The following is a 52,390-nucleotide window of genomic DNA, read 5'->3' on the forward strand; positions in this document are numbered from 1 at the left end:
GGCGCCGGCGACGTCGTCGACCACACCTACCGCCAGGCCATCACCGCCGCCGGCACCGGCTGCTCCGCCGCGCTGGACGCCGAGCGCTACCTGGCCGCCCTGGACGACGCCGAGAACAAGACCGCCGTCGCGGTCTGACCTCCCCGCAACCGACCGAACCCCGCGGGGGTGTTCCACGTGAAACACCCCCGCCCCGGCCAGGCAGAAACAGAACGGGCCCGCCCGTTGTTCACCTGGCAGCAGCCCCCTCCGTCCTAACCCGAGGAGTCCCCGTGGCCGGCGCCACCACCACCGTCACCGACACGACCTTCAAGACCGACGTCCTGGAGAGCGACAAGCCCGTCCTGGTCGACTTCTGGGCCACCTGGTGCGGCCCGTGCCGCCAGGTCGCCCCGCTCCTGGAGGAGATCGCGGCCGAGCACGGCGAGAAGCTGACCGTCGCCAAGCTCGACGTGGACGCCAACCAGGTGACCGCCGCCGAGTACAACGTGATCTCGATCCCGACCCTGATCCTCTTCAAGGGCGGCCAGCCGGTGAAGCAGATCACCGGTGCCCGTCCGAAGGCCGCGCTGCTGCGCGAGCTGGACGGCCTGTTCTAGGCCTCTTCCAGGCCTCCCGGTCACTCTCCCGGTCAACCGGGACCGACGGCGGCGGGGCTCCCCTTCGAGGGGAGCCCCGCCGCCGTCGTCGTACCGCTCAGAACGGCCGCAGGGCCGGCTCCTTCCGCGCGCCGCCGAGCAGCCGCTCCAGCGCCCCCTCCACGTCGCCGCGCCAGGAGAGCGTGGTGCGCGCCTCCAGCCGCAGCCTCGGGTAGCGCGGGTGCGGCCGTACGGTCTTGAAGCCGACCGCGAGCAGGTGGTCGGCCGGCAGCACGCAGCTGGTGGGCACCCGGCCCGCCCAGCCGAAGGCCTCGATCGCCCGCACCCCGCGCCCCAGCAGGTCCTTGGCGACGGTCTGCACCAGCACCCGGCCCAGCCCCTGGCGCTGGTAGCCCGGCAGGACCCGGCTGACCATCAGCTGAACGGCGTCCGGCGCGACCGGGCTGGTCGGGAAGGACTGCGAGCGGGGGACGTACGCGGGCGGCGCGTAGAGCACGAAGCCGGCCGGCCGGTCGTCCACGTAGACGATCCGACCGCAGGACCCCCACTCCAGCAGCACCGCGGAGATCCACCCCTCCTTCTCCAGCTCCGGCTTCCCCGACTCCACCGCCTCCTTCGCGCTGACCGGGTCCAGCTCCCAGAACACGCAGGAACGGCAGCCCGTCGGCAGGTCCGCGAGGTTGTCCAGCGTCAGCGGAGCGATCCGGCGTCCCATGGCCCGCACCTCCTCCTCCCTTTCACGGTCGAGCATGCCCCCACCAACGCCGATGGGTGCATGTTTCACGTGAAACAGCGCTCACGTGGCACATGCACCCATCGGGTCGTCGCCCCCGGTCCGGCCGACCGGCTCAGCCCTGCGACAGCCGCAGACCGTCCTCGCCCGGGGCCATGCTGTCCAGGATCCGGTTCAGGTCCTCGACCGAACCGAACTCCAGCACCACCTTGCCCTTGCCCAGCTTCCCGCCACGCTGCGACACCTCGACCTTGACCCGGGTGTCGAAGCGGTCCGACAGCCGGCTCGCCAGGTCGTTGAACGCCGGGGAGATGATCCTGCCCGCCTTCGGCGCCTGGCGCTTCTCCCCCTTCGGCTCCTCCGAGCGCAGCAGGACGACGAGCTCCTCGACGTTGCGCACCGTGAGGCCCTCGGCGATGATCCGCGCGGCCAGCTTCTCCTGCGCCTCGGGATCCGTCAGCGGCAGCAGCGCCCGGGCGTGCCCGGCCGTCAGCGTGCCGGCCGCCAGCCGGCGCTGGACGGACGCCGGGAGCCTCAGCAGCCGCAGGGTGTTGGAGACGTGCGGACGCGAGCGGCCGATCCGGTCGGCCAGCTCCTCGTGGGTGCAGGAGAAGTCCCGCATCAGCTGGTCGTAGGCGGCCGCCTCCTCCAGCGGGTTCAGCTCGGCCCGGTGGAGGTTCTCCAGGAGGGCGTCCAGCAGCAGCTTGTCGTCCTCGGTGGCCCGGACGATCGCCGGGATCCGCTCCAGCCCCGCCTCGCGGGAAGCGCGCCAGCGGCGCTCGCCCATGATCAGCTCGTAGCGCTCGGCCGCGACCTGGCGCACCACGATCGGCTGGAGCAGGCCGACCTCCTTGATGGAGGCCACCAGCTCGGCCAGCTTGTCCTCGTCGAACACTTCGCGCGGCTGGCGCGGGTTGGGGGTGATCGCGTCCAGCGGAAGCTCGGCGAAGGAGGCACCGGGCACCGGCGCCGGCACCGGCTGCTCCGCCTGCCGTCCGACGGCCGCGCGGGCCGCCACCGTGGCGCGGCCGCCCGACAGCACCGGCACCGAGGCCGGTGACGTCGTGCCGGTCGCCACCACCGAGGTCGGCGCGGACGTGGCGGCGGCGGGCTGCGCCGCCCCGCCGTCGGCCGGTACTGCGGGGCCGATCAGCGCCCCGAGCCCTCGTCCCAGACCCCTGCGACCACTCACTGATGACCCTCCGTCGTACCGTGCTGTGCCATCGGGGCGCCGTGCCCCGTACCGCTGCCGTCCCGCTGCTGACCGACCGACGAGCCGCCGCCCTGGCCCACCGCGCGCAGCGCGAGCTCGCGGGCGGCCTCCAGGTACGAGAGCGCCCCGGTGGAGCCCGGGTCGTAGGTCAGCACCGTCTGCCCGTAGCTGGGCGCCTCCGAGATGCGGACCGAGCGCGGGATCGCCGTGCTCAGCACCTCGGCCTGGAAGTGGGTCCGGACCTCCTCGGCCACCTGGGCGGCCAGCCTGGTCCGGGCGTCGTACATGGTGAGCAGGATGGTCGAGACGTGCAGCGTGGGGTTGAGGTGGGCGCGCACCAGCTCGACGTTGCGCAGCAGCTGGCCGAGGCCCTCCAGCGCGTAGTACTCGCACTGGATCGGGATCAGCACCTCCTGACCGGCCACCAGGGCGTTGACGGTCAGCAGGCCCAGCGAGGGCGGACAGTCGATCAGGATGTAGTCCAGCGGCTGCTCGTAGGCGGCGATGGCGCGCTGCAGCCGGCTCTCCCGGGCCACCAGCGAGACCAGCTCGATCTCGGCGCCGGCCAGGTCGATGGTGGCGGGGACGCAGAAGAGCCCCTCGACGTCCACGACCGGCTGGACCACGTCGGCCAGGGGCTTGCCCTCGACCAGGACGTCGTAGATGGACGGCACCTCGGCGTGGTGGTCGATGCCGAGGGCGGTGGAGGCGTTGCCCTGGGGGTCGAGGTCGACCACCAGGACGCGCAGTCCGTGCATGGCCAGCGAGGCGGCCATGTTCACGGTGGTGGTGGTCTTGCCCACCCCGCCCTTCTGGTTGGCGACCACGATCACCCGGGTGGCGGCGGGCCGCGGCAGCCCCTCCCCCGCCCGGCCGATCGCCTGAACCGCAGCCTGGGCAGCCCGTGCGATGGGCGTGTCATCGATCTGGTCGATGGTCTCCGAGTCCTGCATGGGGCTCAGTGTTTCACGTGAAACCGGAGCGGCAACAGTCGCGGCCCGAAAGCGGCCGAGCCCGAGGCGGAGCCGGAAATCGAGACCGTCGGAGAGCAGAGAGCGACGTTTCACGTGAAACACCATGCCCGCTATGCCGGAAATCTGACGTTGCGACACTCCGGTGTCCCGCCGGAGGCCCACCCGTCACCTGAACGACGACGGGCGGACGGTTCCCCCCTTCCGAGGGGAGCCGTCCGCCCGTCGTTCCGAACCGAGGACCTCAGCGGGTGCCGCGGCGGCGCCCGCCCCGGGCGCGGTCACCGGTCTTGGCACCGGCGTTGCGCCCGGCCCGGGCCGCCTTGGCCCGCTTGGTCGCGGCCTTCACCCCGCCGGGGCTCTCCCCCGCCTTGACCTGCACCACCCGGGTGGAGGTCTCCAGGGTGCCCTCGCCGACCGAGATGACGGTCCACTCGACGGCGCCCAGCTTGGCCAGCCCGGCGCGCGAGTCGGCCAGCTCCTGCTCGGCGCTGTCGCCCTTGAGCGCCAGCATCTGCCCGTGCGGGCGCAGCAGCGGCATGCCCCAACCGGCCAGCCGGTCCAGCGGTGCCACGGCCCGGGCCGTCACCACGTCCACCGCGAGCTTGCCGATCATCTCCTCGGCGCGGCCACGCAGCACCGTGACGTTCTCCAGCCCCAGCTCCCGGACGACCTCCTCCAGGAAGGTGGTCCGGCGCAGCAGCGGCTCCAGCAGGGTCACCGAGACGTCCGGGCGGGCCAGCGCCACCGGGATGCCGGGCAGGCCGGCGCCGGAGCCGACGTCGCACAGGGTGGAGCCGGTGGGCAGCAGCTCGGCCAGCACCGCGCAGTTCAGGACGTGCCGATCCCACAGCCGGGGCACCTCGCGGGGCCCGATCAGCCCGCGCCGGACGCCCGCCGTGGCCAGCAGCTCGGTGTAGCGGACGGCGGCGTCGAAGCGGTCGCCGAAGACCTCCCGGGCAGCGGCCGGCGCCTCGGCCAACACGTCCAGCTCGGGCAGCTCGGCCCGCTCCTCCGCGTCAGGGTTCACGTCCGCCCCCGGACGGCCGGTGGCCGCGTTCTCCGTGTCCATCTCGACCTCTCCGATCTCCGGATCCACCGACCCGCTCAACGCACTGTTTCACGTGAAACATCCCAGAAGGAACAACGACCCCGCCCGCACGAGGCGGACGGGGTCGCGTTCGACAAGACTCACCGGTCACCGAGGCGACCGGTCATCGTCCCGACGGCCTCAGGCCGGCAGCACGACCACGCACCGCTGGGGCTCCTCGCCCTCCGACTCGCTGCGCAGACCGGCGGCCGCGACCGCGTCGTGGACGACCTTGCGCTCGAAGGGCGTCATCGGCCGCAGCTTGACCTGCTCGCCGCTGCTCTTCGCCTGCTCGGCGGCCTTGGCGCCGAGGGCGGCCAGCTCCTCGCGCTTGCGGGCCCGGAAGCCGGCGATGTCCAGCATCAGACGGCTGCGCTCGCCGGTCTCCCGGTGGACGGCCAGCCGGGTCAGCTCCTGCAGGGCTTCCAGCACCTCGCCGTCCTGGCCGACCAGGCGCTGCAGCGCGCGGTCGTTGCCGTCGCTGACGATGGACACCAGGGCGCGGTCACCCTCGACGTCCATGTCGATGTCACCGTCGAGGTCCGCGATGTCGAGCAGACCCTCCAGGTAGTCCGCCGCGATGTCGCCCTCCTGCTCCAGGCGGGTGATGACGCTCTCGTCGGTGCTGGCGACGTCCTCGGCCTCGACGGCGGAGGTGGTGCCTTCCGTCACTGATGGACTCCTTCGGAGATGGGGCCCGGCTGGCGGGCGGGGAACGAAGCTCTTCGCAGAAGCCGGGTCAGGACTTCTTCTTCGGCCGCTGGCCGCCGCGCTTGGGCTGCTGCCGGGTGCCCTGCTTGGTGCCGCCGGGCTTGGCCGCGGTCTGCTTGGCAGCCGTCGTCTTGGCGCCGGAGTCCGCCGGGACGGCGTCCTCGGCGGCCTGCTCGACCTGGGTGGCCTCGCTCGCCTCGGTCGCCTGGCCGGCACCGGCCTGCTGGCGCTGGGCCTTGCTCTGGCGGCGGGGCTGCTGGCGGCTCGCCCGGACCGACTCCTCCACCACGGCGGCGGCGGAGGCCGCCTCGGCGATGGCCGTCTTGGACGGGGGCAGCATGCCCCAGAGCGCGCCCTTGATCTCCGTACCGTCCGAACGCAGTCGGCCGGCCTTCTTGAGCCGCGCCTGGCGCTCCTCGAAGGCCTTGCTGCCCGGGGTCGGGTTGTTGTGGATCACGACCAGCTGCTGGCCCATCGACCAGACGTTGGTGGTCAGCCAGTAGACCAGGACACCGACCGGGAAGTTGATGCCCATCACGGCGAACATGACCGGGAAGACGTACATCAGCATCTTCTGCTGCTGCATGAACGGCGTCTTGACCGTGAGGTCGACGTTCTTGGTCATCAGCTGGCGCTGGGTGACGAACTGCGACAGCGACATCATGACGATCATCACCGCGGTGACGATCTTGACGCTGGTCTCCGGGCTGCCGAGGAAGGTCGCGGACAGCGGGGCGCCGAAGATGTGCGCCTTGCCGGCGCTCACCAGCAGGCCGCCGTGGATCACGCCGATGTCGTGGCCCTTGGCGACGTTGGACAGCACGCCGTAGAGGGCGGTGAAGAAGGGCGCCTGCACGATGATGGGAAGGCAGCTGGAGAACGGGTTGGTACCCGCATCCTTGTACAGCTTCATCATCTCTTCGGACTGGCGCTGCCGGTCGTTCTTGTAGCGCTCCTGGATGGCCTTCATCTTCGGCTGGATCGCCTGCATGGCCCGGGTCGCCTTGATCTGCTTCACGAAGAGCGGGATCAGGCAGATCCGGATGACGACCACCATCGACGCGATGGCCAGACCCCAGGCCCAGCCACCGTCCGGGTCGAAGACGTTGCTGTACAGCGCGTGGAACTGGACGATGATCCAGGACACCGCTGTGTAGAGGGGACTCAGAAAACCGAAGGTCACCGGTCAGACTCCTTGGGCATCGGGCTTCGCCACCGGCTCCGGCTCGGCGGTCCCGCTCTTGGGGCTCAGCAGATCACGCAGCCGGCGGTGCCACACCGGGTGCTTGCGGGGCGGTACGTGGTCCACCCCGCCAGGTGACCAGGGGTTGCAACGGAGGATGCGCCACACGGTCAGTCCGCCGCCCTTGACCGCCCCGTGCACCTTCACGGCTTCGTAGCCGTAGTGCGAGCACGAGGGGTAGTAACGGCAGACCGGACCGAGCAGTGGGCTGATCGTCCACTGGTAGACCCTGATCAGACCCATCAGCAGGTACTTCATCGCCCTGCTCCCGTCGGCGCCGTGGCGGCGGGCTCGGCCCTCAGCAACCGCTTGAGCGCCGCGTCCAGGTCGCGTTCCAGCTCCTGGTACGAGGCGGTCGCGGCCTGGGGCAGCGCACGCACCACTATCAGGCTACCGGCGGGCAGCCTGGACAGACGATCACGAACGAGATGGCGCAACCGGCGCTTCACCAGGTTGCGGACGACCGCCGGGCCAACGGCCTTGCTCACGACGAAACCCGCACGCGCCGAAGGAGTCCCCTCGGCGACGTGCGGGCGGGAGTCGCTGGTCCGGTCGGTCTGCCCCTGCGGGTCACCGTCTCTGCTGAGATGGACGACCAGAAGGGGCCGGCCGGCCCGACGACCGCGTTTCACCGCGGTCGCGAAGTCCTGGCGCCGCCGCAGCCGATTCTCGGAGGGCAGCACAACAGACTCTGGTGCGGATCAGGCGGACAGGCTGGCGCGGCCCTTGCCACGGCGGGCAGCCAGGATGGCGCGGCCGGCGCGGGTACGCATCCGCAGCCGGAAGCCGTGGGTCTTCGCGCGACGACGGTTGTTCGGCTGGAAGGTGCGCTTGCTCACTCGGGGGCTCCTGAGGTGAATCGTAGGATGACGGGGTGTCGCTTGGCCGTCACCGTGCGTCCGCGTGATCTCCCTGGAATTCGGAAATCCGGCCCATCGCCCCAGTTCGGCTGGGGTCTGAGGCAATCCACGGCGCCCGTGCTGCGCGCCTTATGGAGCGGGTGGACCCGCGGACATGCGGCAGCGGCCATCGACAACTCGACCTGGTTACGGTACGCGGGACGGGCGCCGAGGGTCAAACCAGCTGCTTCGGGACGCCGTTTACCCACAGCCTGTGGACAACGACTTGATCCGTCTCTGTTCGCTGACTACCGTTGCAGGACTTGTCTGGTTTGTTCTTCGAAAGCGTGCACCAGTGGCTGATGGCAACAGCGACCTCGTCCCGGTCTGGGCGAGGGTCGTCGAGCGGCTGGTCAACGACCCCGATGTCGGGGAGATGGACAAGCAGTGGGTGCAGCGCACCCAGCCCATGTGGATGATGCACGACACCGCCCTGCTGGCGACCCCGAACGAGCGGGCCAAGCAGGTGCTGGAGGGCCGGCTGCTGCCCCAGCTGACCGACGCGCTCAGCCGCGAGCTCAGCCGACCCGTCCGGATCGCCGTGATGGTCGACGCCAACGCGGTGCCCACCACCCCCGCGCCGGCCCCCCAGGCCCCCGTCGAGCCCTACCCGGGCCCGGCCGAGGAGGACTCCGGCTACGGCGACCAGGGCTACCAGCAGCCGTACGAGCAGGACTACGAGCGCCCCCGCTACGACACCGGCGGCTACGAGCAGCGCCCCGCGCCCTACGGCGGCGGCCAGCCCGCCCAGCCCTGGCCCGGTTACCAGGAGCCGCAGGCGCCGTACCACGAGCCCGAGGAGCCCTCGCCCCGCCCGGCGCCGCGGCACCTCCCCAGCCCGCCCGCCACGACCCAGGGCGACCTCTTCGGCGGCGCGTACGGCCCCGGCCCCGGCGAGCAGCCCCGCACCGGCGCCGGGCGCCGCGGACACGGCTCCCGGCCCTCCGGCGGACGCCCGGCCGAGAAGTCGGCCGCGGAGCCGCCGACCGAGCGCCCCGCCGTCCCCGGGGTGCCCGCCCCGCCCGGCGCTCCCCCGGCCGGCGGCTCCCGCAAGGACGAGCCGGCCGCCCGGCTGAACCCCAAGTACCTGTTCGACACCTTCGTCATCGGCGCCAGCAACCGCTTCGCCCACGCGGCGGCGGTGGCCGTCGCCGAGGCCCCGGCCAAGGCGTACAACCCGCTCTTCATCTACGGCGAGTCCGGGCTGGGCAAGACCCACCTGCTGCACGCCATCGGGCACTACTCGCGCAGCCTCTTCCCGGGCACCCGGGTGCGCTACGTGTCCTCGGAGGAGTTCACCAACGAGTTCATCAACTCGATCCGGGACGGCAAGGCGGACACCTTCCGCCGCCGCTACCGGGACATGGACATCCTGCTGGTGGACGACATCCAGTTCCTGGCGAGCAAGGAGTCCACCCAGGAGGAGTTCTTCCACACCTTCAACACCCTCCACAACGCGAACAAGCAGATCGTGCTGTCCTCGGACCGGCCGCCCAAGCTGCTGACCACGCTGGAGGACCGGCTGCGCAACCGCTTCGAGTGGGGCCTGATCACCGACGTCACCCCGCCGGAGCTGGAGACCCGGATCGCGATCCTGCGCAAGAAGGCGATCCAGGAACAACTCAACGCCCCCGCCGACGTGTTGGAGTTCATCGCGTCCCGGATCACCCGCAACATCCGGGAGTTGGAGGGCGCGCTGATCCGGGTGACCGCCTTCGCCAACCTCAACCGGGCGCCGGTGGACCTGGAGTTGGCGGGGATCGTCCTCAAGGACCTGATCCCCGGCGGGGACGAGGACGCCGGCCCGGAGATCACCGCGCAGGTCATCATGCAGCAGACCGCCGCCTACTTCGGCCTCGGTGTGGACGACCTCTGCGGCTCCTCGCGCAGCCGGGTGCTGGTGACGGCCCGGCAGATCGCCATGTACCTGTGCCGGGAGCTCACCGACCTCTCGCTGCCGAAGATCGGCGCCCAGTTCGGCGGCCGCGACCACACCACGGTGATGCACGCGGACCGGAAGATCCGCTCGCTGATGGCCGAGCGGCGCTCGATCTACAACCAGGTCACCGAACTGACCAACCGCATCAAGAGCTAGCCGTCCCGCGCGAGTTGGGGCGCAGACCGGAGCACCCCCGGAAGGGCGTCAGGAGCGATCCTGACGCCCTTTTGCCATATCCACAGGTGTGCACCGGGCCGCCGCCGGGCAGGTATCCGCGCGACGGACGTCCCACCGGTCCACAGCCCGCGCCGAACAACTGCCCGGTGATTCGAAAACCGGGGGCGCACACGGCAGTTGTCCACAGGCCGGGCCCCTTCCGCGCCGTCCACAGGCCGGGGAGTCCGGAGTTATCCAGAATTCGTCCACAGGCCCGGCGCCGCTACGCTCTTCCGCGCAGGTCAGGTGCCTGTGGACTTGTGCACAACCGTTGTCCACAGGGTGTGGACAATTGACGGGCCACCAGTGGGCCGTCCGGGTTATCCACCGGTTGTCCCCAGGGCGGGGGCTGTTATCCCCAGGTTGTCCACAGCGGGGTCCACAGTTCGACAACCTTGGGCAGCCGTTCATACCCTGGTGTGAAAGGCGTCACGTAAAGTTGACCGGGGCCCGTGGATAACCGGTCCCGGATCTGGGGACAGTCCTGGGGATAACCTGTGGATACGCAGCGTGCCCTGTGGGTAACACTCGGCTGTCCACAGCGCGGCCTGCCCGTCCACAGCCGCCGTCCACACCCACTGTGGACAAAATCCGGGCGCTGACCTGCGGAAACAGGGTTATCCACGGTTTCCACAGGCCCTACTACTACCGCTACACAGTTAGACCGTGAACCTGCTTTCAAAGTGGGTGGTCCCGAAATCTGTGGACAACCGCGCCCCGACATCTGTTCGGCCTCGCTTCCGCCCGTCTGCCCCGTCTGTCGGCGGAGTACGTCAGACTGTCCTTTGCGACTGGAAGCGGAGTGGTAGAGCTCGGCGGACAGGCGGACCCACGATCAAGATCAGACGAACCAGAGTGCGAGCGGGAGCGCTCGATCCAGGAGGCGGTTACCGGTGAAGTTCCGGGTGGAGCGTGACGTCCTCGCGGAGGCGGTGGCCTGGGCTGCCCGCAGCCTCCCGGCACGGCCGCCGGTGCCGGTGCTGGCCGGCCTGCTGCTGACCGCGCAGGAGGGCAGCCTGGCGCTGTCCGGCTTCGACTACGAGGTCTCGGCCCGGGTCGAGCTGGAGGCGGACGTCGAGGAGGCCGGCACCGTGCTGGTCTCCGGTCGCCTGCTCAACGACATCTCGCGCAACCTCCCCAACAGGCCGGTGGAGATCTCCACCGACGGCCAGCGGGTCAGCGTGGTCTGCGGCAGCTCCCGCTTCACCCTCCCCACCCTCCCGGTGGACGAGTACCCGGCGCTGCCCCAGATGCCGACCGCCACCGGCACCGTCTCCGGGGACGTCTTCGCCTCCGCGGTCAGCCAGGCCGCCGTCGCGGCCGGCCGGGACGACACCCTGCCGGTGCTCACCGGCGTCCGGGTCGAGATCGAGGGCGACCGGATCACCCTGGCCGCCACCGACCGCTACCGCTTCGCCGTCCGCGACCTGCTGTGGAAGCCCGAGCAGTCGGACATCTCCGCGGTCGCCCTGGTGCCCGCCAAGACCCTCCAGGACATCGCCAAGTCCCTGGGCAGCGGCGACACCGTCTCCATCGCGCTCTCCTCGGGAGGCGCGGGCGAGGGCCTGATCGGCTTCGAGGGCGCCGGCCGCCGCACCACCACCCGGCTGCTGGAGGGCGAGTTCCCCAAGTTCCGCAGCCTCTTCCCGACCGAGTTCAGCGCGGTCGCCGCGATCCAGACCCAGCCCTTCCTGGAGGCGCTCAAGCGCGTCTCGCTGGTCGCCGAACGCAACACCCCGGTCCGGCTCAACTTCGAGCAGGGCGTGCTGACCCTGGAGGCCGGCTCGGGCGACGACGCCCAGGCCACCGAGCGGATCGAGGCCGACCTGGAGGGCGACGACATCTCGATCGCCTTCAACCCGGGCTACCTGGAGGAGGGCCTCAAGGCCATCGACTCCCCGTTCGCCCAGCTCAGCTTCACCACCCCGACCAAGCCGGCCCTGCTCAGCGGCAAGGTCTCGGTGGACGCCGAGGAGGACAAGGCCTACCAGTACCTGATCATGCCGGTCCGCCTCTCCGGCTGACGGCCGGCCTCGGCCGGCGATCTGCTCCGGCCGACCCCGGCCGGTCCGGTCACCCACAGGCTGTGCACACCCGTTGTGCACAGCCTGTGGACGTCCCGACCCCGTCGACCCGGTCGGCCCGACCGCGCGGAGTCCGGATGCCCCGGAAGCGTAGGCTCGGGGATGCGGCAACGGCGCCGCCGCCAGCACGTCCCCACAGTAAGGATTTGGTCATGGAGCTCGGCCTCATCGGTCTCGGCAAGATGGGCGGCAACATGCGCGAGCGGATCCGCCGCGCCGGCCACACCGTCATCGGATACGACCGCAACCCGGAGATCTCCGACGTCGAGACCCTGCAGGAGCTCGTCTCCAAGCTCCAGGGCCCGCGCGTGGTCTGGGTGATGGTCCCGGCCGGTGCCGCGACCCAGGCGACCGTGGACGAGCTCGCCGAGCTGCTCTCCCCCGGCGACGTCGTGGTGGACGGCGGCAACTCCCGCTGGACCGACGACATCAAGCACGCGGAGGCGCTGGCGGCCAAGGGCATCGGCTTCGTCGACTGCGGCGTCTCCGGCGGCGTCTGGGGCCTGGAGAACGGCTACGCGCTGATGTACGGCGGCGACGCCGAGCACGTCGCCCTGGTCCAGCCGGTCTTCGACGCGCTCAAGCCCGAGGGCGACTTCGGCTCGGTGCACGCGGGCGCGGTCGGCGCCGGCCACTTCGCCAAGATGGTCCACAACGGCATCGAGTACGCGATGATGCAGGCCTTCGCCGAGGGCTGGGAGCTGCTGGAGGCCGCCCCCGAGGTCACCGACGTGCGCGAGGTCTTCCGCAGCTGGCAGGAGGGCACCGTCATCCGCTCCTGGCTGCTGGACCTGGCCGTCCGCGCCCTGGACGACGACGAGCACCTGGACAAGCTGCGCGGCTGGGCCGCCGACTCCGGCGAGGGCCGCTGGACCGTCGAGGCCGCGATCGACCACGCCGTGCCGCTGCCGGCGATCACCGCCTCGCTGTTCGCCCGCTTCGCCTCCCGCCAGGACGACTCGCCGCAGATGAAGATGATCGCCGCGCTGCGCAACCAGTTCGGCGGCCACGCGGTCGAGTCCAAGTAACCGAGAACCGGCCGGTGCCCCGGGGGCCGTTCCCCGGGTAGCCCCGGCCGGGTAGCCCCAGACACAGAAGGCGGGCGCAGTCCACAGCCATGCACGTCGCGCACCTGTCGCTCGCCGACTTCCGGTCGTACGCCCGGGCCGAGGTTCCCCTCGACCCGGGCGTGACGGCCTTCGTCGGGCCCAACGGCCAGGGCAAGACCAACCTGGTCGAGGCGATCGGCTACGTCGCCACCCTGGGCAGCCACCGGGTCGCCACCGACGCCCCGCTGATCCGGCTGGGCGCCGAGCGGGCGGTCGTCCGTACCTCGGTGGTGGACCGCGGCCGCTCCACCCTGATCGAGCTGGAGCTCACGGCGGGCAAGGCCAACCGGGCCCGGATCAACCGCTCCGACAACGTCCGCCCGCGCGACGTGCTGGGCCTGCTGCGCACCGTGCTGTTCGCCCCCGAGGACCTCAGCCTGGTCAAGGGCGACCCGGGTGAGCGCCGGCGCTTCCTGGACGAGCTGCTGACCGCCCGGGCGCCCCGGCTGGCCGGGGTCCGGCAGGACTACGAGCGGGTGCTCAAGCAGCGCAACGCCCTGCTCAAGACCGCCGCGATGGCCCGCCGGGCCGGCGGCGGCAAGGGGGCCGACCTGTCCACCCTGGAGGTCTGGGACGGCCACCTGGCCCGCGCCGGGGCCGAGCTGACGGCCTTCCGGATCCAGCTGGTGGCCGCCCTGCAACCGCTGGTGACGGCGGCGTACGGCCGGGTGGCCCCGGGCGGCGGGGAGACCGTCCTGGAGTACCGCAGCTCCTTCGAGGGCGAGCTGCCGAGCAGCCGGGAGCAGGCCGAGGAACAGCTGCTCGCGGCGTTGCAGGCGGTCCGCAAGCAGGAGGTCGAGCGGGGGATCACCCTGGTCGGCCCGCACCGCGACGAGCTGGTGCTCAAGCTGGGCCCGCTGCCGGCCAAGGGCTACGCCAGCCACGGCGAGTCCTGGTCGTTCGCGCTGGCGCTGCGGCTGGCCTCGTACGAGCTGTTGCGCGCCGACGGCGGCGAACCGGTGCTGGTGCTGGACGACGTGTTCGCCGAGCTGGACGCCGCCCGCCGGGACCGGCTGGCCGAGCTGGTGGCCGACGGCGAGCAGGTGCTGGTGACCGCGGCGGTGGCCGAGGACGTGCCGAAGGCGCTGGCCGGCGCCCGCTTCGCGGTCTCCGACGGCGCCGTGCGCCGGATCGACGCCTGAGCCCCCCACTCGTACCGGCCCGGCCCTTACCGAACCGAAGCCTTGCCGTCGGCACCCGCACCGCGGCGGGTGCCGACGTCCGGCGTGCGCGCGCTCCCGTAGGCTGGACGGCTCATCGGGTTGTCCACAGGCTGGGGAAAGGAGATCGCCGTGAGCGATTCGGCGGAGACCTCCCCCAGCCCCGGCACCGCCGAGCCCACCGGGGCCGACCTCGCCCGCTCCGCGCTGCGAGCGGCCCGGGCCCAGGCCCGTCAGCGCGGTGAGCAGGTCCAGCAGAAGCGCGAGGCGAAGCGGCACGGGCTGCGCAGCGGCGCCCGCTCGGACGGCCGCGACCCGGTGCCGCTGGGGGCGGCGCTGAACCGGCTGCTGACCGAGCGCGGCTGGGAGTCCTCGGCCGCGGTCGGCGGGGTGATGGGCCGTTGGCCGCAGATCGTCGGCCCGGACATCGCCGCGCACTGCCACCCCTCCTCCTACGACGAGGCCGCCGCGGTGCTCACCGTGCAGTGCGACTCCACCGCGTGGGCCACCCAACTGCGCTGGCTGGCACGGCAGTTGGTGGCCCGTCTGAACCACGAGCTGGGTCACGGCACGGTCCGCACCATCAAGGTGCTCGGCCCGGCCGCGCCGGCCCGCGGCTACGGCCGGCTGCGCGCGCCGGGGAGCAAGGGCCCGGGCGACACCTGGGGCTGAGCCCGGCCGGCGGCGATCGGCCCCGGCCGGGATCGGACCGCGATCTTCCGGAACCCCTGACGGCCCTTCCAGGCGCCTCCGGCCCCCGGGTCGAGTATCGGGACACGTCCCGAGGGGATTCAGGGCGGCATATCTGCCTTCAAGGGCTGCCAAACGCCCATCTCTGTCAGTCGTACCGGTAGACTGAGAGCCAAACACTGTTGCTAGTGGCAACCGAGTCGAAACGCCGTGGTCGCACGCCCGCCCGCACGGGGCTGGAATGCGGCCCGCGCTGTGCCAGAGAGGGCGCTTCGTGGCCGATTCCGGCAACCCCAGCCAGACCCCAGACCAGACCGACCAGGCTTCCTACACCGGTAGCAACATCCAGGTGCTGGAAGGCCTCGACGCCGTCCGCAAGCGCCCCGGCATGTACATCGGTTCCACCGGTGAGCGCGGCCTGCACCACCTGGTGCAGGAGGTCGTGGACAACTCCGTCGACGAGGCGATGGCGGGGTACGCCGACACCATCGACGTGACGATCATGGCCGACGGCGCCATCCGCTGCGTCGACAACGGCCGCGGCATCCCGGTGGACATCGTCCCCGGCCAGGACAAGCCGGCCGTCGAGGTCGTGCTCACCGTCCTGCACGCGGGCGGCAAGTTCGGCGGCGGCGGCTACGCCGTCTCCGGCGGTCTGCACGGCGTCGGCGTCTCGGTGGTGAACGCGCTGTCCACCCGGCTCTCGGTGGAGATCCACAAGGACGGCCACATCTGGACCCAGGACTACAAGATGGGCGCGCCGACCGCCCCCCTGGTCAAGGGCGCCGAGACCGACCGCACCGGCACCACGGTGACCTTCTGGGCCGACCCCGACATCTTCGAGACCACCGTCTACTCCTTCGAGACGCTCTCCCGGCGCTTCCAGGAGATGGCCTTCCTCAACAAGGGCCTGTCGATCTCGCTGACCGACGAGCGCCCCGAGCACGTGGACGAGGAGGGCAAGCCGCTCACCGTCACGTACAAGTACGACGGCGGCATCGCCGACTTCGTCGCCCACCTCAACTCCCGCAAGGGCGAGGTCATCCACCCCTCGGTGATCGACTTCGAGGCGGAGGACAAGGACAAGGCGATCTCGGTGGAGATCGCGATGCAGTGGAACTCCTCCTACACCGAGGGGGTCTACAGCTTCGCCAACACCATCCACACCCACGGCGGCGGCACCCACGAGGAGGGCTTCCGCGCCGCGCTGACCGGCCTGGTCAACCGCTACGCGCGGGACAAGAAGCTGCTCCGCGAGAAGGACGACAACCTCTCCGGCGAGGACATCCGCGAGGGCCTGACCGCGATCATCTCGGTCAAGCTCGGCGAGCCGCAGTTCGAGGGCCAGACCAAGGACAAGCTCGGCAACACCGAGGCGAAGACCTTCGTCCAGAAGGTCGTCCACGAGCAGCTCAACGACTGGCTGGACCGCAACCCCAACGAGGCCTCGGACATCATCCGCAAGTCCATCCAGGCCGCCACCGCGCGCGTCGCCGCCCGCAAGGCCCGCGACCTGACCCGCCGCAAGGGCCTGCTGGAGTCCGCCTCGCTGCCGGGCAAGCTCTCGGACTGCCAGTCCAAGGACCCGTCCGAGTGCGAGATCTTCATCGTCGAGGGTGACTCCGCCGGCGGCTCGGCCAAGCAGGGCCGCGACCCGCGCACCCAGGCCATCCTGCCGATCCGCGGCAAGATCCTGAACGTCGAGAAGGCCCGGATCGACAAGGTGCTGCAGAACACCGAGGTCCAGGCGCTGATCTCGGCCTTCGGCTGCGGCATCCAGGAGGACTACGACGAGTCCAAGCTGCGGTACCACAAGATCGTCCTGATGGCCGACGCCGACGTCGACGGACAGCACATCCGCACCCTGCTGCTCACCCTGCTGTTCCGCTTCATGCGGCCGCTGGTCGAGTCCGGGTACGTCTACCTCGCCATGCCGCCGCTGTACAAGATCAAGTGGGGCAAGGACGACTTCGAGTACGCCTACTCCGACCGCGAGCGCGACGCGCTGGTCGCGGCCGGCGTCGCGGCCGGGCGCCGACTGCCCAAGGACGACGCGATCCAGCGCTTCAAGGGTCTCGGCGAGATGAACGCCGAGGAACTCCGGGTCACCACCATGGACGCCGAGCACCGCCTGCTGCTCCAGGTCACCCTGGAGGACGCCGCCCGCGCCGACGAGCTGTTCTCCGTGCTGATGGGCGAGGACGTCGAGGCCCGCCGCTCCTTCATCCAGCGCAACGCCAAGGACGTCCGCTTCCTGGACGTGTGACGCCTGCGAACCAGGCCCCGCACGTACCAGTCCGCGTGAAAGGAAACTGACCACCAGTGGTCGACGACAACCGTCCCGAAGGCGACCAGCCCGAGACCCCCGAGTCCCCCGCCGCCGAGGCCACCACCCAGGTGACCATGCGGATCGAGCCGGTCGAGCTCGAGACCGAGATGCAGCGCTCGTACCTCGACTACGCGATGAGCGTGATCGTCAGCCGGGCGCTCCCCGAGGTCCGCGACGGCCTCAAGCCGGTGCACCGCCGCGTGCTCTACGCGATGTACGACGGCGGGTACCGGCCCGAGAAGGGCTACTACAAGTGCGCCCGCGTCGTCGGCGACGTGATGGGCAACTACCACCCGCACGGTGACACCTCGATCTACGACACCGTGGTCCGCCTGGCCCAGCCGTGGTCGATGCGGATGCCGCTGGTGGACGGCAACGGCAACTTCGGCTCCCCGGGCAACGACCCGGCGGCGGCCATGCGCTACACCGAGTGCAAGATGATGCCGCTGGCCATGGAGATGATGCGCGACATCGACGAGGAGACCGTCGACTTCGCGCCCAACTACGACGGCCGCTCCCAGGAGCCGACCGTCCTGCCCGCGCGCATCCCCAACCTGCTGGTCAACGGTGCCACCGGCATCGCGGTCGGCATGGCCACCAACATCCCGCCGCACAACCTGCGCGAGGTCGCCTCCGGCGCGCTCTGGTACCTGGAGAACCCCGAGGCCTCCGCCGAGGAGCTGCTCGAGGCCCTGATCGAGCGGATCAAGGGCCCCGACTTCCCCACCGGCGCGCTGATCGTCGGCCGCCGCGGGATCGACGACTACTACCGCACCGGCCGCGGCTCGGTCACCATGCGGGCCGTGGTCGAGGTCGAGGAGATCCAGGGCCGCCAGTGCCTGGTGATCACCGAGCTGCCGTACCAGGTCAACCCGGACAACCTCGCGCTCAAGATCGCCGACCTGGTCAAGGACGGCAAGATCGCCGGCATCGCCGACGTCCGGGACGAGTCCTCGTCCCGCACCGGCCAGCGCCTGGTGGTCGTGCTCAAGCGCGACGCGGTCGCCAAGGTCGTGCTCAACAACCTGTACAAGCACACCGAGCTGCAGACCAACTTCGGCGCCAACATGCTGGCCCTGGTCGACGGCGTGCCGCGCACGCTGTCGCTCGACGCCTTCATCCGGCACTGGGTCAACCACCAGGTCGAGGTCATCGTCCGGCGCACCAGGTTCCGCCTGCGCAAGGCCGAGGAGCGCGCCCACATCCTGCGCGCGCTGCTCAAGGCCCTGGACCTGATCGACGAGGTCATCGCGCTGATCCGGGCCTCGGCCAGCGCCGACGCCGCCCGCACCGGCCTGATGGGCCTGCTGGACATCGACGAGCTCCAGGCCAACGCGATCCTGGAGATGCAGCTGCGCCGGCTGGCCGCCCTGGAGCGCCAGCGGATCACGGACGAGCACGACGAGCTGCAGCGCAAGATCGACGAGTACAACGCCATCCTGGCCTCGCCGACCCGCCAGCGCGAGATCATCTCCGAGGAGCTCGCCGCGATCGTCGAGAAGTACGGCGACGAGCGCCGCTCGACCCTGATCCCCTCGGACGGCGACCTCTCCATCGAGGACCTCATCGCCGAGGAGGACATCGTCGTCACGATCACCCGTGGCGGCTACGTCAAGCGGACCCGCTCCGACCTCTACCGCTCGCAGAAGCGCGGCGGCAAGGGTGTGCGCGGTGCCCAGCTCAAGCAGGACGACATCGTCGACCACTTCTTCGTGACGACGACCCACAACTGGATCCTGTTCTTCACCAACAAGGGCCGGGTCTACCGCGCCAAGGGCTACGAGCTGCCGGACGCCGGCCGCGACGCCCGCGGCCAGCACGTGGCCAACCTGCTGGCCTTCCAGCCGGGGGAGCACATCGCCCAGGTGATGGCCGTCCGCACCTACGAGGACAAGCCGTACCTGGTCCTCGCCACCCGGGCCGGCCTGGTGAAGAAGTCCCCGCTCAAGGACTACGACTCCCCGCGCTCCGGCGGCCTGATCGCGATCAACCTGCGCCAGGACGAGGAGGGCCGGGACGACGAGCTGATCGGCGCCGAGCTGGTCTCCTCCGAGGACGACCTGCTGCTGGTCTCCAAGAAGGCCCAGTCGATCCGCTTCACCGCGACCGACGACGCCCTGCGGCCCACCGGCCGCGCCACCTCCGGCGTCAAGGGCATGGCCTTCCGCGAGGACGACGAGCTGCTCTCGATGAACGTCGTCCGTCCCGGGACGTACGTCTTCACCGCCACGGACGGCGGCTACGCCAAGCGGACCGGGGTGGACGAGTACCGTGTCCAGGGACGCGGCGGCTACGGCACCAAGGCGGCGAAGATCGTCGAGGGCCGGGGCTCGCTGGTCGGCGCACTGGTGGTGGACGACACCGACGAGATCATGGCGATCACCCTGTCGGGCGGGGTGATCCGCACGAGGGTTTCCGAGGTTCGTGAAACCGGACGTGACACCATGGGCGTCCAACTGATCAACCTCGGAAAGCGCGACGCGGTGGTGGGCATGGCCCGCAACGCGGAGGCCGAGGACGAGGAGACGGCGGAGGACGAGGTCACCGGCACCGAGTCCACCGAGACGACCGAAGGTACGGGGACGGCGGTCGGCGGCGACGCCGAGGTCTGAACCGAACCGCAGACCGGTGCCGCCGCGTCCAGAGAGTGGGCGCGGCGGCACCGGACGCCGACCAGTACCGGGCAATCCCGCCGGGCGCTGGATGACGAGTGACGGATCAGGGCGGCGCCGCCCTGGTGGGAAGTGCGGGAGGACCAGGTGAGTGGAGCCACGGGTGCTGCGGGAGGACCCTCCGGCGGCCGTCCGGGCGCGCAGGGCGGGGGGTCGTACGGCGTGCCGGGGCAGCCGCCGACCGAGCACTCGGCCGCGTCCACCTCGCTGATGCCGCCGGTCGGCGGAGCGGGCCAGGCCGGACAGAGCGGTTTCTCGCAGCCGACGACGTACACCAAGGGGCAGCCGACCCCGGCCCGGGGCACCCGGACCGGTGGCAACACCCCGCCCGGCGGCACCCCGGTGCCCGGCGCGCCGCGCCGCCCCGCCGCGGGCCCGGCGACCGTCGGGGGCGGCCTCGGCCGGACCCGCAAGGCCCGGCTGCGGGTGACCAAGGTCGACCCGTGGTCGGTGATGAAGGTCAGCTTCCTGCTGTCGCTGGCCGTCGGCATCATCATCATCGTGGCCTCGGCCGTGCTGTGGATGACCCTGGACTCGCTCGGCGTCTTCGACTCGCTGACCAAGACCCTCAAGGACGTCACCGGCGGCGGCGCGGACAACGCCAGCAGCCAGCTGAACCTGATGGACTACATCGGCTTCGGCAAGGTCATGATGTTCACCACGCTGATCGCGGTGGTCGACGTGGTGCTGCTGACCGCGCTCTCCACGCTGTCGGCCTTCATCTACAACGCGGCGGCCGGCTTCACCGGCGGCGTCGAGCTCACCCTGGCCGAAGAGGACTGATCCGGCCGGATCCTGATCCCTGGTCAGTTCACCGTCCGCGGACGGAATGTACGGGCCCCGCAGGCTGTTGCAGCCTGCGGGGCCCGTCGGCATTTCGGGTGACTGCCGGCTCCCGCGGCGTGCCGCCCGGAAACGGGTCGGCCGCGGTGGGATTAGCTGGACGCCGCCCGTTCCCACCCGTGGGAGTGCCGCAGGCCGCCCCGGTCGGGCGACCGGGTCAGGAAGGTTTCCGCAGGAAGGCTGGACGGAGGCGCGCGGTGGCGAAGCTCGCAGGTCAACTGGTCGAGGCCCTGGACGGGCTGTTGGGCATCCCGATCCCCTTGCGGGTGCAGGCCTGGGACGGCAGTGTCGCCGGGCCGCCCGGGGCGCCCACGGTGGTCCTGCGCAACCGCCGGGCGCTGCGCCGGCTGCTGTGGCAGCCGGGCGAGCTGGGCCTGGCCCGGGCCTACGTCTCGGGGGACCTCGACCTCGCCCCCGGCACCGACCTCTACGAGACGCTCTCCGCGGTCGCCCAGTTCGCCGAACTCCCCGAGATCCGCACCATGGCCCTCGGGCCGCGCGACGTCCTCGGCGCCGCGGGCCGCCGGGTGGTCGCCGCCGCCCTCCGGGCCGGGGCGATCGGACCGGAGCCCACCCCGCCCCCGGAGGAGGTCCGCCGGGCCCAGGGGCGGCTGCACAGCCGCGGCCGGGACCGCGCCGCCATCAGCCACCACTACGACGTCGGGAACGACTTCTACGGCCTCGTGCTGGGCTCCTCCATGGTCTACTCGTGCGCCTACTGGACGCCCGAGGCGAAGAGCCTGGAGGCCGCCCAGGAGGCCAAACTCGACCTGATCTGCCGGAAGCTCGGCCTGCGGCCCGGGATGCGGCTGCTGGACGTCGGCTGCGGCTGGGGCTCGCTGCTGCTGCACGCGGCCGAGCACTACGGGGTCACCGCGGTCGGCGTCTCGATCTCCACCGAGCAGGTCGCGCTGGCCCGCACCCGGATCGAGGAGGCCGGCCTGGCCGACCGGGTGGAGGTCCGGCTCCAGGACTACCGGGAGATCACCGACGGCCCCTTCGACGCGATCTCCAGCGTCGGGATGGCCGAGCACGTCGGTGCCGAGCAGTACCGGGTGTACGCCGACGGCCTGTTCCGGCTGCTGGCGCCCGGCGGCCGGCTGCTCAACCACCAGATCGCCCGGCGCCCCGACCACCCCGGCGAACCGCACCGCACCAGCCCCTTCATCGACCGCTACGTCTTCCCGGACGGCGAGCTCTCCCCGGTCGGTTCCACGGTGGCCCGGCTGGAGGAGGCCGGCTTCGAGGTCCGGGACGTCGAGGCGCTGCGCGAGCACTACGGGCTGACCCTGCGCGAGTGGGTGGCCAACCTGGAGGCGCACTGGACGGAGGCGGTCCGGCTGGTCGGCCTCGGCCGCGCCCGGGTCTGGCGGCTGTACATGGCCGCCTCCGCGCTGGCCTTCGAGCAGAACCGGATCGGGGTGAACCAGATCCTCGCGGTCCGCAGCACCGAGCAGGGCGGCTCGGGCCTGCCGCCGACCCGTGAGGAGTGGCTGGTGCGCCCGGCCGCCGAGGTCACTGCCGCGACCCCGGCCGGAACGGATTTGGGAGATCGGCGGTCGGTCCGCTAATCTTTCAGTGCGGCAAGGGCCTATAGCTCAGACGGTTAGAGCGCTTCCCTGATAAGGAAGAGGCCACAGGTTCAAGTCCTGTTAGGCCCACCACCGCGAAGGGCCCGGAGTGATCACTCCGGGCCCTTCGGCGTTTTCGCAGATCGGGCGGCTTCCGGTACGCTCTATGTGCAGCGAGGGCCTATAGCTCAGACGGTTAGAGCGCTTCCCTGATAAGGAAGAGGCCACAGGTTCAAGTCCTGTTAGGCCCACCGCCCCGAAGGGCCCGGAGTGATCACTCCGGGCCCTTCGGCGTTCCCCGGCGGACCGCCCCTGACGAGGGCTTCCCGGTCGGACCGGGTGCGGACGATCCGTACGGCATGAGGTGCGGCGTCAATCCTCGGACCGGACCGCCGGGTTGACGGTGCCGGTGGCTGGTCACGATTGGGACACCGGTGTGTATCATCGGCCGCAAGGGCAGTCCGGCACCCGACCGCCCGTTCGCGCTCGAAACACATCTGGACTCGTCGGCCCGGTCGGTCCGGCCGGAGCAACGGCTCCTGAGTCCACCAACGCTAGAAGGACGAGGTCCCGCGGTGAAGAAGCTTCTCCTGGTCGCCCTGGTCGCCCTCGGCGGCTTCTTTGTCTACCGTCAGGTCCAGGCGGACCGCGCCGAGCAGGACCTGTGGACCGAGGCCACCGACCCGGTTCCGGCCGGTCGCTGAGCCCCGGACGATCTGACGATCGACGGTCTTCGGAGGCGCTCACCGGCGCCTCCCGAACCGGTCGGCCCGCTCATACGATCGGACCGGCCGGTTCCCCCAGGGGGACGGCTCTCGGAAACACGCCGGAACCCGGTACGCTAGTGCCCGTTGGCACGAGCCGTGCCGTCGAGGGGCATTAGCTCAGTTGGTAGAGCGCTGCCTTTGCAAGGCAGATGTCAGGAGTTCGAGTCTCCTATGCTCCACAGCGCCTGAACGGCGGTCGACCCTTCCGGGTCGGCCGCCGTTCGGCGTTTCCGTGGCTCTAGGGGGTGTCGTCCTCGGTGGGCTCGGCGGCCTCGGCCGCGTCCTCGGGGGTGAGGCCGTTCACCGGGGAGGTGGCGGCGGTCGCGCCGGCCGGCCGGTGGGACTCCGGCGCCGGGGGCTCGACCAGCCACTCCGGGTTGCTGTGCCGGCGCCACCACTGCCAGGCGACCAGCCCGCCGCCCACCGCCAGCACCCCGGCCAGCAGCAGCCCGGCGGCCGTCCGGCCGCCGCACCGCTGCTGCCGCTTCGCGTTCCGGGCGGCCAGCTCGTTGATCTCGGCCGAGCTGACGTGGCCCTGGAGGGCGGTCAGCGCGGCGGCGCCGCGGGACTGGGCCTCGTGCGCGACCGGGGAGACCGCGGCCCGGGCCTCCTCGACGGCCTGGGCGACCCTGGGGCCGACCGTGCTGCGGGCCTGGTCGGCGGCGCGGGCGGCGGACAGCCGGGCCGCCAGGGCGGCCTCCTGGGCCCGGTGGAGGGCCCGCAGGGCGTTCTGCTGGGCCTCGGGCGGCAGGTTGGCGAAGGCCTGGCCGAACTGCGGGGCGAGGTGCCGGTCGTACTGGACGCGGAGGTGGTGGGCGGCCTGGGTGGCCTTGGGGCCGAGGGCGTCCAGGGCGGGCCCGAGGCGCTGCCTGGCGCCGTCCGCGAACTGTGCGGCGGAGTCCCGGGTCCTGGTGGCGGTGTCACGGGCCGAGTCCGAAAAGCTCACGAGTCTCTCCTCCTGGTGGCGTCCTTATATGCACATATCCACCTGAATGCTGATCATGCATCCGGATTCGCCCACCGGCACGCCGGGGTGGGCCGTACGCGGGCCCGGCGGGGCCGTTCGGGGGCCGTGCGGGGCACGGGCCGCAGTAGGCTGGCGGTTTCGGTGGTCGGTCAGGGGAAGGGGTAGCCGCTGATGCTCCCGGACGAGCCGCGAGGGTCCACGGACCGGTCCCCCGGGGCCGGGCAGCCCGACTGCTACCGGCACCCGGGGACGGCCACCGGGATCTCCTGCACCCGCTGCGAACGGCCGATCTGCCCGCAGTGCATGGTGGCCGCCGCGGTGGGCTTCCAGTGCCCCGAGTGCGCCGGTCAGGGGCACGCCGGGGCGCGACGGGCCACCACCCGCTTCGGCGGGGTGCCGGCCCTGGACGGCGGGCTGGTGACCCGGACGCTGGTCGGGATCAACCTGGTGGTCTGGGTGCTGGCCGCGTACGTCCTCAACCCGCGCCTGGGCGAGGTCTGGTCGCTGGCCAGCGCCGGCCGGTCGTACCCCGGGGGGCCGTACGGCGTCGCCGACGGCCCGGACCAGTGGTACCGGCTGCTGACCGCCACCTTCCTGCACCTGGAGTGGTGGCACATCGGGCTGAACATGCTGGTGCTGCTGTGGCTCGGCCCGCCGCTGGAGGAGGCGCTCGGGCGGCTGCGCTTCCTGGCCCTCTACCTGCTCGCCGGGCTGGGCGGCAGCACCTTCGCCTTCCTGGTGGCGGGGGACCGGATGAACTCGGTGGGGGCCTCCGGGGCGATCTTCGGCCTGATCTCCGCCACGATCCTGATGCAGCTGCGGGACCGGGGCCCGGTCGCCCCGGCGGTGGCCTTCCTGGTCTTCAACCTGGTGGTGACCTTCGCCCGCCCGAACATCGACTGGCGGGCGCACATCGGCGGCCTGGTGTTCGGCGGCCTGGTCGCCTTCGGCCTGATGTACGCCCCGCGTGAGCGGCGCGCCCTGGTCCAGTGGCTGACGCTGGCCGGCGCGGTGGCGCTGGAGGCGGCGCTGCTGTTGACCGGGATGGCCTGGTACGGGGCGTGACTCCCCGTACGTTTGTCCACAGCGGGTGCGGAGTTCTGCACAGGCTGTGCGGCGGGCGGGCTGTGGACTGCTGTTCTACGCGTGTCCTGCTGTGCGGTTCGCACGCGCCCCGGGAGTTGTGCACAGCTGTGGACGGTGTCGCGGCACGGAGTTATCCACAGGCGGTGGGGACTTTTCCCCAGTGTGGATAACCATGTGGATAAGCCTGACGGTCCGATGGTGGGACCGTCGGATGATGGGCGGGCGGACGGCACCGCGACCGGTCGCGGGCACACCGAACCGCCGCTCCGGGACCGTGGTCCGAAGCGGCGGGGAGGACTCGGGACCGAGCCTCAGGACGCGCGGAGCGTCACTTCCACTGGGTGGAGACGCCGAAGCCGGCCGCGATGAACCCGAAGCCGACCAGGATGTTCCAGTTCCGCCAGCTCTCCACCGGGTAGCTGCCGCTGGTCACGTAGTAGGTGACGATCCACACCAGGCCGATCAGGAACAGTGCCAGCATCAGCGGTGCGACCCAACTACGGCCCGAACTGATCTTCACCGCGGTCGTCGCCGGCGGGGTGTAGTCGGACTTCTTGCGGAGTCGAGACTTCGGCACGAGGAGCTCTCCTGTCGATGCGCTGTGAGACCGCGCAGGGGTGCAGCGGGCGAGACGCCGACGGACGGTCGAGGAGAGCGCTCTGGGACCACTCCCACGCCTGCCACCGGCGTCCGTTAGCGTAGTGGTTCGGCGGGTCTCAAGGAGATAAGGGTACGGTGACTAATTTGTCGATTCCCCCCGGGAAGGCCGTCACCCCCCGTTCCGGTATCCGAATTGTCGGACGTGCCCTGACCTGCACCGTGTTCGCGCTCGCCGGTCTGCTCTTCTACATCAGCGCCCAGACCGCCCGCGGCACCGACCTGCGGACCGACAACTCGCTGCTGAGCCTCGGCGACGTGATCCGCCAGCGCAGCGCGCAGAACCAGCAGGCGCAGTCCCAGCTGGCCGACCTCCAGTCCCGGGCGCAGGAGCTCACCGAGCAGCAGGGCCACGACCCCGCCGACTCGGCCCGGCTGGACGGCCTGCGGCTCGGCGCCGCCCTGGAGCCGCTCCAGGGCGGCGGGTTGACCGTCACCCTCAACGACGCCCCGCCGAACGCCACCGCGCGCATCCCCGGGGTCCCGGAGCCCGGCGTCAACGACCTGGTCATCCACCAGCAGGACATCCAGGCCGTGGTCAACGCGCTCTGGCGGGGCGGCGCGGCCGGCGTCCAGGTGATGGACCAGCGGCTGATCTCCACCAGCGCCGTCCGCTGCGTCGGCAACACCCTGCTGCTCCAGGGCCGGGTCTACTCCCCGCCGTACGTGGTCAAGGCGGTGGGCAGGACCGACGCCCTGCGCTCGGCCGTCGAGGGGGACCCGACGATCCGCAACTACCTGCAGTACGTCCAGGCGTACGGCCTGGGCTGGAAGGTCCAGGACAGCGGGGACCTCACGCTGCCCGGGTACTCCGGCACGACCGAGCTCCGGTCGGCGGGCGGCCAGCCGTAGCCCGGCGGCGGGGCAGTGCCGGACCGGCCTCACGGCCGTGGATCCCGGGTCTACTCTTGATCCCAGTCCGCTACCTAGAGGGAGCACCATGTACGGCTGGATCTGGCGCCATCTGCCGGGGAACACCCTGGTCCGGGCCGTCATCTCGCTGCTCCTGATCCTGGGGATCGTCTACCTCCTCTTCACCTACGTCTTCCCGTGGGCGGAACCGCTGCTCCCCTTCGGCGACGTCACAGTGGACGGCGGCGACGGCGCCCCGGCCGGCTGACCCGTCGGGCCCGGAACTTCCCCCCAGCACCGCACCCCACGGAGACCACGCGCGCATGACCACCCAGTCGACCCCGCCCCGCATCCTGGTCGTGGACAACTACGACAGCTTCGTGTTCAACCTGGTCCAGTACCTGTACCAGCTCGGCGCCACCTGCGAGGTGGTGCGCAACGACGAGGTGACCGTCGAGCACGCCGTCCGCCGGGCGGGGGAGGAGGGCTTCGACGGGGTGCTGCTCTCCCCCGGCCCCGGGGCGCCCGAGGAGGCCGGGGTCTGCATCGCGATGGTGCACCACTGCGCGGCGATCGGGCTGCCGGTGTTCGGCGTGTGCCTGGGCCTCCAGTCGATCGCGGTGGCGTACGGCGCGGTGGTCGGCCGGGCGCCCGAACTGCTGCACGGCAAGACCTCGCCGGTCGAGCACGAGGACGGCGGGGTCTTCGAGGGCCTGCCCTCGCCGCTGACCGCGACCCGCTACCACTCGCTGGCCGTCGACCCGGCCACCGTGCCGGACGAACTGGTGGTCACCGCCCGGACCGGCAGTGGCGTGATCATGGGCCTGCGGCACCGCGAACTGCCGGTCGAGGGCGTGCAGTTCCACCCCGAGTCGGTGCTGACCGAGGGCGGGCACCGGATGCTCGCCAACTGGCTGGCGGAGTGCGGCTTCCCGCAGGCCGTGGACCGGTCGGCCGGGCTCGCCCCGGTGATCGGCCGGGGCTGAGCGGCGTGACCGCGGTACGCCCGGAGGGGCGTTACCAGCCGGAGCCGGGCCCGTACGGCGGCCCGCCGCAGTACGCCGGCGGCCCGTACCAGGGCGCGGAGCCCGGTGCCCCGCAGTACGGCGTCCCGCAGTACGGCGGGGCGCAGTACGGCGCCCCGCAGTACGGCGAGGCGGCGCAGGCCCGGCCGTACCCGGGGGAGCAGGACGCCCAGGCCGCGCCCGAGGACGGCTGGGGCGTCTACGAGCAGGCCGAGCGGCCGGTGGAGGGCGGGCCCGAGTACCCGTGGCTGCCCGACCAGACCCTCCAACTGCGGCTGCCCGTCGAGGACGGGGAGCCGGCGGCCGAGCCCGTCGCGCCCACCGGCGGCCGGGCCGAGCGCCGTCGGGCCGCCCAGGGCCGGACCGCCGTCCGTACCGGCGGTGGCCGGCGCCGGGCCAAGGGCCGGGCGGCCGGGGGGCCCCGCCCCAAGGAGTCCGCGGTCGTGGTGGCCGCCCGCCTGGTCGGCGAACTGTGCATCACCCTCGGCGTGGTGATGCTGCTGTTCGTCGCCTACCAGCTCTGGTGGACCAACGTGCAGGCCGACGCGGCCGCCAGCAGCGCCCGGGACCAGCTGGAGCAGCAGTTCGACGCCCAGCCGTCCGGTCCGGGGCAGCCCGCCGCCGACCCGAACAAGCCCGAGGCGTTCGCGCCCGGCAAGGGCTTCGCCATCATCTACCTGCCCAAGCTGGGGTTGAAGTTCCCGATCGCCGAGGGCACCGACAAGGCGGCGGTGCTCGACAAGGGCCTGGTCGGCCACTACCCCGGCACCGCGATGCCGGGCGACCAGGCGGGCAACTTCGCGCTGGCCGCGCACCGCAACACCCACGGCGAGCCGTTCCGGTACATCAACGAGCTGGGCAAGGGCGACAAGGTCGTGGTGGAGACCGCCACCGGGTACTACACCTACGAGATCACCGGGGGGATCCCGCAGACCTCCCCCAGCAACGTGAGCGTGATCAAGCCGGTGCCGAACGGCTCCGGGTACGCCGGGCCGGGCCGCTACATCACGCTGACCACCTGCACTCCGGAGTTCACCTCCAAGTTCCGGCTCATCGTCTTTGGCAAGATGATCGAGGAGCGGCCGCGCAGCCAGGGCAAGCCGGCCGCGATCACGGGTGGGTAGCCGCCCGCCGACCGGCTCCGGAGGGGGAACACCACAGATGCAGGACGACGGGACCGCGGGGTCGGCCGGTACGACCGGTGCGGCCGAGGAGGCCTTCCCCCCGCCCGGACGGGAGGGCCGGCGGGGCCGCGGCCGGGCACTGGCCGCGCTCGGGGTGTTCGGCGAACTGCTGATCACCGTGGGCCTGGTGCTCGGCCTGTTCGTGGCCTACTCGCTCTGGTGGACCAACGTGCAGGCGGACGCCTCCGCCGCGCACGCCGCGGACCGGCTGCGCGGCTCCTGGTCGGCCGGTCCGACCGCCGGCCCCCCGGCTGGGAGCGCCGCGGCGCCCGCGCCCGCCGCGGTCCCCGCGTTCGGGGACGACGTGGGCTTCCTGCACGTCCCGGCGATGGGCCGGGGCTTCCAGGTGCTGATCCGGATGGGCACCTCCACCGCCGTGCTGGACGAGGGCGTGGCGGGCGTCTACGAGCAGCCCTACCGGTCCGCGATGCCCTGGGACCAGGCGGGCAACTTCGCGCTGGCCGCCCACCGGGACGGGCACGGCGCCAAGTTCCACGACCTGGACGCCGTCCACCGGGGCGACGCGGTCGTGGTGGAGACCAGGGACAAGTGGTACGTCTACAAGGTCGACAACACCCTGCCGGAGACCTCCAAGTACGACACCGGCATCGTCGCGCCCGTCCCGGTGAGCTCCGGGTACACCGGCCCCGGCCGGTACATCACCCTGACCACCTGCACGCCGGTGTACACCTCGCGCTACCGGATGGCCGTCTGGGGGAGCCTGGTGCGGGTGGACGCCATGGACGCCAACCGCACCCCGCCGCCGGAGCTGCGCTGACCGTCCGACGGCCCGGCCGAACGGAACGCCCGAAGCGGGATGCCGGAACAGAACGCCCGAGGGCCCGTCGCGGAGATCGCGACGGGCCCTCGGGCGTTTCACCGGTCCCGCTCCCCGGCGTCAGAACCAGGGGAAGAAGGGCGGCTTAGTTGGTGCCCCCTTTGCCGGGGGGTGTGGTGTTGGGGTCCCCCCCTTTAGTCGGATCGGCCGGCCGGGTGATCAGCTGGACCTGGGTGTTCGGGTCCACCTGGGTGCCGGCGCCCGGGTTGCTCTGCACCACGACCGCGTTCGGGTCCTGCGGACCGGCGATCACGGTGTAGGTCAGGCCGAGCTTCGCCAGCTTGTCGCCGGCGTCCGACAGCTTGACGTTCTGCAGCGGCGGGATCTGGGGCTTGTCCGGCGCCTTGTAGATCGTCAGGGTGATCTTCGTGCCGGCCGGGACCTTGGTGTTGGGCGCGACCGACTGCTGGGCCACGAGGTTGGCCTTGGTCGGGTCGTTGGTCGTCGTGGTCTTCGAGGCGTCGACCTGGAAGCCGGCGGCCTGCAGCGTGTTCTGCGCGTCGTCCTTCTGCGCGCCGACCACGTTCGGGACGGTCTGCTTGGTCTTGCCCTGGGAGATCGTCAGCTTGACCGGGGCGCTCGGGTCGGCGGAGGCGCCGGCCGCCGGGTCCTGGGAGAGCACGGTGTCCTGCGGCGCGGTGTCGTCGTCCTTGTAGTCCGGCGCGGCGACGTTGGTGAAGCCGGCCGCCGTCAGGGCCTGCATCGCCTGGTCCTTGGTCTTGCCGGTCACGGTCGGCATCTGGGCCTTGGCCGGACCGGAGGAGACCTGGACGGTGATGTGGGCGTCCTCGGAGACCGAGGTGCCCGCCGTCGGGGTCTGGGTGCAGACCTGGTCCTTCTTGACGTTGGTGTCCGGGCAGGCGATCTTGTCGCCCTCGGTGACCACCAGCTTGGAGCCGGCCGCGGCCGCGGCGGTCCTGGCCTCCGCCAGGCTCTTGCCGACCAGGTTCGGCGCCGTGACCTTCGGGGTGTCCTTGGTGCCCTTGTCGCTGAACATGGCCTGGGCCACGAAGAAGGTGCCGACCAGGACCAGCACGGCGGCCACCGCCAGGACGATCCAGGAGGTGTTGCTCTTCTTCTGCCGGTCGTCGCCGCGCCGGCCGCCGCCCTGGCCGTAGCCGTCGTCGTAGCCGTCGCGGCCGCCCGCGCCACCGGCGGAGGTCTGGCCGTAGCCGTCGTCCTGGTAGCCGGAGGCCTGCGGCAGCATGGTGGTCGGGCCGCCGGGCTGCTGCGGCAGCACGTTGGTCTGGCCGTACGGGTCGTGCTGCTGCGGGTAGCCGTTCTGGTCGTAGCCGTACCCGGCGGCGCCCATGCCGTAGGCGGCCTGCTGGGCGGCGGCGACCGGGAGGCCGTCGAGGAAGCGCTCGATGTCGTCACGCATCTCGTCGGCGCTCTGGTAGCGGTAGTCGCGGTCCTTGGCGAGCGCCTTGAGCACGATCGCGTCGATCTCCGGGCGGACCTCGGGGTCGAAGGCCGACGGCGGCTGCGGCTCCTCCCGCACGTGCTGGTAGGCCACCGCGACCGGGGAGTCGCCGACGAACGGCGGCCGGACGGTCAGCAGCTCGTAGAGCAGGCAGCCGGTGGAGTAGAGGTCGGAGCGGGCGTCGACCTGCTCGCCCTTGGCCTGCTCGGGGGAGAGGTACTGGGCGGTGCCGATCACGGCCGAGGTCTGGGTCATGGTCATCCCGGCGTCGCCCATCGCGCGGGCGATGCCGAAGTCCATGACCTTGACGTTGCCCTGCCGGGTCAGCATCACGTTGGCCGGCTTGATGTCGCGGTGCACGATCCCGGCCCGGTGCGAGTACTCCAGGGCCTGGAGGATGCCGATGGTCATCTCCAGCGCCCGCTCGGGCAGCAGCCGACGGCCGGAGTGCAGCAGCTCGCGCAGCGTGGACCCCTCGACGTACTCCATCACGATGTACGGGATGGAGATGCCGTCGATGTAGTCCTCGCCGGTGTCGTACACGGCGACGATCGCGGGGTGGTTCAGGGACGCCGCCGACTGTGCCTCGCGGCGGAAGCGGGCCTGGAACGACGGATCCCGCGCCATGTCGGCCCGGAGCGTCTTCACTGCGACGGAACGGCCGAGCCGGGTGTCATGGCCGAGGTACACCTCGGCCATGCCGCCGCGTCCGAGGACGCCGCCGAGCTCGTACCTGCCGCCGAGGCGACGAGGCTCTTCCATAGTTCCGACCCTCTCCCTCACCCGCCGGTGAGGTTGTGACGTAGGTGTCCCCGCACGCTCTGGGTGACGCCGCGCGGGCCGAGACCGGTTCTCCGGCCGGGCCGTGCACCGCCTCGCGGGCGGCAACGGGCACACCCGCTGCTGGCGGATACGCTACCGGTCGCACCGCACCGGACCGGAGTCAGCCGTCGGCCGATATCAGACCGGTATCCGGACGGGGGTGCCGATCGTGACTTTCGCCTCACCGCCGCTCTACTTGCCGAGCGCGGCCTGCATCACCGCCTTGGCGATCGGGGCCGCGAGGCGGCCACCGCTGATGCCGTCGCGGTTCTGGGAGCCGTCCTCGACCACCACCGCGACCGCGACCGACTGGCCGTCCGAGGTCTTGGCCCAGGAGGTGAACCAGGCGAACGGCAGGCCGGCGTTGTCCTCGCCGTGCTGGGCGGTGCCGGTCTTGCCGCCGACCTGGAGGCCGGGGATCTTGGCGTTGGTGCCGGTGCCGTTCTCGACCACCGAGACCATCAGGTCCTGCATCTTCTGCGCGGTGGCCGGGCTCATCGCCTGGGAGAACTGCTTCTCGGTGTGCTTGGAGATGGTGGTCAGCGAGGCCGAGCGCTCCTGGTCGACCAGGTACGGCTGCATCAGGCTGCCGTTGTTGGCGATCGCCGCGGAGACCATGGCCATCTGCAGCGGGGTGGCGCGGGTGTCGTGCTGGCCGATCGAGTCCTGGGCGGTGCCGTCCAGGCTGGGGCTGTCCGGGAAGATGCTCTTCTCGGAGCGGACCGGGGTGTCCACCGTGCTGTTGAAGCCGAACTTCTCGGCCTGCGCCCGCATCTTGTCCTTGCCGAGGTCGGCGCCCATCTTGGCGAAGACCGTGTTGCAGGACTGGTCCATCCCGGACTCGACGGTGGCGTTCTCGCAGCGCTCGTTGGGGCTCTCGTTCTTGAGCACCGTCTGGGTGCCGGGCAGGGTGTACGGGTCCGGCGTCCTGGTGGCGTCGTTGACGCCCTGGTAGAGGCCGTTCTCGAACGCGGCGGTGGCGGTGACCAGCTTGAAGGTCGAGCCGGGCGGGTAGGTCTCGCGCAGCGCCCGGTTGAGCATCGGCTTGTTCGGGTCCGCGTTGAGGTCCTGCCAGGCCTTGGTGTCGCCGCTCTCGCCACCGGCGAAGGTGCTCGGGTCGTAGGACGGGGTGGAGACCAGGGCCAGGATCGCACCGGTCTTCGGGTCGAGCGCGACCACCGCGCCCTTCTTGTCGCCCAGGCCGTCGAAGGCGGCCTTCTGCACCTTGGCGTTGATCGTCGTGACGACGTCGCCGCCGCGCTTCTGCTCGCCGGTCAGCATGTCCAGGGTGTTGCGGAAGAACAGCCGGTCGTCGGTGCCCGAGAGGATGCCGTCCTCCAGGTTCTCCAGCCCGCTGGAGCCGTAGGCCTGCGAGGAGTAGCCGGTGACCGGCGCGTACATCGCGCCGTCCTTCCAGGAGCGCTTGTACTTGTAGCGCAGGCCGTTGACGAAGTCGGAGTTGGTGACCGGCTGGCCGCTGACGATGATGTTGCCGCGCGGGTGGGCGTAGCGGTCGTACAGCTGGCGCTTGTTGTTCTTGTCGGAGGCCAGCGCGTCGGCCTGGACGCCCTGCACCCAGTTGGTGCGCACCATCAGTGCCAGGATCAGCACCAGGCAGAAGATCGAGACCCGTCGGATCGGCTTGTTCATCGGGCGGGTCCTCCCTGGCCCTCGGGGACCGGGGCCGGTTCGACCCCGGGACGGCGGGCGCTGTCGCTGATCTTGAGCAGGATCGCGACCAGCGCCCAGTTGGCGACCACGGACGAACCGCCCTGCGCGAGGAACGGCATGGTCATACCGGTCAGCGGGATCAGTCCGGTGACCCCGCCGGCCACCACGAACACCTGCAGCGCCATCGCCGAGGCCAGTCCGACGGCGAACAGCTTGCCGAAGGGGTCGCGGGCGGCGAGGGCGGTGCGCAGGCCGCGCTGCACCAGCAGGGCGTACAGCAGGAAGATCGCCATCAGGCCGGTCAGTCCGAGCTCCTCGCCGAAGGAGCCCAGGATGAAGTCGCTCTTGGCGGCGAAGTTGATCAGCCAGGAGCGGCCCTGGCCGAGGCCGGAGCCGGTCACCCCGCCGGAGCCGAGCGCCATCAGCGACTGGCCGATCTGCTCGGTGGCGCCCTTGGGCGGGGTCGGCGAGAAGGCAGCCATCGGGTCGAGCCAGGCGTCGATGCGGACCTTGACGTGGCTGGTGGTCATGGCCACCGCGACCGCGCCGCCGACCGACATCAGCAGGCCGAACAGGATCCAGCTGGTCCGCTCGGTGGCGACGTAGAGCATCACCACGAACAGGCCGAAGAACAGGAAGGACGTGCCGAGGTCGTTCTCGAAGACCAGGATCAGCAGGCTGAGCAGCCAGATCACGACGATCGGGCCGAGGTCGCGGCCGCGCGGCAGGTACAGGCCCATGAAGCGGCGGCTGGCCAGCGCCAGGGCGTCCCGCTTGACCATCAGGTAGCCGGCGAAGAACACGGTCAGGACGATCTTGGCGAACTCGCCGGGCTGGATGGAGAAGCTGCCCATCCGGATCCAGATCTTCGCGCCGAAGTCCTCCGCCCGGGCCGGGAAGAAGGCCGGCGCGGCCAGCAGCACCAGCGCCACCACCATCGAGATGTAGGTGTAGCGCTGCAGCACCCGGTGGTCCTTCAGGAAGACCATCACGCCGATGAACAGGGTGACCCCGAGGGCCGACCACATCAGCTGGTTGCGGGCCGCCGGGAAGTTGCCGCTGAGCAGGTGGCCCGCCTTGTCCAGACGCCAGATCATCACCACGCCCAGCCCGTTCAGCAGGGTGGCGATCGGCAGCATCAGCGGGTCCGCGTACGGCGCGAAGCGGCGCACCAGCAGGTGCGCGACCAGGGCCAGCGAGCCCATCCCGAGGCCGTAGCCGAGCATCCCGGCCGGGAGCCGGGAGTCCATCGCCAGGCCCACGTTGGCGTACGCCAGGATCGGCAGCAGCACGGCGAAGACCAGCAGGGCCAGTTCGGTGTTGCGGCGGTTCGGTGCGCCCTGGAGCGAGATGGTGGTGTTGCCGCGGCGTCGCGGCACGACACGCCCGCCCGCCGCCCGGCGTCGGGAGCCGGTGCGGCCGGTTTCGCCGCTCAGGTCGTAGCTGCTCACGTGGTGACCGCTCCCTGACGGCCGGCGGGCCCGTTCCGGGCGGACCTATGTCGGATCACGGACGTCACTGCTTCGGGCAGGCTTCGGCCCGGCTGCGCTCGTCGTCGGACAGGGCGGGTTGCTGGGGCGGCTGGGCCTGCTCGCTCGGGGCGGCCGCCGGGGGGGTGGCGTTCGGCGTCGGGGCGGCGGTGCCGGGGGCGGACGGGGTCGTCGTGGCGGACGGCGCGGCCGCGCCCGGGGAGCGGGGCTTCTCCCGCTCGCCCGGGGTGGTCGGGGTGGCGGCCACGAACGCGGTCCTGGTGGCCGTGGTGCCCTGGGCGCCCTGGGTGCCCTGCGGGGCCGCGGCGTTCGCGGTGGCGGCCTTCTGGCACAGCTTGGCCCAGTCCACGAGGGTGCCCATGGTCTTCTGGGCGTCCGACAGGCTGCCGACCGAGATGGTCCGGCTCACCTGGGCGCGCTGGTCCTGCGGCAGCCACCTCAACGGCGCGTCGCTGCGCGACTCGTGCACCGAGGACAGGCTCAGCCCGGCCAGGTTCTGGTTGACGCCCTGGTAGATGGCGACGTGGTCGCCGTCCTCGCCGATGTAGTACTGGTCCTGGGTCCACTGGTAGCCGAAGTACCCGGCGCCGCCGAGCAGGCCGAGCGTGACCAGGACGGCCAGCGAGACGGTCAGGCCCCGGCGCTTGCGCTTGGGGGGCTGCTCCTCGTCGAACTCCTCGGTGCCGTACACCGAGGGCTCGGCCGGGTAGCCGTAGCCGCCCTCGCCCTCGTAGCCCTCGGCGGGGCCGAAGCCGTTCCCGGCCGCGTCGTAGCCCTCGGCCGGGCCGAAGGCGCCCTGCGGGCCGCGGCCCAGGCCGGCGGCGCGGCCGGCCGGGGTGTCCGCGATCGAGCGGTCGGCGGCGGCCGAGGACGGCGGGGTCTCGGCGACCGCGCCGACGACCACCGGGATGTCGTTGAACTGGCCGCTCATGGTGTCCGTGGCGCCGACGTCGATGACGTCCGCCACGATGCAGGTGATGTTGTCCGGACCGCCGCCGCGCAGCGCGAGCTGGATCAGCTCCTGCACGGTCTGCTCGGGCGAGTAGTAGCTGCCCAGGGTGTCCTGGAGGGTCTGGTGGCTGACCGGGCCGGAGAGCCCGTCCGAGCAGATCAGGTAGCGGTCGCCGGCCCGGACCTCGCGGATCGAGAGGTCCGGCTCGACCTGGCCGCGGCCGTCCAGGGCCCGCATCAGCAGCGAGCGCTGCGGGTGGGTCTCGGCCTCCTCGGGCGTGATCCGGCCCTCGTCGACCAGGCGCTGCACCCAGGTGTGGTCCTGGGTGATCTGCACCAGCGAGCCGTCGCGCAGCAGGTAGGCGCGGGAGTCTCCGACGTGCACCAGGCCCATCCGCTGGCCGGTCCAGAGCATGGCCGTCAGGGTGCAGCCCATGCCCTCCAGCTGCGGGTCCTCCTCGACCATCTGCCGGAGCCGGTCGTTGGCGCCCTGGACGGCGTCGCCCAGCAGGGTCAGCAGGTCCGCGCCCGGCACGTCCTCGTCCAGTCGGACGATCGAGCCGAGCACCTCGGAGGAAGCGACCTCGCCGGCCGCGGCGCCGCCCATGCCGTCGGCCACGGCCAGCAGCCGCGGCCCGGCGTAGCCGGAGTCCTCGTTCCCCTCCCGGATCAGTCCCTTGTGGGAGCCGGCGGCGAAGCGCAGCACCAGGGTCATGCGACCTGTGCCCCCCTCTGGGTCTTGGACGGGATGCTGTCCCTCATGCGCTACTACTTCCGCAGTTCGATGACGGTCCTGCCGATACGGATCGGCGTGCCCGGCTGGAGCGGAGTGGGCGCGGTCAGGCGCTGCCGGTCCAGATAGGTGCCGTTGGTGGAGCCTAGATCCTCGACCGTCCACTGCCCAGTCTGATCCGGATAGATCCTGGCATGCCGGGAGGACGCGTAGTCGTCGTCCAGCACGATGGTCGAGTCGTGCGCGCGGCCCAGCGTGATGGTCTGGCCCTGCAGCGCGACCGTCGTCCCGGCGAGCGAGCCCTGGACGACCACCAGCTGGGTCGGGGCGCCGCGGCGGCGGCCGCCGCCGCCCTGGGTCGGGGCCGCCGGGGCGCTGTTGCCGGGGGCGGGGGCCGCGGGACGTCCGGGTGCCGTGGCGGTCGCCGCGGCGCCGCCGGACGCGGTGGCGGCACCGCCGCCGCGACGGGAGCTGCGGGGGTTCACCTTGGTACCGAACAGGTCGCTGCGGATCACCTGGATCGCGACGATGACGAACAGCCACAGCACGGCCAGGAAGCCCAGCCGCATGACCGTGAGGGTCAGTTCTGACATGGCCGTCCCGCCAGTCGGTGAGCGAGGCGCGCGAACAACTCGGACACTACCCTTCGACCTGCCGGTAGACGATGGTGGTGGAGCCCACGACGATTCGGGAGCCGTCGCGGAGCGTAGCGCGCTGGGTGTGCTGCCCGTCCACCACGATGCCGTTGGTGGAGCCCAGGTCGAGGACCATCGAAGGGGTGCCCGGGCGGATCTCGGCGTGCTTGCGGGAGACCCCGGGGTCGTCGATCCGCACGTCCGCCTCGGTCGAGCGGCCGAGCACGCAGGCCGCGCCGGTGATCTGGTGGCGGGCGCCGTTCACCTCGATCCAGCGGCGGACCGAGGTGCCGTGGCCGGCTCCGGGGAAGGCACGGACGTTGCCGCCGGCCGGAGGGCCCGGGGGCATCGCGGGGGGCGCGGCCGGTGGCGGGGGCGCGTTGTACTGCCCGGCGCCGCCCTGCTGCCACGGTGCGCCGGGGGCCGGTGCGGCCGGCTGGCGGTCGTAGCCGGGCTGCTGCGGGGCGAACTGCTGGGGCTCCTCGGAGGCCAGGGTGCGGCTGCGCACCCGGTAGAGGCCGGTGTCCAGGTCGTCGGCCTTCTCCAGGTTCACCTGGAGCGGGCCCATGAAGGAGTACCGCTGGGCCTCCGCGTACTCGCGGACCATGCCGGCCAGCTCGGTGCCGAGCTGCCCCGAGTAGGGGCTGAGCCGCTCGTGGTCGTGCGGGCTGAGCTCGACGATGAAGTCGTTCGGCACGACGGTGCGGTCGCGGTTCCAGATGCTCGCGTTGTTGTCGCACTCGCGCTGCAGAGCGCCGGCGATCTCCACGGGCTGGACCTCGGACTTGAACACCTTGGCGAAGGTGCCGTTGACGAGACCCTCCAGCCGCTGCTCGAACTTCTTCATCATCCCCATGGGGCACCCCCTTCCAGGGTTCGTTCGCCTGCCTGCCGACCGGGGCCCGCCGGGGAGGTGTCCTCGGGGGAGTCGGTCGTGCCTACTTGCGGTACTTCCGTACTGATCGTATCCACGCCGGGCCCTTCCGTACGGTTCCCGGACCGCGTGGTGCCGGGGGGTGGGCTCGGACACACAGGGTGACGCATTCCGGGTACGGCACGCCAGGTCTGCCCGTCGGAGCGGTGCACCGCGCTTCGCCCGCCCGTTCGTCGCGCGGCCGTTCGGACGTGGTCGGTCTCCCCGGGAAACGGATTCGGAGCAGCCCCCCAGGTCGTGCTACTGTTTTCCACGTCGGAAGGGCCGCCCGGAAGGGAGCCGGACCGGGGAAACGCGAAGACCACATGGTACCGAGCGGCTCCGCGGAACGGACGGCAGTGAAGACAACACCCATGCGCGGGTGGCGGAATAGGCAGACGCGCTGGATTCAGGTTCCAGTGCCCGAAAGGGCGTGGGGGTTCAACTCCCCCCTCGCGCACAGCGAAGCCCCGCAGATCTTCGGATCTGCGGGGCTTTTTTGTTGCCCCGGCCCGGCCCCGCCCAGGCCGGCCCGCGTTGCCCCGGAGGGCCGGGTGGGCGGACCGTCAGGACTGGCCGGCCGGGAGGTCGGCGCGGACCTCGAAGCCGCCGTCCTGGGTCGGACCGGCGGTGAGGGTGCCGCCCAGCAGCTGGGCGCGCTCGCGCAGCCCGACCAGGCCGTGGCCGCCGCCCGGCAGGGTCTCCGCCGGGCGGACCGGCGGCGCCTCGTTGCGGACCTCGACCCGCAGCCGGCGGCCCTTCGCCCGCACCCGCACGTGCACCACCGCCTCCGGGGCGTACTTGGTGATGTTGGTGAGCGCCTCCTGGACGGTGCGGTAGGCGGCCCGTTCGACCGCCTCCGGCCACGGGCGGTCGCCGGGGTTCAGCTCGGAGTCGGCGGTCAGGCCGCTCTCCGCGATCAGCCGGGGCAGGTCGGCCAGCCGGGGCTGCGGGGCGAGCGGGGCGTCCGGGCGGGGGCCGCCGGTGCTGCGCAGCACCCCGACCATCTGGCGCAGCTCGTCCAGGGTCCGGACGGACAGTTCGCGGATGGTGCGGGCGGTCGTCGCGGCGGCCGGGTCGGTGGTGCTCACCTGGAGCGCGCCGGCCTGGATGCTGATCAGGCTGACCTGGTGCGAGACCACGTCGTGCATCTCCCGGGCCAGCCGGCCGCGCTCGCTGATCAGCACCCGCTCGGCGAGCAGCCGGCTCTCCCGCTCCTGGCCGCGGGTCAGTTCGTCCAGGCGGGCGGCCAGCTCCCGCCGGGTGCGGGAGAGCAGTCCGGTGGCGGCCGGGCCGGCCGAGAGCATCACGGCCTGGATGGCGTCCAGGGCGGTGTTCCGGCTGAGCTCGATCACCGGGTTCGGCAGCGGCCAGTGGAAGAAGTCGACCAGGGTGAACAGGGCCGCGCAGGGAAACAGCACCGTGGCCCTGGGGCGTTCGGTGGCGACCGTGTAGACGGCCGTGATCGGGGCCAGCCAGATCGCCTCCACCCAGGTGCCCGGCATGGTGAGCAGCAGCACCGTCACCGGGAAGCGGCGCCGCCAGAACAGCGCCACGGCGGCCAGCACGGAGAGCGTCACCTGCCACCAGGTGGAGTCCCGGGACACCAGGGCGGCGTCCATCAGGGAGTAGAGGACGGGCAGCAGCACCATCAGCCAGGGGGCGGTGCACCAGGCCGGCAGCCGTCGGGGCGGCAGCTGGTCGGCGGCCGTCATGCCCCGTCGCCGGGCTTGGGCCGCACCAGGCCGGCCCGGTGGGCGAGCACGGCGGCCTGCACCCGGTTGGCGGCGCCGAGCTTGCCGAGGATCGCGCTGATGTGGTCCTTGACCGTGCCGGTGCCGAGGAAGAGCCGGTCGGCGATCTCGGCGTTGGACAGGCCCTCGCCGAGCAGGGCGAGCACGTCCAGCTCGCGGCCGGTCAGGGTGCGGGCCAGCGCGGTGGCCTCGGCGTCCGGGCCGCCGCCGTCCACGTAGCCGCCGATCACGGTGCGGGTGACGGTCGGGGAGAGGATGTTGCCGCCCGCGGCGAGCACCCGGACGGCGTGCACCAGCTGCTCGGGGGCGGTGTCCTTGAGCAGGAAGCCGGTCGCGCCGGCCCGCAGCGCGGTGCCGATGTACTCGTCGGTGTCGAAGGTGGTGAGCATCGCGACGGCCGGCGGGTCGGGCAGGGCGCGCAGCCGGCGCAGTACGGAGATGCCGTCGAGGTCGGGCATCCGGATGTCGAGCAGCACCACGTGCGGGCGCAGGCGCTGGACGTGCTCCTCGGCCTGTCCGCCGGAGCAGTCGCCGACCACCTCCAGGTCGGGGGCGGAACCGACGATCAGGCCGAGGCCGGAGCGGACCAGGATCTCGTCGTCGACGATCAGCACGCGGGTGGTGGTGATGGGGGCCTCCTCGGTTCGGGCGGCCGGGTTCGGTCGGTCCGCGGGGGTCGCTTTTGAGAGTAGGGGTAGCCGGGGCGGGGCGCCGAACCCATGGGGGGTAAGAACCCCCGCCGTTCGGCGGGGGTGTGAATCCGCTACCCGGTTCACGCAATTTTCAGGAATGGTGCGGAACCATGGAGTTGGCTGCCCTTTCTCCGGTCGGCCGCTCGACGCGGGCGGCCGGTGGGCGGGGGTGGCCGGTCAGCCCGTCGGGCCTGTGCCGGCGCTCGGCGCCGGGCCGCGTGCGGATGCGCCCCACCATCTGATCGTTTGGAATTGAGCTGTGTCGTCCACTGTGAAGTCGGAGCCGTCCGCCACCTCTGCCGGGCCCCGGCCCGACGGACCGCTCGACCGCTGGCGCCCGCGGGCCGCGGCAGCCTCGGTCTGGTACCTCAGGCTGCTGGCGCTGCTGAACCTGGCGACCGTGCTGCTGGTGCCCTGGGGGAACCAGGTCAGCGAGCACAACGAGGGCGAGTACTTCACCCCGTACCTGATGACCTCCGGCCTGGCGGCCGCGGTGCTGTCGGTCTTCCTGGCGGTCGCGATGCGGCGGCGCAAGCGGGCCGCGTGGATCTTCAACGCGGCGCTCAGCAGCGTCTTCGCGGTGCTGTACCTGGCGGCCATGGTGCTGCCCGGCGAGCGCTTCAACAAGCACCCGCTCAACTACGTCTCCACGGTGCTGACCTGCCTGTTCGTGCTGGCGCTGCTGATCGGGCGCAAGGAGTTCACCTCCAAGGGCGACCGCTCCAACCCGAAGACCGCGGCGGCCACCTTCGTCGGCGGGCTGTTCTTCGGCGGTGCCGTCGGCGCGCTGCTGGTCTGGATCACCAACCAGCTGAACGGGGCCGGCTGGTGGGACCTCTTCCGCTACTCGGTCGGCCGGATGATCACCATCAACCCGTCCGAGCACCTGCGCTCCGTGATCATGGCCCCGACCTGGGTGAACGCGGCGATCAACGCGATGGGCGCGGTGCTGTTCCTGCTGGTGCTGTACGTGGCCTTCCGAAGCCCGCGCGGCAAGGAGCTGCTCAACCCCGAGGACGAGGCGAAGCTGCGCGGCCTGCTGGACAAGCAGGGCGAGCGGGACTCGCTCGGCTACTTCGCGCTGCGCCGGGACAAGGCGGTGATCTTCTCCCCCAGCGGCAAGGCGGCGGTGACCTACCGGGTGATCGGCGGGGTCTCGCTGGCCTCGGGCGACCCGATCGGCGACCCGGAGGCCTGGCCGGGCGCGATCGAGGCCTGGCTGTCCGAGGCCCGTGAGCACGCCTGGGCGCCCGCCGTGATGGGCGCCTCCGAGGAGGCCGGGGTGATCTACGCCCGGCACGGGCTGGACGCGCTGGAGCTGGGCGACGAGGCGATCGTCGAGCTGGACGAGTTCTCGCTGGACGGCCGGGCGATGCGGGTGGTCCGGCAGGCGTACAACCGGGTCAAGCGGGCCGGGTACACCGTGCGGATCCGCCGGCACGAGGACATCTCCGAGCAGGAGATGGCGCAGCTGGTGTCCAAGGCCGACGAGTGGCGCGACGGGGCGACCGAGCGCGGCTTCTCGATGGCGCTGGGCCGGCTCGGCGACCCCGGCGACGGCCGCTGCGTGATGCTGGAGTGCAGTGACGGGGACGGTGAGCTCAAGGCGTTGCTGAGCTTCGTCCCGTGGGGCCCGGACGGGCTCTCGCTGGACCTGATGCGCCGGGCCCGGGACACCGAGAACGGCCTGATGGAGTTCATGGTCATCGAGCTGCTGCAGCGCGCCGAGGAGGTCGGGCTCAAGCGGGTCTCGCTGAACTTCGCGATGTTCCGCTCGGTCTTCGAGCGCGGTTCCCGGCTCGGTGCCGGTCCGGTGCTGCGGCTGTGGCGCTCCGTCCTCGGCTTCTTCTCGCGCTGGTGGCAGATCGAGTCGCTGTACCGCGCGAATGCCAAGTACCGGCCGATCTGGGAGCCGCGCTACCTGCTGTTCGAGAAGAGCAGCGAGATTCCGCGGATCGGCATCGCCAGCGCGCGCGCCGAGGGCTTCATCGTCGCGCCGAGCCTGCCCGCCCTGTTCCGGCGCCGGCACGCCGGGCCCACCGTGGTGGCGCCCCGGCTGCCGGTGGCGGCCCGGGACGGGAAGGGGTAGCCCTCCGTCGGGGGGCGGAGGGGGGCCGGGGCGGAGAACGCCATCGGTCGTACGGGGGGTCCGGAGGGGGGATCCGTCTCCCTCCTGAGGATGACGTCGATCCCCATCCATGCCGATGTGGATTTGTTAACAGGCTTCTAATGTGGGAGTAGCTGACAAGTCCGGGGATTCGGGAGAAACGGTTGTGATTCACAGAACCCACGCGGGGGGCGTGCGAAAGGGGCCGCTGGCGCTAGCCAGAAAGGCCGCTGTCGCCGAGTGGGGAGCGTTGTACCTGACGGTCCGCGGCGCGGTGGTGCGCAAGAAGTTCGCCGCCTTCCCGCTGGCCACGGCGGCGACGTTTCTGATCCTGCTGTTCAGCATCGTCCAGCACCTGCCGGGCGGCGAGCGGTTCGTCAACCACATCGGGGTGGTGCGGGCCTCGCTGCCGCTGGAGGTCTCGCTGCTGCGGACGCCGCTGTCGCTGTACGTGCCGGCCCTCGACCTGCCGGTGTGGGGAGCACTGGCCCAGGTCTTCGTGGTCTTCGCGATCGCCGAGGTCGTGCTCGGCCGGCGGATGACGCTGGTGGTCGCCTACGCGTGCACCCTGACGGGCACGCTGTTCGCCCGGGTCGGCGTGGCGATGGGGCCGAGCCACCTGTTCGGCTTCCCGAAGTGGGTCGCCTACGTGCGGGACACCGGGCCCTCGGCCGCGGTGGTGGCGCTGGCGATCTGCATCGCGTTCCGCACCCGGGCCTGGTTCACCGCCGCCACGGTGGTGGTGCTGATGGTCGGCGAGGCGGTCGTGCTGCCGAACCTGGCGGGCCTGGAGCACGTCGTCGCGGTGATCACCGCGCTGCTGATCGCCGTCTCGGTCGAGGTCTTCGGGGACTTCTGGCCGCGGGTGCTGGCCGGGGTCGGCGCCGCCACCTCGGTGGCCACCTCGGCCTCCCGGGAGGTCGCGGTGGAGGCCCGGCGCCGTTCGGCGGGGGCGCTCATCCCCTGAGGGACGCTTCACCTTTCCTGTCGGCCGCGTACGGGGCGTTGCCCGTACGCGGCCGTCATGCGTGCGGGAGGGGCAGCTCGAACCAGACGACCTTGCCCACCGCCTTGCGGGCGGTGCCCCAGTGTTCGGCGAGTTTGGTGACCAGGGTGAGGCCGCGGCCGGTCTCGCCGAGCTGCTCGGCCGGTTCCAGCGAGGGCAGGTTGTGGTTGTCGTCGCTGACCTCGACCAGCAGCTTGTCCACCCGGATCAGCTGGAGCTGCACCCGGTCCCGGGCGACCCGTACGGCGTTCGTGACCAGTTCGCTGACCAGCAGCTCGGTGGTGTCGCTGAGCGCCTCCAGGTGCCAGGCGGCCAGCTGCTCGCGGACCAGCGAACGGGCCCGGCGGACCTCGCGCTGGTCCACGGTGAGGTCCCAGGTGGCCACCTCGGACGGGGCGACCCCGTCGAAACGGGCCACCAGCAGGGCGACGTCGTCCTTGCGGTCGTCCGAGTGCAGCCGGCGCAGCACCTCGTCGCAGGCCTGCTCGGGGCTCTGCTGCGGGTCGATCAGGTTGCCGCACAGCGCGGCCAGGCCCGCCCCTATGTCCCCGCCCCGGACCTCGACCAGTCCGTCGGTGCACAGCACCAGCATCGAGCCGTCCGAGACGTCGATGGTCTTGGCGACGAACGGCACCCCGCCGACGCCGATCGGCGCGCCGGCCGGGATCTCCAGCAGTTCCCCGCTGCCGTCCGGGTGCACCAGGACGGGTGGGACGTGGCCGGCGCTGGCCAGCTCGCAGGTCCGGTTGATCGGGTCGTAGACCGCGTACAGGCAGGTGGCGAGGTGGTCGTCGCCGAGCTTCTGGGCCAGGTTGTCCAGGTGCCGCAGCAGCTGGCCGGGCGGCAGGTCCAGGGCGGCGAGGGTCTGCATCGCGGTGCGGAAGCGGCCCATCGCGGCGGCCGAGTGGATGCCGTGGCCCATCACGTCGCCGACCACCAGGGCGACCCGGCTGCCGGGCAGCTGGATCGCGTCGAACCAGTCGCCGCCGACCTCGGCCTTCGGATCGCCGGGCAGGTAGCGGTGGGCGATCTGCACACCGGGGATCTGCGGCGGGCGGGTCGGGATCATCGAGCGCTGGAGGGTGGTGGCGACCCTCGCCTCGGCGCGGTGCAGCCGGGCGTTGTCCAGCGACAGCGCGGCCCGTACCGCCAGCTCCTTGAGGGTGGCGGCGTCGCTCTCGTCGAAGGGGGCGCGGTCCGGCAGCCGGAGCAGCTTGAGGATGCCCAGCACGGTGCCCCGGGCGGACAGCGGGACCACCAGCATCGAGCGGCCGGAGACCACCGGGGCCAGCTGGGCGCCGCCGAGCGCGATCGCGTAGTCCACCGCGACGTCCGCGCTGACCACCGGGACCAGCACCGGCTGGTTCAGTTGCAGGGCCATCCCGGGCGGGGTCCGGCGCGGCATGCTGACCAGCGAGCCCTCGGAGAGCACGTGGTCCCAGGCGCCGCCGGTCTGGTTGAAGACCAGGGCCACCCGGCGCAGCATGGTGTCGTCGTCGGGGCGGGAGACCGGCAGCTCGGAGTCCGAGATCAGGCCGTCCACGAGGTCCACGCAGGCGAAGTCGGCGACCCGGGGGACCAGCACCTGGCACAGCTCGTGGGCGGTGAAGCCGAGGTCCAGGGTGGTGCCGACCTTGCCGCCGACCTCGTTCAGCAGGGCCAGCTGTTCGCCGGCCTGGCCGTTGGTGAGGAACGGGCCCAGCCGGCCGCTCGATGGTCCCTCGCCGCCGGCGGGGGCGGGGACGGCGCCGGGCGGGGCCTGGTCGGGGCGGCGCGGCGGGAGGCCGTGGGCGGACGACTCGACGGCGGCCTGCGGCTCGATGGTGGCTCCTCCTCCGGTGCGTGGGGGTGCTGCCTCCCGGCCGGGGGCCGGGAGCAGGGCGGGCGGGGCACCGACGGCCGCGGTGGGCCGCTCGCCGGGGGCGTGCGGGGCGGGGTCGCGCCGGGCCGGGCCGTGGGGCGCCGGTTCGCGCTGGACCGGTTCGCGCTGGACCGGTTCGCGCTGGGCAGGCAGCGGGCCCTGGGGACGGCGGCCGGGCGCGGACTGGTCGCCCTGAGGCGGCGCACCGAGCCGGGCCGCGCGCTGCTGGGGCGTCGGGTAGCGGCGGCCCAGGCCGGCGGCCACGTGGGCGGTGCCGGTCTGCGGATCGGAGGGCAGCACCGGCAGCACGGTGGTCGCGTCCAGCCGCAGCGCGGGCAGCCCGCCCAGGGCGGCGGCCTCGCGCAGCGGGGCCCGGAGGGCGACGGGCAGCAGCCGGGCCAGCGGCTCGGGCAGCTCGGCGGCGGGCGGGGTGAGGGCGGCGGTCAGCCCGTGGAAGCCGCCCCGGGCGCCGGGCGTCGCGGTGAAGGGCAGCAGGCGCTCGCCGAGGGCGAGCCGCGGCCCGGTGGTGCGCAGCGGGCGGGCGTCGGCGGCGAGCGCGAGCAGTCCGCCGGCCGGGCCGGGCAGCGGGTAGGCCCACCAGAGCACGTCGCGCTGGTGCTCCTCCCGGTCGGTCACGGTGAGCCGCCCGGCCCAGGGGCGGCCGGCCGCGGTCAGCTCGGCCAGGGTGTCGAGGGCGTCGCAGCGGCGGCGCACCGCGCAGCGGCCGAGCACCCGGGACTCCAGGGCCGGCAGCAGGCCCGAGGCCGGGCGGTCGGTGGCGGCCTCGGCGCGGTGCCCGAACAGTTCCTCGGCGGCCCGGCTCCACTGGGCGATCCGGCCGGCCCGGTCGACCACGACGAGGGCGAGCCGGACCAGGGCGGCCACGCCCGTCGGGTGGTCGCCCGGCGCGGTCTCGGCGCCCGCCGGAAGCGGTGTGGAGTTGGACTCGGCCACCATGGATTCGGTCTGCTCCCGCCTGGCCGCCGCGCCCGGGGCGGCCGTTTCTCCGGAGGAAGGCACGCTGTGCGGATACCAGCGAAGCACGGACCGGGCCGGGCCCGACACCGAAACGGGGAGATTCATCAGGATCGGTTGCGTGTCACGCGCCGCGCGCCGGTTCGTACGCCCGCTTCACCCGGACGGCGGCGCGGACCGCGACGGTAGGGTGGCAGGCCGGGCCGCCCGCGCGGTGGCTCCGAAGGAAGCCGGCCGGACGGACGAGACAGAGGTGAGATCGTGACCGCGCAGAGCCCTGCCCGCTGGACGGACCCGGAGCAGCAGGAGCTGGAGGAGCGGGTCGCCGCCGCCGAGCTGGCCTGGCTCAGCATGGACGTGGACGTCCAGACGCTGCGGGTCGAGATCGACAACTTCGCGCTGATCCACCACCAGCTGCTCGGCCCGCTCTACGCCCGGCTGGACGAGCTCGACGCGCTGGTCGCCGAGGCCGTCGCGGCCCGCACCGGCCACCCCGACGACCTGCGCCGGGCCGCCGAGGCGCGGCAGCAGGTCGAGGACCTGCCCGACCTGGACGCGCTGTTCGACTCGGTGCGCTCGGAGCGGGAGAGGACCGGCGAGGGCGCGGACGAGGCCGTCCCGCCGCCGCCCGCAGCGCCGGCCCGGGTGCGGCCCGGGAAGGAGGCCCAGCGGATCTACCGCGAGCTGGTCCGCCGCGCCCATCCGGACCTCACCACCGACCCCGGCGAGCAGCAGCGCCGGGCGGACTTCCTGGTCCGGGTCAACGAGGCCTACGCGTACGGGGACACCGTCGCGCTGGAGGGCCTCGCCGCCGAGTGGTCCACCGCGCCGGAGGCCGCGCCCGCCGTCGACTCCCCCGACCGGCTGGGCTGGCTGCGCCGCCGGCTGGACTGGCTGACCGCCAAGATCGCCGAGACCGCCACCGAGCAGGTCCGGCTGGAGCAGACCCCGATGGGCCAGCTGCTCGCCCTCGCCCCGCAGGACCCGGACCGGCTGCTGGAACAGCTCGCCGAGGAGCTGCTCGCCAAGGCCGCCGCGCAGCAGGCCGAGCTGGAGCGGCTGCTCGGCACCCCGGATCCGGCCCGCCGGCCGACGGCGGTGGGCGACAATGGCACCCGCCCCACCGACTCCACCGACCCGCACCGAGCTCAGGAGAGCCCCACGATGTTCGCGCAGATCCCCTCCACCGACGCCGCCTCCGTGCCGGCCGACGCCGCCCTGCTGGACGTGCGCGAGCAGGACGAGTTCGACGCCGGCCACGTGGACGGCGCGCTGCACATCCCGATCGGCGAGGTGATCGCCCGGATCGACGAGCTGCCGGAGGACAGGCTGTACGTGCTCTGCCGGGTCGGCGGCCGCTCCGCCCAGGTCGTCCAGTACCTGGTGCAGCAGGGGCGGGACGCGGTGAACGTGGACGGCGGGATGTACGCCTGGGAGGGGGCCGGCCGTCCGATGGTCAGCAGCACCGGACAGGCCGCCTTCGTCCTGTAGGACCTGTAGGACCTGTAGGACCTCTGCGACCTCCAGGACCTCCGGAACCTCCCGGTGCCCGCCCGGTGACGGGTAGGGCAGGATGGGCGCGCGACGCGCCGGTACCGGCCGGCGGCGCGCCGACCGGGCGGGGAGGCCATGACGGGGACCACGGACCGGGCCGCCCCGGGGAGGGTCTGGTCGACGCCCGCGCAGCTCGTCCTCGGCCTGGCCGCAGTGGTGCTGGTCAGCGGCACCGGGCTGTTCCTCGCCGCGGTGTTCCTGCACGTCGCCCCCGCCAACACGCTGTCCCGGCAGTACCGGGACGAGGTCGACGGGATCGTCTACCCGGAGTTCGAGCAGAACTGGAAGCTGTTCGCCCCCAACCCGCTGCAGCAGAACGTCAGCGTGGACGCCCGGGTGCGTACTGTCGCGGACGGCGGCGCCACCCGCACCCGCGACTGGACCGGGCTGACCGCGCAGGACATCGCGGCGATCCGGGGCAACCCGGCGCCCAGCCACGTCGACCAGAACCTGCTGCGCCGCGCCTGGGACTTCTACGACGGCTCGCACGACGCCCAGGACGGGAAGCCGACCGGCTCGCGCGGCAGGCTGGCCGAGCAGTACCTCAAGCGGATCGCGTTGCAGCGGATCGGCCGGGAGGTGGACGGCGAGCGGGTGCTGGAGATCCAGTTCCGGGCGACCACGGCGACGGTGCCGCCGCCGTCCTGGAGCGGTGAGGCCGCGCCGCCCGCGCCCAGGGTGCGGGAGCTGCCGTGGTGGCCGGTCGGGGACGAGGACTACCGGGGGCTGGGGTGAACGAGGGAGCAGTGGAGCCCGTGGCGTCGGCCGGGGAGGCCGGGCCGGTGGAGCCGCAGCTGCTGGACGGCGTGCCGCGGCAGGGCGGACCGCCCGTCGCTCCGGCGGGCCCCGGGCCGGTCGTGGCGGCACGCGGGCCGGTCGCGGCCCTCGGGCGGGCGATGGAGGCTTTCAGCGGGCGGACGCTCGGACGGCACCAGGCCGCGGTGGTGCGGATCGGCTTCGGGCTGGTCTGGCTCGCCTACCTGCTGCGCGAGTGGCCCAACCGGCGGGTGCTGTACGGCGACCGCTCGCCCTGGTCGATGGAGCTGGCCCAGCGGCTGCTGGCCGACGACGGGGCGTTCACCGTGCTGCCCTGGTTCGGCGGGCGGCTCTGGTTCGAGCTGGTCTACCACCTGGCCCTGCTGGCCGCCCTGGCGGTGCTGCTGGGCTGGCGGACCAGGGCGAGCACCGTGCTGTTCCTGGTCACCGTGCTGTCACTGCAGAACCGCGACGTCCTCCTCGGCGACGGCGGCGACAACATCGTCCACCTGATGGCCGTCTACCTGGTCTTCACCCGGTGCGCCGAGGTCTGGTCGCTGGACGCGCGCCGGGCCCGGCCCGGGCGGGGCGGGGTGGTGCTCTGGGCCCTGCTCGGCGCGGTGCTGGCGGTCTGTCAGGCCGGCGACTTCTCCGGGGACAGCCTCACCTGGACCGGGCCGGCCTTCCCGTACCTCGGCTGGGCGCCGCTGTTCTGGGGGCTCTGGGCGGTCGCCGGGATCTGGTGGACGCTCGGCCGGCTGCGGCCGGCGGGCGAGCCGCGGGCCGTGCTCGACGCGCTGGCGAACATGGTGCACAACTGCGCGATGCTGGTGATCGCCACCGAGGTGGCGCTGGTCTACGCCACGGCCGGCTGGTACAAGGTGCAGGGCTCGCGCTGGCAGGACGGTACGGCGCTGTACTACCCGCTGCACCTGGACTACTTCGCGCCCTGGCCGGGGCTGTCCGCGCTGGTCGGCTCGGCGCTGCTGCCGGTTTTCCTGATCTCGTACGGCACGGTGATCCTCCAGGTTGCGTTCCCGTTCACGCTGCTCAACCGGCGGGTCAAGAACGTGCTGCTGGCGGTGCTGATGGTGGAGCACCTGGGGATCGCGGTGGTGCTCGGGCTGCCGGTGTTCTCGCTCGCGATGGTCGCGGCGGACGCGGTGTTCCTGCCGACGGGTGCCCTGCTGTGGGTGGCGGCGCGGCTGGGGCGGCTCGGGCTGCGGTGGCGCAGGGCCACGGTGGCGCAGGGCAGCGGTGGCGCAGGCTGATGGCGGCGTAGGGCGTGTCTAGGATGGCGGTATGTCCTGGTTCGCCGCCCTTCGTGACACCGCGCGGACCGGACTCACCCTCGACCGGGCGCTCACCGACCCCAAGCGCGCGCTGCGCGGGGCGGTCGCCGTGGCGCTGGTGCTCTTCCCCACGCTCGCCCTCGGCGGGGTCGGGCTCGCCACCTCGGCCGCGATGGGCGCGTTCATCGCCGGCTCGGCCACCTTCCAGCGCAGCTTCCGGCCCCGCGCCAGCCTGGCCGTCGCGGCCGGGGTCGGGCTCGGGGTCAGCACCTTCCTCGGCTACCTCGCCGCCGGGGTGTACGGGCTGTTCCCGGTGCTGCTCGCGGTGTGGGCCTTCGGTGCGGGACTCGCCTGGGCGATCGGCCCCACCGCCGGAGTGGTCACCGCGAACACCCTCTCGGTGATGCTGATCGTGGTCCAACTCCCGGTCAGCGCGGCCGCCGCGCTCGGCCACGGGCTGGTCGCCGCGCTCGGCGGCGTCGTCCAGGCCGTCGTCATCACCCTGTGGCCGATCGGCAGTTGGAGCGCCCAACGGGCCGCGCTCGCCGACACCTACGCCGAACTCGCCGACTACGCACGCCGGTTGCGTCAGGACCCGACCGCGCACGTGGACCCGGAACCGTTCATGACCGCCCGGCGCGCCTCCGCCGTCACCCCCTGGCAGGACCGCCACCGGCCGCCCGAACTGCGCGGCCTGCGCGGCATCGCCGAACGCATCCGCCCCACCCTCGCCGCGCTCGCCGACCCCAAGGTCGGCGCACCCGAGGAGGGGCCGGAACGCGACCGGGCCCGGGAGGTGCTGGCGGCCGCCGCCGAGGTGATGGACGCCCTCGCCCGGGCCGTCCGCACCGGCGACCCCGTCCGGCTCCCCCGGTCGGCGCCCGCGCTGACCCTGGTGCGGCCGGACCAGGGGGTGCAGCTGCGAGGAGCGGCCCGGCGGTCCGCCCGGCGGCTCGGCGGGCTGCTGCGCAAGGCGGCGGACACCCTGGACCGCAACGACGAGGACACCATCACCACGCCCGTGGTCGGTGCGGGCGGGGCGCTGCACAAGCCGTCGATCTCGCGGATGCTGCCGGTCGCGCTGCGGGCCGTACGGCGGCAGCTGCGGCCGCGGTCGGCGATCTTCCAGCACGCCGTCCGGCTCGCCGGGGTGGTCACCGCCGCCTACCTGCTGGCCCGGCTGGCCGGGTTCCACCACGGGTACTGGGCGCCGATGACCGCGGCCATGGTGATGCGGCCCGACTTCGCCCAGACCTACAGCCGGGGGGTCGCCCGGCTGGCCGGGACGGTGGTCGGGGTGGCCGTCTCGACGCTGGTGGTGCAGTTGGCCCATCCGGGGGAGTGGGTGCTGGCTTCGCTGGCGGTGCTGTGCATCGGTGGGGCCTATCTGGCGTTCCGGACGGGGTACGCGCTGACCACCGTCGGGATCTCCTCGTACGTGGTGTTCCTGCTCGGGCTGCAGGCCGGGGATCCGCTGGTCACGGCCTTCGAGCGGGTGGGGCTGACGCTGCTCGGGGGGTCGCTGGCGCTGCTGACGTACGCGCTGTTCCCGACCTGGCAGACCGCGCGGCTCGGGGAGCGGCTCGCCGAATGGCTGGCGGCGGCCGGGCGGTACGCGGCGGAGGTGGTCGCCTGCTACGAGGATCCGGCGGCGCCGAGGGGGCGGGCGGTGCGGGCGGCGCTGCTGGACTCGCGGGAGGCGCGGTCGGAGCTGTTGCAGGCGATGCAGCGGGCCGATGCGGAGCCGGGGCGGCATGAGTCGGGGCTTGATGGGGTGAGTCGGCGTCAGATCGAGCGGGCGCGGGCGGCGGTGGGGCACTTGGGGCGGGCGGCGGTGTTGTTGGAGGCGCATTTGCCGGGGGCCGATGCGGAGCCCGTGCCGGGGGCGGCGGAGTACGCGGAGGAGTTGCGGTTGGCGACGGCGTTGGCGGCGGGGGCGTTGTTGACGGGGCGGGCGGTGGAGTTCTCGGGGGTGCGGGAGGCGCAGGTGCGGTTGGAGGAGGGGTTGGGCGGGCGGTCGGTGGGGGGTTCGGTGGGGGGTTCGGTGGGGGGTGCGGAGAGGGGTTCGGTGGGGGGTTCGGCGGGGGCGGGGGTGCAGGGGGATGTGGTGCGGGCGGGGACTCGGTTGGTGGGGGTGGCTTTGCGGGATCTGGAGAGGGCTTTGCGGGGGGCGGGGGGCTAGGGGTGTGGGGGCCGCTGCGCGGGGCTGGGGTGGGGGGTGGGCTTTCGGGAGGGTGGGTGAGCCGGGGGCGGTTCCGGGGGTGGGCGCTCCGGGGGCTGGGTGATTTTAGGAGCGCCGCCCCTTAG

At 72.3% G+C, this 52,390-nt stretch carries 43 protein-coding genes, 4 tRNA genes and 1 pseudogene; 28 read left to right on the plus strand and 20 right to left on the minus strand.

Features of this window, described 5'->3' with window-relative positions:
* Together AB0F71_RS33670 and trxA are read left to right on the plus strand one after the other, a co-directional pair.
* Positions 1 to 138, plus strand: a pseudogene (locus tag AB0F71_RS33670) (thioredoxin-disulfide reductase); the annotation flags it as partial.
* 134 nt (positions 139 to 272) lie between these two features.
* On the plus strand, positions 273 to 599 hold the full coding sequence (gene trxA, locus AB0F71_RS33675) for a thioredoxin (RefSeq protein ID WP_360242807.1): 327 nt from the start codon (positions 273 to 275) through the stop codon (positions 597 to 599).
* 97 nt (positions 600 to 696) lie between these two features.
* Here the strand turns inward: trxA and AB0F71_RS33680 are convergent, their stop codons facing one another.
* From AB0F71_RS33680 to rpmH, 9 genes are all read right to left on the minus strand, one after another.
* Positions 697 to 1,314 (minus strand): GNAT family N-acetyltransferase, encoded by a 618-nt coding sequence (locus AB0F71_RS33680; RefSeq protein ID WP_360242915.1) that lies wholly within the window; start codon positions 1,312 to 1,314, stop codon positions 697 to 699.
* 133 nt (positions 1,315 to 1,447) lie between these two features.
* Positions 1,448 to 2,524 (minus strand): ParB/RepB/Spo0J family partition protein, encoded by a 1,077-nt coding sequence (locus tag AB0F71_RS33685; protein ID WP_360242810.1) that lies wholly within the window; start codon positions 2,522 to 2,524, stop codon positions 1,448 to 1,450.
* A complete protein-coding gene (locus AB0F71_RS33690) occupies positions 2,521 to 3,498 on the minus strand; it encodes a ParA family protein (RefSeq protein WP_360242813.1) in 978 nt (325 codons plus the stop codon). The genes AB0F71_RS33685 and AB0F71_RS33690 overlap by 4 nt, the downstream gene beginning before the upstream one ends.
* A 262-nt stretch (positions 3,499 to 3,760) precedes the next feature.
* Positions 3,761 to 4,588, minus strand: a complete 828-nt coding sequence (gene rsmG, locus AB0F71_RS33695; protein ID WP_360242817.1) for a 16S rRNA (guanine(527)-N(7))-methyltransferase RsmG — start codon at positions 4,586 to 4,588, stop codon at positions 3,761 to 3,763.
* A 159-nt stretch (positions 4,589 to 4,747) separates the two neighbouring features.
* Positions 4,748 to 5,215 carry a R3H domain-containing nucleic acid-binding protein gene (locus AB0F71_RS33700; RefSeq protein ID WP_360242918.1) on the minus strand — a complete coding sequence of 156 codons (468 nt, stop codon included), beginning with the start codon at positions 5,213 to 5,215 and terminating at the stop codon, positions 4,748 to 4,750.
* Positions 5,216 to 5,345: 130 nt separating this feature from the next.
* Positions 5,346 to 6,500, minus strand: coding sequence for a membrane protein insertase YidC (yidC, locus tag AB0F71_RS33705; protein WP_360242821.1), 1,155 nt, complete (start codon positions 6,498 to 6,500; stop codon positions 5,346 to 5,348).
* Between the two features lie 3 nt (positions 6,501 to 6,503).
* Positions 6,504 to 6,818, minus strand: coding sequence for a membrane protein insertion efficiency factor YidD (yidD, locus tag AB0F71_RS33710; RefSeq protein WP_316522234.1), 315 nt, complete (start codon positions 6,816 to 6,818; stop codon positions 6,504 to 6,506).
* Positions 6,815 to 7,243: a ribonuclease P protein component gene (rnpA, locus tag AB0F71_RS33715; RefSeq protein ID WP_360242825.1), complete on the minus strand. Its 429-nt coding sequence runs from the start codon at positions 7,241 to 7,243 to the stop codon at positions 6,815 to 6,817. Before rnpA ends, yidD begins: the two co-directional genes overlap by 4 nt.
* A gap of 18 nt (positions 7,244 to 7,261) precedes the next feature.
* A complete protein-coding gene (gene rpmH, locus AB0F71_RS33720; RefSeq protein WP_030059672.1) occupies positions 7,262 to 7,399 on the minus strand; it encodes a 50S ribosomal protein L34 in 138 nt (45 codons plus the stop codon).
* Positions 7,400 to 7,754: 355 nt separating this feature from the next.
* On the opposite strand from rpmH, the gene dnaA reads away from it, so the two are divergent.
* The 13 genes from dnaA (at position 7,755) to AB0F71_RS33785 (ending at position 23,018) form a co-directional block, all read left to right on the plus strand.
* Positions 7,755 to 9,554: a chromosomal replication initiator protein DnaA gene (gene dnaA, locus AB0F71_RS33725; RefSeq protein WP_360242828.1), complete on the plus strand. Its 1,800-nt coding sequence runs from the start codon at positions 7,755 to 7,757 to the stop codon at positions 9,552 to 9,554.
* 953 nt (positions 9,555 to 10,507) lie between these two features.
* Positions 10,508 to 11,638: a DNA polymerase III subunit beta gene (dnaN, locus tag AB0F71_RS33730; RefSeq protein ID WP_360242831.1), complete on the plus strand. Its 1,131-nt coding sequence runs from the start codon at positions 10,508 to 10,510 to the stop codon at positions 11,636 to 11,638.
* A 212-nt stretch (positions 11,639 to 11,850) separates the two neighbouring features.
* Positions 11,851 to 12,726: a phosphogluconate dehydrogenase (NAD(+)-dependent, decarboxylating) gene (gene gnd / locus AB0F71_RS33735; protein ID WP_360242834.1), complete on the plus strand. Its 876-nt coding sequence runs from the start codon at positions 11,851 to 11,853 to the stop codon at positions 12,724 to 12,726.
* An 89-nt stretch (positions 12,727 to 12,815) separates the two neighbouring features.
* Entirely contained in the window at positions 12,816 to 13,949 is a 1,134-nt protein-coding gene (gene recF, locus AB0F71_RS33740; RefSeq protein ID WP_360242837.1) for a DNA replication/repair protein RecF, read from the plus strand.
* 150 nt (positions 13,950 to 14,099) lie between these two features.
* Positions 14,100 to 14,639 carry a DciA family protein gene (locus AB0F71_RS33745; protein ID WP_360242840.1) on the plus strand — a complete coding sequence of 180 codons (540 nt, stop codon included), beginning with the start codon at positions 14,100 to 14,102 and terminating at the stop codon, positions 14,637 to 14,639.
* Positions 14,640 to 14,898: 259 nt separating this feature from the next.
* Positions 14,899 to 16,923: a DNA topoisomerase (ATP-hydrolyzing) subunit B gene (gyrB, locus tag AB0F71_RS33750; protein WP_360242843.1), complete on the plus strand. Its 2,025-nt coding sequence runs from the start codon at positions 14,899 to 14,901 to the stop codon at positions 16,921 to 16,923.
* 56 nt (positions 16,924 to 16,979) lie between these two features.
* Entirely contained in the window at positions 16,980 to 19,598 is a 2,619-nt protein-coding gene (gene gyrA, locus AB0F71_RS33755; RefSeq protein WP_360242846.1) for a DNA gyrase subunit A, read from the plus strand.
* 147 nt (positions 19,599 to 19,745) lie between these two features.
* The gene (locus AB0F71_RS33760) at positions 19,746 to 20,441 is read left to right on the plus strand and encodes a DUF3566 domain-containing protein (RefSeq protein ID WP_360242849.1); all 696 of its coding nucleotides are present in this window, start codon (positions 19,746 to 19,748) and stop codon (positions 20,439 to 20,441) included.
* Between the two features lie 257 nt (positions 20,442 to 20,698).
* Positions 20,699 to 22,072, plus strand: a complete 1,374-nt coding sequence (locus tag AB0F71_RS33765) for a cyclopropane-fatty-acyl-phospholipid synthase family protein (RefSeq protein ID WP_360242852.1) — start codon at positions 20,699 to 20,701, stop codon at positions 22,070 to 22,072.
* A gap of 16 nt (positions 22,073 to 22,088) precedes the next feature.
* A tRNA-Ile gene (locus AB0F71_RS33770) sits at positions 22,089 to 22,165 on the plus strand.
* Between the two features lie 84 nt (positions 22,166 to 22,249).
* Positions 22,250 to 22,323, plus strand: a tRNA-Ile gene (locus tag AB0F71_RS33775).
* A gap of 324 nt (positions 22,324 to 22,647) precedes the next feature.
* Positions 22,648 to 22,776 carry a DLW-39 family protein gene (locus AB0F71_RS33780; RefSeq protein ID WP_014137031.1) on the plus strand — a complete coding sequence of 43 codons (129 nt, stop codon included), beginning with the start codon at positions 22,648 to 22,650 and terminating at the stop codon, positions 22,774 to 22,776.
* 169 nt (positions 22,777 to 22,945) lie between these two features.
* A tRNA-Ala gene (locus AB0F71_RS33785) sits at positions 22,946 to 23,018 on the plus strand.
* 59 nt (positions 23,019 to 23,077) lie between these two features.
* Here AB0F71_RS33785 and AB0F71_RS33790 read toward each other — a convergent pair.
* The gene (locus AB0F71_RS33790; protein ID WP_360242855.1) at positions 23,078 to 23,785 is read right to left on the minus strand and encodes a DUF5324 family protein; all 708 of its coding nucleotides are present in this window, start codon (positions 23,783 to 23,785) and stop codon (positions 23,078 to 23,080) included.
* Between the two features lie 192 nt (positions 23,786 to 23,977).
* Between AB0F71_RS33790 and AB0F71_RS33795 the strand changes: the two genes are divergently transcribed.
* Positions 23,978 to 24,871, plus strand: coding sequence for a rhomboid family intramembrane serine protease (locus AB0F71_RS33795; protein WP_360242858.1), 894 nt, complete (start codon positions 23,978 to 23,980; stop codon positions 24,869 to 24,871).
* A 349-nt stretch (positions 24,872 to 25,220) separates the two neighbouring features.
* Here the strand turns inward: AB0F71_RS33795 and crgA are convergent, their stop codons facing one another.
* Positions 25,221 to 25,469 (minus strand): cell division protein CrgA, encoded by a 249-nt coding sequence (crgA, locus tag AB0F71_RS33800; RefSeq protein ID WP_360242861.1) that lies wholly within the window; start codon positions 25,467 to 25,469, stop codon positions 25,221 to 25,223.
* Positions 25,470 to 25,711: 242 nt separating this feature from the next.
* Between crgA and AB0F71_RS33805 the strand changes: the two genes are divergently transcribed.
* The 5 genes from AB0F71_RS33805 (at position 25,712) to AB0F71_RS33825 (ending at position 29,388) form a co-directional block, all read left to right on the plus strand.
* Positions 25,712 to 26,401 (plus strand): DUF881 domain-containing protein, encoded by a 690-nt coding sequence (locus AB0F71_RS33805; RefSeq protein ID WP_360242864.1) that lies wholly within the window; start codon positions 25,712 to 25,714, stop codon positions 26,399 to 26,401.
* A gap of 88 nt (positions 26,402 to 26,489) precedes the next feature.
* On the plus strand, positions 26,490 to 26,669 hold the full coding sequence (locus AB0F71_RS33810; protein WP_360242867.1) for a hypothetical protein: 180 nt from the start codon (positions 26,490 to 26,492) through the stop codon (positions 26,667 to 26,669).
* A 55-nt stretch (positions 26,670 to 26,724) separates the two neighbouring features.
* Complete coding sequence (locus AB0F71_RS33815; RefSeq protein ID WP_360242870.1) at positions 26,725 to 27,387, plus strand: aminodeoxychorismate/anthranilate synthase component II; 663 nt, start codon at positions 26,725 to 26,727, stop codon at positions 27,385 to 27,387.
* Positions 27,388 to 27,392: 5 nt separating this feature from the next.
* Positions 27,393 to 28,550 (plus strand): class E sortase, encoded by a 1,158-nt coding sequence (locus tag AB0F71_RS33820; RefSeq protein WP_360242873.1) that lies wholly within the window; start codon positions 27,393 to 27,395, stop codon positions 28,548 to 28,550.
* Positions 28,551 to 28,587: 37 nt separating this feature from the next.
* Positions 28,588 to 29,388, plus strand: coding sequence for a class E sortase (locus AB0F71_RS33825; protein WP_360242876.1), 801 nt, complete (start codon positions 28,588 to 28,590; stop codon positions 29,386 to 29,388).
* 145 nt (positions 29,389 to 29,533) lie between these two features.
* On the opposite strand, the gene pknB is transcribed toward AB0F71_RS33825, so the two are convergent.
* The 6 genes from pknB to AB0F71_RS33855 all read right to left on the minus strand — a co-directional run bounded on the left by pknB (position 29,534) and on the right by AB0F71_RS33855 (position 38,029).
* Positions 29,534 to 31,633 carry a Stk1 family PASTA domain-containing Ser/Thr kinase gene (gene pknB, locus AB0F71_RS33830; protein ID WP_360242879.1) on the minus strand — a complete coding sequence of 700 codons (2,100 nt, stop codon included), beginning with the start codon at positions 31,631 to 31,633 and terminating at the stop codon, positions 29,534 to 29,536.
* 252 nt (positions 31,634 to 31,885) lie between these two features.
* Positions 31,886 to 33,343 carry a penicillin-binding protein 2 gene (locus tag AB0F71_RS33835; RefSeq protein WP_360242882.1) on the minus strand — a complete coding sequence of 486 codons (1,458 nt, stop codon included), beginning with the start codon at positions 33,341 to 33,343 and terminating at the stop codon, positions 31,886 to 31,888.
* On the minus strand, positions 33,340 to 34,743 hold the full coding sequence (locus AB0F71_RS33840) for an FtsW/RodA/SpoVE family cell cycle protein (RefSeq protein WP_360242921.1): 1,404 nt from the start codon (positions 34,741 to 34,743) through the stop codon (positions 33,340 to 33,342). The genes AB0F71_RS33835 and AB0F71_RS33840 overlap by 4 nt, the downstream gene beginning before the upstream one ends.
* A gap of 136 nt (positions 34,744 to 34,879) precedes the next feature.
* Positions 34,880 to 36,520: a protein phosphatase 2C domain-containing protein gene (locus tag AB0F71_RS33845; protein ID WP_360242885.1), complete on the minus strand. Its 1,641-nt coding sequence runs from the start codon at positions 36,518 to 36,520 to the stop codon at positions 34,880 to 34,882.
* Positions 36,521 to 36,573: 53 nt separating this feature from the next.
* Positions 36,574 to 37,131 (minus strand): FHA domain-containing protein, encoded by a 558-nt coding sequence (locus AB0F71_RS33850; RefSeq protein WP_360242888.1) that lies wholly within the window; start codon positions 37,129 to 37,131, stop codon positions 36,574 to 36,576.
* A gap of 46 nt (positions 37,132 to 37,177) precedes the next feature.
* Positions 37,178 to 38,029 (minus strand): DUF3662 and FHA domain-containing protein, encoded by an 852-nt coding sequence (locus tag AB0F71_RS33855; protein WP_360242891.1) that lies wholly within the window; start codon positions 38,027 to 38,029, stop codon positions 37,178 to 37,180.
* Between the two features lie 433 nt (positions 38,030 to 38,462).
* On the opposite strand from AB0F71_RS33855, the gene AB0F71_RS33860 reads away from it, so the two are divergent.
* Positions 38,463 to 38,546 (plus strand) — tRNA-Leu (locus AB0F71_RS33860).
* Positions 38,547 to 38,652: 106 nt separating this feature from the next.
* Here the strand turns inward: AB0F71_RS33860 and AB0F71_RS33865 are convergent.
* Together AB0F71_RS33865 and AB0F71_RS33870 are read right to left on the minus strand one after the other, a co-directional pair.
* Positions 38,653 to 39,801, minus strand: coding sequence for a histidine kinase (locus tag AB0F71_RS33865; protein WP_360242894.1), 1,149 nt, complete (start codon positions 39,799 to 39,801; stop codon positions 38,653 to 38,655).
* The gene (locus AB0F71_RS33870) at positions 39,798 to 40,448 is read right to left on the minus strand and encodes a response regulator transcription factor (protein WP_229928260.1); all 651 of its coding nucleotides are present in this window, start codon (positions 40,446 to 40,448) and stop codon (positions 39,798 to 39,800) included. The genes AB0F71_RS33865 and AB0F71_RS33870 overlap by 4 nt, the downstream gene beginning before the upstream one ends.
* A gap of 343 nt (positions 40,449 to 40,791) precedes the next feature.
* On the opposite strand from AB0F71_RS33870, the gene AB0F71_RS33875 reads away from it, so the two are divergent.
* The gene (locus AB0F71_RS33875; RefSeq protein ID WP_360242897.1) at positions 40,792 to 42,621 is read left to right on the plus strand and encodes a phosphatidylglycerol lysyltransferase domain-containing protein; all 1,830 of its coding nucleotides are present in this window, start codon (positions 40,792 to 40,794) and stop codon (positions 42,619 to 42,621) included.
* A 268-nt stretch (positions 42,622 to 42,889) separates the two neighbouring features.
* Positions 42,890 to 43,606: a hypothetical protein gene (locus AB0F71_RS33880; RefSeq protein ID WP_360242900.1), complete on the plus strand. Its 717-nt coding sequence runs from the start codon at positions 42,890 to 42,892 to the stop codon at positions 43,604 to 43,606.
* Between the two features lie 55 nt (positions 43,607 to 43,661).
* On the opposite strand, the gene AB0F71_RS33885 is transcribed toward AB0F71_RS33880, so the two are convergent.
* Entirely contained in the window at positions 43,662 to 46,526 is a 2,865-nt protein-coding gene (locus AB0F71_RS33885; RefSeq protein ID WP_360242903.1) for a SpoIIE family protein phosphatase, read from the minus strand.
* A gap of 216 nt (positions 46,527 to 46,742) precedes the next feature.
* Between AB0F71_RS33885 and AB0F71_RS33890 the strand changes: the two genes are divergently transcribed.
* From AB0F71_RS33890 to AB0F71_RS33905, 4 genes are all read left to right on the plus strand, one after another.
* Entirely contained in the window at positions 46,743 to 47,972 is a 1,230-nt protein-coding gene (locus tag AB0F71_RS33890) for a rhodanese-like domain-containing protein (RefSeq protein ID WP_360242906.1), read from the plus strand.
* Between the two features lie 138 nt (positions 47,973 to 48,110).
* On the plus strand, positions 48,111 to 48,770 hold the full coding sequence (locus AB0F71_RS33895; RefSeq protein ID WP_360242909.1) for a DUF5819 family protein: 660 nt from the start codon (positions 48,111 to 48,113) through the stop codon (positions 48,768 to 48,770).
* Between the two features lie 161 nt (positions 48,771 to 48,931).
* The gene (locus tag AB0F71_RS33900; protein WP_360242924.1) at positions 48,932 to 50,062 is read left to right on the plus strand and encodes an HTTM domain-containing protein; all 1,131 of its coding nucleotides are present in this window, start codon (positions 48,932 to 48,934) and stop codon (positions 50,060 to 50,062) included.
* Between the two features lie 31 nt (positions 50,063 to 50,093).
* A complete protein-coding gene (locus AB0F71_RS33905; RefSeq protein ID WP_360242912.1) occupies positions 50,094 to 52,265 on the plus strand; it encodes an FUSC family protein in 2,172 nt (723 codons plus the stop codon).
* Positions 52,266 to 52,390 lie beyond the last annotated feature (125 nt).

Origin of the sequence: Kitasatospora sp. NPDC028055 (assembly GCF_040637885.1) — a bacterium.
Lineage (GTDB): Bacteria > Actinomycetota > Actinomycetes > Streptomycetales > Streptomycetaceae > Kitasatospora.

Bases quoted from the DNA above. Each gene is read 5' to 3' on its own strand.
- AB0F71_RS33895 (WP_360242909.1), top strand. From the start codon at position 48,111: ATGACGGGGACCACGGACCGGGCCGCCCCGGGGAGGGTCTGGTCGACG.
- AB0F71_RS33690 (WP_360242813.1), bottom strand. From the start codon at position 3,498: ATGCAGGACTCGGAGACCATCGACCAGATCGATGACACGCCCATCGCA.
- AB0F71_RS33855 (WP_360242891.1), bottom strand. From the start codon at position 38,029: ATGGGGATGATGAAGAAGTTCGAGCAGCGGCTGGAGGGTCTCGTCAAC.
- AB0F71_RS33795 (WP_360242858.1), top strand. From the start codon at position 23,978: ATGCTCCCGGACGAGCCGCGAGGGTCCACGGACCGGTCCCCCGGGGCC.
- AB0F71_RS33825 (WP_360242876.1), top strand. From the start codon at position 28,588: ATGCAGGACGACGGGACCGCGGGGTCGGCCGGTACGACCGGTGCGGCC.
- pknB (WP_360242879.1), bottom strand. From the start codon at position 31,633: ATGGAAGAGCCTCGTCGCCTCGGCGGCAGGTACGAGCTCGGCGGCGTC.
- AB0F71_RS33850 (WP_360242888.1), bottom strand. From the start codon at position 37,131: ATGTCAGAACTGACCCTCACGGTCATGCGGCTGGGCTTCCTGGCCGTG.
- rsmG (WP_360242817.1), bottom strand. From the start codon at position 4,588: ATGGACACGGAGAACGCGGCCACCGGCCGTCCGGGGGCGGACGTGAAC.
- gnd (WP_360242834.1), top strand. From the start codon at position 11,851: ATGGAGCTCGGCCTCATCGGTCTCGGCAAGATGGGCGGCAACATGCGC.
- gyrB (WP_360242843.1), top strand. From the start codon at position 14,899: ATGCGGCCCGCGCTGTGCCAGAGAGGGCGCTTCGTGGCCGATTCCGGC.
- AB0F71_RS33680 (WP_360242915.1), bottom strand. From the start codon at position 1,314: ATGGGACGCCGGATCGCTCCGCTGACGCTGGACAACCTCGCGGACCTG.
- recF (WP_360242837.1), top strand. From the start codon at position 12,816: ATGCACGTCGCGCACCTGTCGCTCGCCGACTTCCGGTCGTACGCCCGG.
- AB0F71_RS33815 (WP_360242870.1), top strand. From the start codon at position 26,725: ATGACCACCCAGTCGACCCCGCCCCGCATCCTGGTCGTGGACAACTAC.
- AB0F71_RS33845 (WP_360242885.1), bottom strand. From the start codon at position 36,520: ATGACCCTGGTGCTGCGCTTCGCCGCCGGCTCCCACAAGGGACTGATC.
- AB0F71_RS33905 (WP_360242912.1), top strand. From the start codon at position 50,094: ATGTCCTGGTTCGCCGCCCTTCGTGACACCGCGCGGACCGGACTCACC.
- AB0F71_RS33900 (WP_360242924.1), top strand. From the start codon at position 48,932: ATGGAGGCTTTCAGCGGGCGGACGCTCGGACGGCACCAGGCCGCGGTG.
- AB0F71_RS33865 (WP_360242894.1), bottom strand. From the start codon at position 39,801: ATGACGGCCGCCGACCAGCTGCCGCCCCGACGGCTGCCGGCCTGGTGC.
- yidD (WP_316522234.1), bottom strand. From the start codon at position 6,818: ATGAAGTACCTGCTGATGGGTCTGATCAGGGTCTACCAGTGGACGATC.
- AB0F71_RS33835 (WP_360242882.1), bottom strand. From the start codon at position 33,343: ATGAACAAGCCGATCCGACGGGTCTCGATCTTCTGCCTGGTGCTGATC.
- AB0F71_RS33810 (WP_360242867.1), top strand. From the start codon at position 26,490: ATGTACGGCTGGATCTGGCGCCATCTGCCGGGGAACACCCTGGTCCGG.